Origin of the sequence: Cylindrospermum sp. FACHB-282 (assembly GCF_014697195.1) — a bacterium.
In the GTDB taxonomy this organism is placed as follows: domain Bacteria; phylum Cyanobacteriota; class Cyanobacteriia; order Cyanobacteriales; family Nostocaceae; genus Cylindrospermum.
Genome location: NZ_JACJRJ010000027.1, coordinates 1 through 57,671, shown reverse-complemented (window position 1 = coordinate 57,671; position 57,671 = coordinate 1). Strand labels below are relative to the sequence as shown.

The window sequence follows — 57,671 nt, the reverse complement described above, 5'->3', positions numbered from 1 at the left end:
GGTGGCGGTTCGCCAATACAAATATGTGCAGCTTGGGGATGCCAGCAAATATCTAGCCAAACCCTTGTTTGTAGGGTACGTAATGCCACTGCAATAGTATAGCGATCGCGCTGGTAAACCTGCTCTGTTCGCGAGGGTAGCCAGTTAGCGCGTAGTTCGCTACAAGTTGCGGTCAGAGTAGTAAAGTCAACTGGTTGCAAAACGATTCATCACAATAGTATAGTTTTTCTATCAAGGCTATCAGCCAACAACAAAACCGTTAGATGCTCCGATTTGCCTCAGAATAATTCTAACGGTTACTACTGCACTATTGATTTGACTTGTTCTCAGCTATTTTTAGCCAAGCAGATTCAAGCAACTATGAACTAGTAAGTGTAAATGCTTTCGCCTGTTCAGGAGCTATAAATAACCCCAAGGTGACCAATCCTAAAACCAAAAGTGATTTACACTGGCTTGTGTACTTCTATAAAAGCAGAGTCATAATTTATTGTTAAAAATCAATAAACTAGATGATACCAAGTTAAAGGCACTGTTTTAGGAGCTTTAAATAAACAATATGCTCTTTTTATGGCAATTTTAAAATGAGTAAATCTTTTAAATCAAACTAGTAATATTACTTAAATTAATCGTAAAAATTAGATAGTCATTGTTCAAAATTCAAAAAAATTACGCATAAATGCGTAAATAAAAACCAACATAATACTGACAGTGTAAAATCCCCCACGTTTTAGTTGGGGGGTTTCATTAAAGTTATCCTTTCATTGGCGGTTCCTTATCCAAAATCTACTCGTTAGATGGGTCAACTCGCGGCTTTTTGGCGGCATCACCCAATATCTTGGGTGAGAACGAGATTGTAAAAGCTGCCTTCCTTGCGTTGGAACCGCCAATTTTGGACAGGTTTTTCCCAAGGATGAGCTTAGGTCTGACGACTACTCAAATAGGCTCAGAGAGCTTCTATGTAGTCAGCAAAGCGGGTTCTTTAACTGGTTGCTCCAACAGTTGAGTGTATAACTCATCAAGGCGTTGTGCTACACCATCCCAACTAAACTTGTTGATGACACACTTTCTGCCAGCTTTACCCAATTCGTTAAGCCATTCTGGATTAATCAGAATTCGGTCAATGGCGGTACTAAAAGCGGCTACGTCTTGTGGTGGTACTAATAAACCAGTTTTTTCATGAACAACAGTAAACTGAAGTCCGCCGACATCACTGGCTACTACTGGTGTGCCACTTGCCATTGCTTCGATTGCCACCAGTCCAAAGGGTTCGTAGTGGCTGGGAACGACACAAACATCAGCCGCGGCGTAATAAGCTGGCAGAATTTCCTGACTAAGCTGACCGGGAAAGGTGGTAAATTCACTCATTCCCAATTCGTTGACAATTTGCTCAATGCGATCGCGTTCTCTGCCGTCGCTGTTACCTGGAGTACTACCACCACCAATAATTAGCTGCACTTTTTGCGATCCATGTAACTTAGACTCGCGCACTGCTCGTACCAAGGTTTCTATACCTTTACGTCGGTCAAAACGCCCTACGTACAACACAACTTTGGCTTCTGGGTCAATTCCTAACTGGGCCCTTGCCGCTTGTGGTTCAACTGAACCGTACCGCCGAATATCTGTACCGCAGGGAATAATGTCAACTTCACCTTTAGAAGAAACAAGCGATCGCATATGTTGCTTTTCTTGCGGACTGGTAGCAATGATTCTCTCCGCTGTTTCCAACACTTGTTTTTCCACAGCTAAACGCTGATTAGCAACTAGGGGAATATTATCTATCGTGTTATACTTGACGGCTCCTAAAGAGTGGTAAGTGTGAACCTGTTTACTACCTTGAATTGCCTTTAATTGCATCCCTACCCAGCTAGATAGCCAGTAGTTAGAGTGAACCAAGGGATATGTGATTCCGTTCACTCTTTGGAATTTGAGCAACTGCTCTACAAATTCTGGCAAATACTTAAAACCATTGTCCCGTGGTACAAACTCCACCGGGCCAGCCGTTAAACGAATTGTTCGACAATTGCGGCTATGTTGAACAATCGTTTCTTGGTCAGCACTCACTTTGCGGCTAAACATATCAACTTTCCATCCTAGCAGGGCTAGTGATTCACCCACTTGGCGGACGTAAACATTTTGTCCTCCAGCTTCTTCTTTCCCTATTTCAATCGCTGGGTCTCCGTGGACTGAAATTAAGGCGATGCGTTTTTCAGTGGTAGAGTTCATGGTTTGTGTGTTGCTGATTTTAACAAGGTAGCAGGCGGTTCCAAGTTTGCGGGTAGCACGCTTACCTGAATAATGTAGTGAACTTTGATGAATCTTTATTTTAATTTAATTATGTCAAAGAATTCTATATATTTGCTACTGAAACTAAGCTGTTTAACTATTTATTTGTATTTAATTTATTTATATATAAATCCCTATATTCATATCTAATACTTTAGATAAATATCCATCTATCTATTTGTGTTGTTTATGCCAATAAAATCTGCCACGTATATGAATTCATAACGTGATTAAATACTGCTGTATAAACACTCCAGCGTCATAGCAAATTTAAAATACTTTATTTAATTTGAGTACTTTAAATTATGCTACTGAATCAGAAATTTAACGCTAATTAAGAGTGAACTAGATAATGTAAATTATCAAAAACAATCCTGTGATCAAGAAAATTTATTTAGACAACCATCTGGTTGAGTAAAATGTATTAACTTATACTATTATTAAAAGCTGTAAGCTTTTTGTTAATTACAATACATTTTTATAAAAAATACGGAAATAACAGTATTAATAATTTATATTGCTAAATATTAAGATAATTTTCCAGGCTGCATATAAGGTTGATGATGCTGACTGCTAAGAGCAAATAGGTTTAGCCAAACCCGATTAATTTCTTAAAGCTATGGTTTACATTGGTTAACCGAGGGTTTTACTTTTGCCTATTGCCTTCTGCTATATAATCTCGTTTTCACACAAGATATTGGGTGATGCCGCGCTGCGCACCGAGTTTAGCCATTTAACGAATAGATTTCGGATAACTTTAATGAAACCGCAAGTCACCAGCAAGCAACCCGATGGATGCAGCATTCTTATCTGAGGTAGAAATGCAAAACCCCCTCAGTTGCACCCTTTTACACGGGATTTTGACTGGAGGGGCTAGGATTTTTTCCTGTTTTTGCACCTTTCTCAAGGGAAAAGTTTTCAGCACATAATTACGCCAATGTTGAGGGAGGTTATCGAGGTTTTTGACAAACTTCTTCCCACCATTAAACTAAGGAGCTAAGGAATAATTGACAATTAAAAATTAAAAATCAAAAATTATTCTGATTTTTAATTTTTAATCTTTCTCCCTTAGGGATCAATTTGTAGCTTGTGCGGCTAGCATCTGCTTTAGCTTTTCTAATTCAGAAGCCCAACGGGGATCTGGACGAATAGCATCTGAATCACCAGCAGGAGTAGTTTCACGCGCACCGCCACCACGTCGGGGCTTCTTGGAGCCTTTTTCGCGACGGCTGCTTTCTTTGTTGGTGCTAGGAGTAGGGGTAACACTGGCATGACTAGCCACTTTCGGGGCTTGCTCCTCGCCTTCCTCGCCTTTTGTACGAGGTAATGCCTTCTCTAGCTTAATCGGCGTGTCTTTGAACAATTGACCATTATACTTTTCGATAATTTGATCTGCTTGTTCGTCGTTGTTCACCGTGAGAAAACCGAAACCACGGCACTTGCCAGTTTTCCGGTCTTTAATTAGTTTAGTGGTGACAGCTTCGCCCTCTGCTGCAAAAACTGCTTGCAACTCTTGACGATCTATTTCTTCTTTTGGCAAATTGCCTATATATAGGCGAACGGACATGAACTATACCTCCAGAGTTGAAATGAACTTGTTTTGGCCTGAAAACAATAACTTGGCTTTGGCTTTTAAATAGATGCTATTGACCAACACTGCCATAAACCAATTCTTTTAATCCAAACTGTCAACCTATACAATACAGTTTTTCGTTGGGATCAAGCTTGTTTAATACAAAAGCGCACTCTACGCTCAGCCAATACCACCTTAATTCTAGGAATTGTAATTTTAGCAGCCTACTGCCCGCCACAGTAAAGGAATTCTTCTCAGCCCTTGCCCGCAGAATAGAATACCATTCCTAACATTGTCACGGTATTTTCTACATAGCTAGTTTAACGCCTAGGTTTTTGGCGTTAGTATGATCGCATCGTAGCATAAAACACATTTTTTTTAGCAAGAGCAGATAATGGAAACAAAAACCAGCCAGTGGCTGGTTGATTTGCTGCTGTGTTGGGAAGATTAAAGGGTATGGGTTAGCGCCATTAGCTAGACCAATAACCAAGTTATGACGTTGAGTTAAGTTAGCTGCTGTTGATTGTGTAAATAAATGTAACATCTTAGAAAAGAAACTGCAACTTTTGTTTACATTTGGCTTTGCCAGTTGTGATTTCTTTTCGACCGACCAGGACAAGTTTAGACTTTTCTGGTGGGGAACAAATCCAAAATCCCGGCATTGAGTGACTACTAACTAACTAACCCGTCAGGAAAATGTAAGCGCCCCAAGCCTGTGCAGCAACGGCCAAAATGGTAGACCAAATGGGATGAAGGCTATGAATAGTTTTCCCATTTTGAGTTTGTAGGGTTTGGATATCGATCCAAGGCGTTGCTCCTCGCCGAAACCAGCCTGTAACTGTAATCCGTCGCCCAATCCAGTCTTGGGGGTTGACTGACTGCCCTAGCCAAGAAATATGGTGTAATTTCACTAAACCTGTGCTTGTTTGTAGCATTAAGTCTTGTGCTAGGCAGTTGCTAATGCCACTACGACCTAATAGTTTACCGACAAGACACACGCTAATACTGTCAATCGGCAGGGCAGATGGGTTAGCTAATAGGTTGGGCAGCTGATCATCAGTTTGCACATTGGTGGATACGATATCAGGAAAAAAAGAATTAATCCGCATAACTGTGCCAATGCTAAAGCCAATCAGCAGGCATCCTGTAACGAAAGACCAATCTTGATAAATCCACTTCAAATTTAACAACTTGAGTGCGAATGCTAATTCCCAAGTCAGCCAAATCAGACCAGCAAACACAAAGCCGAGGGGAATTCCCAACCAGGGAGCAATTTGTAATAAGAAGGACTGAGGCTTAACTTTTAAGGGCTGAAGGCTTGCCAGATGCAGTTCGGTTTCTAGATGCCAGTGGCGGGCTATTTGGCAAAGACCTTGGATGCGATCGCCAATTAAGGGGTGGCTATTGTTGATCGTCAACCATCGGCGATAAGGATTGAAGCTTTCCCACATCAATAAAGATTCAAAGGAAATATCACCTGCCATACTGCCCAAAGAGAGGCTTTGTTGATAGCCTACGGGCATCAGAATATTCAAGCTTTCTAACTGCCAACTGGTGTGTTCAAGTTTGGCGATATCACCAGCAATCCCCATAGTAATTTTGAGTAAAGCGCGAATTAGCCCGTTGGGGTTCCCAGTAATTTCGGCGGCGGTGCGATCGCTATGGTAAAGCCGCAACCGGGAGTTAAGCAAAGCAGTACCAGTCAGTAAACACCAAATTCCATAGGCAAAACTAGCGAGAACTGTGAACGGCCAGCGCCAAATTCCCTGTTTGATGTTGTTTCCCCACACAGACCCTTGCCGATATAAGCTGTAAATCGGCAGTGTCACCAGTAACACCAGGGACATCACAGGCAAATCCCAGCGCCCAATCTGCCCTATTCCCAGGGCGTAGATAGTGGCGATTTCATTATCCGCCAGTTGCTCTAACAGCCCCTGACTGACGACTATTCTGGCAGTGCGAGGTAGATTGCCATAGGTGAGGATCATTGGTGCGGCTATTGGCAAAATCCGTAGTTTGGGTAATGGACAGCGTTTCTGTTGGCTAGTACGTTGTAACACCCGGACTGCTTCGCGACTGTAGGTATGCAAGACCTCTTTAGTTAACTGTCGCTGACTATAAAAGTCTGCCAGTAGCCTATCTAGCAACCAGGGAGAAACTGCAATTAGTAAGACTAATACGAGTATTAATGCCGTTGTCGGGTCATAGTATAAAAGCTGCAATGGCTCCAAGAAAGGGAGTTGGACTAAAATCTGATTGATTATGCCCATTGCTAACTTGACTATTTCTCGCAACATCCAGAACAAGGCCATGAATGTACCTACTGCCAGCAGCCGCGAGGGGATTAAGTTCGGCTTACCCAGGGGTTGCCATACTTTGGCGCGTTTTGCTTGTCGCCAATAACGGCTGAATCGTTCGCTTTGTGTGTTGTTTACAGAGCCAATCAAACCACTTAAAGGCGCAGCAGGTGCTTCTAATGTGCCTGGGAAGTGACTAGCTGGTAGAGGCGGGGAATTAGCCGTATTAGTTTCTAATGCTGTTTGTTTTAGCTGCTGTTGTGGTGCAGCAGCGACTGGGGGAGAATCTAAGCTGGAATTATCAAAGGCAACAAATCCAGTTGCATTTTTTGAGGTTAGTAATATATCACGTTTTTTTTGTTTCGTCAAATGTTCAAGAGCGCGTGTTGCCCACTCTTGAACTTGCGGATTATTACTCTCAATTAGATGCTCACACAGGGCGATCGCCTTGGGAACTCCGCCACTGCGGGCATAAGCCATCACTAAACCAACCTGGGCTTGTAAGCTAGCATTACCATTGCCTGGGCTGCTGGCAAGAGGTTCTAGGTGTTTAATTGCTGTGTGGTAATTTCCCTGCTTGAGGGCAACTAATCCAGCCTCCAAAGATGGTTCGGTATATGAAGGCATACAAATTCTGGCACTCCAATTTCTTCTAACTGATTCACGTTTGTCCAAAAGTGCGTTCTTCAGCTACCCTGATAATCAAAGTGCATCCCCATGGGGTTTCTAACGAGTGAATTATCCCTCCACAGGTTGTTGACCGGAAAATACTGGGGCGATGGCGCTTAATTTCAACTCTGGATGATCTCCCGCTAACTGTTGGCAATTCCATTCATTCCGGAATAGCAACACCGGGCGTCCCATGTTGTCTTTGACTGTAGTGGTGTTAAATAAACGTCCCACTTTATTTAAAGCGGACCATCCGCCATCAACCCAACGGGCGACACTATAGGGCAATACTTCTAGCAAGGTTTCCACGCCGTACTCATTTTGTAAGCGAAACTGCACCACCTCGAATTGCAACTGACCCACCGCCGCCAAAATTGGATCGCGCTTGGCTTCATCAACTGAGTGCATAATTTGCACAGCACCCTCTTCTCGTAATTCAGCAATACCTTTTTGAAATTGCTTAAACTTCGAGGGGTTGGGGTTTCTCAGGGTAGCAAACAGTTCTGGCGAGAAATAAGGAATCCCCTCATATTCTAGCTTTTGTCCTGTATAAATTGTATCGCCTATCGCGAAAACGCCAGGATTGTTCAAACCGATCACATCGCCGGGATAAGCTACATCAATCGATTCCCGTTCTTGAGCAAAAAGTTTTTGCGGACGAGACAGACGGACGACTTTGCCAGTGCGGGCGTGATTCACTGTCATATCTTTTTCAAACTTTCCCGTACAGACCCGGATAAATGCGACGCGATCGCGATGCTTCGGGTCCATATTAGCTTGCAGTTTGAAAACAAACCCAGAAAAATCCGGGTAGGTAGGGGCAACTTCACCAACGCTACTATTGTGATTACCAGGTTTCAGGGCATAGTCCAAGAAGTACTTGAGGAATAACTCCACCCCAAAGTTAGTCATGGCACTACCAAAGAACACAGGCGTCATTTTTCCTTGATGCACCAATTCTAAATCTAGTTCCGACCCCGCTCCTTCCAACAGTTCTAAATCATTTTTCAGTTGGTGGTAAAGGTCTTCTTCTAGGAGTTCTTCAATTTTGGCATCACCTAAATCGATTATTGTATCCTTGGCTTCCCGGCTACCGTGGGCGCTACGTTCAAACAGGTGAATTTGTTGTTTATGACGGTCAAACACACCTTTAAAGCGATCGCCCATCCCAATCGGCCAGTTGACTGCATAGGTCTGCAAACCCAATTCTTGCTCAATCTCGTCCAAGAGATCCAGTGGTTCCCTTCCCGGACGGTCGAGTTTATTGATAAAAGTAAAGATGGGGATACCCCGCAATTTGCACACTTCAAACAGTTTGCGAGTTTGCGGTTCCAAACCTTTGGCTACATCAATCAGCATCACCGCATTATCTGCGGCGGCTAGGGTGCGATAAGTATCTTCACTGAAATCTTGGTGTCCAGGAGTATCGAGCAAATTTATCTGACAGTTCCGGTATGCAAACTGCAACACCGTAGAAGTAATGGAAATACCCCGTTGTTGTTCCATTGCCATCCAGTCAGAAGTAGCTTTGCGCTGGGCCCGTCGCGCCTTCACCGCCCCAGCTTCGTGAATTGCACCTCCGTATAACAGTAGCTTTTCAGTAAGTGTCGTTTTACCAGCATCAGGGTGAGAAATAATCGCAAAGTTGCGGCGCAGTTCAACTGCTTGCAGCAATTCAGACTCAAGTTCGGTTGTCATCAGTGTATTTGTTCGCTTGTAAATTAACTTAACGTAATTTTTTACTACTCTAGCGAGTCTTTTAATCTTAAGACAAGGAGGCTCGTGATAGGGTCGTAATATCACTAACCATTTGAAATAATAGGAGAAAAGAATGTACGACTCAGACAAGCGAAAGTTATTATCTGCTCTATGTCATGGAGCCATTTTTTTTAGTACTGCGGTTGTCTCTGTAGGTTTACCCATTGCCATACTATTCGTATCCGATGATCCTGTAGTTAAAAGCAATGCCAAAGAATCTATCAACTTCCACTTTAATGTATGGTTATATGGAGGGATTCTGGGAGCGCTGTTGTTTCTAACTGGTTGGTTACTTTTACCACTAGTAGTCTTGCTACCACTAGCAGGTTTAGGGTATCTACTGCACTGGGGACTAACTATTTGGGCACTTACCCATGTTTTTAGCAATCCAGATCAACCCTTCCGTTATCCATTTATTTTCCGTGTCTTGTAGCACAAATTATGGTAATTAGTAATTAGGCTTTTCACCAATCAGGTATGCCCTATTACTCAATTTCCCTAATTAATTGGATAGAATTTTAAGATCGTTTTTTCAACTGTCCGTTGGCGAGATGTCAACCAAGCTGTAAAATACAAAATTGCCCCACAGCTTCATCAACAGCAGGGCAAAAGACAGTTAAGCACTGTTTGTAGTGTGTCTGAAGGTCACAAGGCAAAACCTTGCTTTTGTGACGCTTTGTTTTGTGTCCATCGCGTTGTTTTTCTTGATAAAACTTTATGTTTCCAACTCATCGCCCCCGCCGTCTGCGTACCCATCCCCAATTACGTCGGATGGTTCGTGAAACTGTTTTAACAACAAGTGATTTAATTTACCCATTGTTTGCTGTACCGGGCGAGGGAATAGCCAATGAAGTCAAATCTATGCCGGGAGTTTACCAACTTTCGGTAGATAAAATTGTTGAAGAAGCCAAAGAAGTTTATGACTTAGGAATTCCCGCTATTATTCTTTTTGGAATTCCTGCGGAGAAAGATATAGATGCTACTGGTGCTTGGCATGATTGTGGTATTGTCCAAAAAGCAGCAACAGCCGTAAAAGCAGCCATTCCTGATTTAATTGTAGTTGCTGATACTTGTTTGTGTGAGTATACTAGCCACGGTCATTGTGGTTATCTACAAGTTGGTGATTTAACCGGACGGGTTTTAAATGACCCCACTTTAGAATTACTCAAGAAAACAGCAGTTTCTCAAGCACAAGCCGGTGCTGATATCATTGCACCTTCGGGAATGATGGATGGCTTTGTCCAAGCAATTCGTCAGGGTTTGGATGCGGCGGGATTTGAAGATACGCCGATTATGTCCTATGCTGCTAAATACGCTTCAGCTTATTACGGCCCATTTAGAGATGCAGCTGACTCGACACCGCAATTTGGCGACAGACGCACTTACCAAATGGACCCAGGTAACGCCCGCGAAGCTATCAAAGAAATTGAATTAGATATCGCTGAAGGCGCTGATATGCTCATGGTTAAGCCGGCTTTGGCATACATGGATATTATCTGGCGTGTGAAGGAAGCGAGTAATTTACCAGTAGCTGCTTACAATGTTTCTGGCGAGTATTCAATGGTGAAAGCCGCAGCCCTCAACGGCTGGGTTGATGAACAGCGCATAGTTTTGGAAACTTTAACTGGCTTTAAGCGTGCTGGTGCTGATTTGATTTTGACCTACCATGCAAAAGATGCTGCTAGGTGGTTGGGGTAAGTTAAAGAAATCTCACGCAAAGGCGCAAAGGCGCAAAGAGAATTTGAGTATCTTTCGCCTTTGTTATTCGTCGCAACCTGAATCTACACTCGGAAGAAGGTCATTGAGATCAGCTTCAGTAACTTTTTCGTTTTTATTATTCATAATAGCTTGACGGATATTGTCTAGTTCTTCTTTAGCAGCCCAATGACGAGTTGCAAGAACCCTATACTCATCTGTTCTACCTTCACGTTTTGTCTGCTCTAATAATTTTGCTTGTATTAAAAATTTTAATGCTTGTTGGGCTTTACGAACGCTCATTTTACAAATCTGAGCAGTTTTCTTCAGGCTAGCAAAGCATACTCCTTCTTCTTTACCACCAGTTCTACGAACCATGTGAGTATAGATACGAAATTCATACGGGTCTAACCCATATTCATCTAAGAAGTTGTGAATAAACGCAACTGAAGTGGGTAAAGAGTCAGTTTTCTCTAAGAAATTAGATTTTTCTGAAAGATTTTTTTTATCAGACATTGGAAATAATTGCGCTAGTAGTCTAGTTTTTTGTACTTGTGCATAAGCAGAATATGCACATGGCGACTTATGCACTTGCTACCTTAGTACCTATGCACTCGCTGCACTACCAACCTATGCACCTCCTGCCGTAGCTCTGTTATATATATAGTTATTTTCTTAATGGATATATTTATCTCTTTAACAGGGCTAACGCCCTACTAGTTGTGAGGTAATATTAAGTTATTGTCATGAAAATAATATCCGAAACAAGATTCAAGGAATTCTCCAGCAAATACCCTGATGCTAAAGCTAATCTCTTAACTTGGTATAAGCGAGCAAAATTAGCTAAATGGCAAAATTTTAACGAAGTCTGCCAAAATTTCAAACAAAGGAGTGTTGATAAAGTAGATAATTTTATTATTTTTGATATTTGTGGTACAGACTACCGCTTAATTACTTCAATCGATTTCATTGGCAAGAAAGTATACTTAAAATATTTCTTGACTCACACAAACTACAGTAAAGACAAATGGAAAGATGATTAACCTTTCTGCTAAAGGTATGAATTACTTAGAGTTATTACAAGCTTTTCCTCCTAGACCTATCAAATCTGATGAGGAACTGCTTGCTACTCAAAATGTAATTGATTCTCTATTAGACAATACTCCATTAACACCAGATGAGCAAGACTATCTTGATTTACTAGGTACTTTAGTTTACGAATACGAGCAAACAAAAGAGCCTGTTCCTGATATTTATGGAATAGAGTTGCTTAAAGCTCTTATGGAAGAATATGGTTTGGGTCAAAAAGATTTGATTCCTGTATTTAAGACAGAATCTATAATGTCAGATATCCTAACAGAAAAGCGTAAACTAACTATAGATCATATTCAAGAGTTAGCAGAAATTTTCCATCTTTCACCTGCTGTTTTTCTTCCGCTACCTACTCAAAATTTATAGTTTTAAATTGATTTTAAATCTATAGTCAGGATTAAATATTTCCTCCAAAAGTGTCTTGGCGACTGGAAGTCACAGCTACACAGGCAAAACCCTTGACTTTGTATTAGTCCACGGAGGTGGACTTTGCCTGTGTAGTAGCGAATTATATTCGCCCAAGACTCTCATGCCAAAATTTGGCTGTTCGTCAAATGACTGACGGAGGAAGTAAGAAGAGTCCGACAGGTGCGAAAAACATTTCGCAGGTATTCTAGGCGTTCATGAGAAAAAGCAAATTTCAGGATGTTGATGAGTCGTCCCCAAGCGTACAATTGTGCAGAGCTAGTGGCTTGGCGAAATTTTTGGCTATAAAATTCTTTCCAGAACTCTGGCGCTTTGTACGTCTTTTGCTTGCGCCAACGTTTGCGCCAAGTCAGTATATCTTGATTTGTGGGGGGTGCTGCTTCTAAAATTGGCGGTAAATCGGCGTAACTGACAAATCTGACAAGATGTTCGGCGATTACCAATATTACATTCGGCCAGCAGCGGATTTCTTTGATTTCGGTAACTGGTATATTGAGGAGGAGCGCGATCGCATCTTCGGTGACAAAGCGGACTAAAGGATTGACGTAGTTCGATTCTGCTCGTTCAATTGTTATCATGGTAGATGACCTCGATATTGATGTTGGGTAGATAGCCTCGATATTGATATTGGGTAGATAGCTTCGATATTTCTATTGGGTAGATGACCTCGATATATCTATTGGAGTGTTTCCATCTTCTGGGTCAATAACTCCCAGCTTTTGGGAATTTGTTTTAAATTGTCGGTCGCTCTTTCGTTTGCGAGACTCGGAGCGATCGCTTTTTATCTCTATGTAAATATTAAAGGATATATATATATCTGTTGTCAAGTATGGGTTTGGTAAGGTTGCGAATTCGAGAGTTCGCCGCTGAAAACGGCTGGACATTAAAAGAAGTTGCTGAACGTTCTGGAGTAGGCTACAGTGCGCTCAAAGTTTATGCGCGTTCTCCCGGTTTAGCCACTGTTGACGTCACAGCCTTGCACAAACTAGCGCGAACCTTCAACGTTCTGATAGAAGATTTGTACGAGATAGTACAGGATTGATAAAGCGAATTAGAGTATTGATATGGGTTCGCAGCAGTTGATTCCGAAACAGGTGAAAAATAATGGGTTTGGTGAGGTTGCGGATTAAAGAATTTGCGGCAGAGAAGGGCTGGACACTGAAAGAAGTTTCTGACCGTTCAGGAATTGCATATACCACGCTCAAGAATTACGCCAAGTCTCCTGGCTTGGCGACTGTGGATGTAACATCTCTTCACAAATTGGCCCGGACATTTGACGTTTTAATGGAAGACTTATACGAAATTGTGCAGGAGTAGGGGAAAAGTTGCGGCTAGTTGCACAAATCCTTTGGATATTTGACCTTTTTATCAAAAAACTGTATTGAAGACTACAGAAAAAGGTACTGTCTTGTTTGCCAGAGGTGGCAGCGATCGCTTATAAAAGAATATATGGTTAATAAATTGTCTTCAATTGGCATTTTTATGTCAATCGATTTAATAAACAGACTCTAAATTTTCACAGGGAGCGTCGCATATGGATATGCAAGTCCTGAGAGAGCATGCGGGACTTAGCCGTACAGAGGTTGCCTTCAGGCTTGCAATCAGTGAAACCAGCGTTCGCAACTGGGAAGCTGGGCGTACTGAACCCACGATGACACCAAAAAAATATTTAGATGCTTTGCGGCTATTCAAATGTACACCTGAAGAGTTAGCAGCCGCCAGTGAAAAATCTATTAATCAGCGACATAAACGTAAACCAGGGAGGCCAAAACGCTTTCCAGACAATCAGTTACATCAGGTGACTGATTCGCCAGTGTGCAGTTAAAGTTAGAAAGTTAATCAAAAGTAGAATCTTGATGATCTTGTACTGTTCTACCTTGGCTTTGGGAGCAGCATCTGGCAAAAAATCAATCTCTAACTAGTGCGATCGCTCACGGTATTGGCCACGGTAGCACGATAAGATTCTAAAACAATAATCGCAACTAAAGGTCTAAATGGCGGAAACACTATTTTTCAACGCTCTGCGGGAAGCCATTGATGAAGAAATGGCCCGTGACTCCAGCGTATTTGTTCTCGGTGAAGACGTAGGACACTATGGCGGTTCCTATAAAGTTACCAAAGACCTATGCAAAAAGTATGGTGATCTGCGAGTTCTAGACACCCCGATTGCCGAAAACAGCTTTACTGGCATGGCTGTAGGAGCAGCCATGACTGGGTTAAGACCGATCATCGAAGGCATGAACATGGGCTTTTTGCTGCTAGCTTTCAACCAAATATCCAACAATGCCGGGATGCTGCGCTATACTTCCGGCGGTAACTTTAAAATTCCAATGGTGATTCGCGGACCTGGAGGTGTGGGACGGCAATTAGGGGCTGAACATTCCCAGCGGCTTGAAGCATATTTCCAAGCCGTTCCTGGGTTAAAAATTGTCACCTGCTCCACACCTTACAACGCCAAAGGACTTTTAAAATCTGCTATCCGCGATGATAACCCAGTGCTGTTTTTTGAGCACGTGCTGCTTTACAACTTAAAAGAAGACCTACCAGAAACAGAATATTTAGTACCTCTGGATAAAGCCGAAGTGGTGCGTCGCGGCAAAGATGTGACAATTCTCACTTATTCCCGGATGCGCCATCATGTGCTGCAAGCCGTAAAAACTTTGGAAAAACAAGGTTTTGACCCAGAAGTAATTGACTTGATCTCCCTCAAGCCTCTGGATTTCGATACCATCGGTACATCGATCCGCAAAACCCATCGCGTGATTATTGTGGAAGAATGCATGAGAACCGGGGGTATTGGTGCAGAATTAACCGCCTCAATTAACGATCGCCTATTTGATGAACTGGATGCACCAGTGCTACGGCTTTCTTCCCAAGACATCCCCACACCTTACAACGGTAATCTGGAGCGACTAACCATTGTCCAACCAGAGCAAATTGTCGAAGCAGTGGAAAAAATGGTAGCTTTGCGAGTTTAGGTAATAGGTAACAGGTAATTGGGAAAAAGGGGAAGAGAAAAAACGATTACCTTTTTCCCGATTACCGATTACTGATTACTGATTACTCATAACGCTGTGAAAGAACGCTATCATAACCTTTGTCAGTTGCGAGTTATGGTATGCAGAGACAGCGATCGCTATTGGTTTTGATTTTAGTGTTGGTAATTGCCGCCATTGCGGTGATTGCCACAATTCCCATACCCCTGGGACTGGACTTGCGGGGAGGATCACAGCTTACAATTCAGGTGAAACCAACAGCGGAGATACCGCAAATCACCGAACGAGAATTGGAAGGCGTGAAAAAAGTAGTCGAAGGTCGAATTAACGGTCTCGGCGTTTCCGAACCAGTAATCCAAACTGTGGGTACAGACAAGATTCTAGTGCAGTTACCAGGGGTAAACGACCCAGAGCAAGCAGAACGGGTACTAGGGGGTACAGCGCAGTTAGAATTTCGCACCCAAAAACCTGGTACAGAAACTCAAATATTTGCTTTAAAAGTATCTCAATCAGAACTAAAAGCAAAGCAACAAGAGTTGAGAAAGAGCAAGGACAAAGAAGCAATTGCTAAAAATCAAGCTGCCTTGCAGAATAATAATCAGGCGATCGCCGACTTGTTTGAAAGCACCAACCCACCGCTAATTGGCAAATACCTTCAAGATGCCTATGGCGAACCCACTCAAGGTAACAATTGGAATGTTGCCATTCGCTTCAATCAAAAGGGTGGTGAACTGTTTGCCGAACTAACGAAAAAGCTTGCTGGTACTGGACGCAGCATCGGCATTTTTCTCGATAACGAACTAATTAGCGCTCCTGTAGTCGGACCAGAACACGCAGCCACTGGTATTACTGGCGGTTCAGCCGTGATTCAGGGTACTTTCAAAGCCCAAGAAGCCAATGACTTAGGCGTGCAGTTGCGCGGTGGTGCATTACCCGTACCCGTAGAAATTGCCGAAATCCGCACTGTTGGCGCAACCTTGGGTAAAGACAGCATCACTAGCAGTATCTATGCTGGAATCGGTGGTCTGACTTTAGTCTTAATATTTATGGTGGTGTACTATAGATTACCAGGGCTAATTGCGGATATATCACTATTAATCTATTCCCTGCTTACCTGGGCTACCTTTGCTTTGTTGGGTGTCACCCTAACATTGCCGGGAATTGCCGGTTTTATCCTCAGTATTGGCATGGCAGTTGATGCCAACGTGCTAATTTTTGAACGGACGAGGGAAGAATTGCAGGCAGGCAAAACCCTATATCGTTCTGTCGAATCTGGCTTTTACCGGGCCTTTTCCAGTATTTTAGACGGCAACGTTACCACAGTCATTGCCTGTGCTGCACTATTTTGGCTGGGGGCTGGTTTGGTAAAAGGCTTTGCCCTAACTTTGGCTTTAGGGGTAGCAGTGAGTATGTTTACTGCCATTACCTGTAGTCGCACCTTCATGTTTTTGGCAATTACAATTCCTGCATTGCGGAAACCAGAACTTTTCTGTCCGAACCTGCCAGTATCAAATAAGGCAGAGGTAGCTAGATGAAACTGAGTATTAACAAATCGCGATCGCTATGGTGGACTATTTCTTCTGCCATTATTCTTGCTGGAATCATCTCAATGGTGATTTCTTGGCAAAACCCCAACATTCGCGCCCCTCTACGTCCTAGTTTGGATTTCGTTGGTGGTACAAGATTACAGTTTGAACGGGATTGCACTAAACCGGGTAACTGCGACAAGCCAATTGATATCAATGTCGTCCGGGAAGTAGCTAAAGAACAGGGTTTGGGCGATAGCAGCATCCAAATTGTTGCTGACAAAAATACACGTGCCGAAAATGGAATATCAATTCGGACAAAAACCTTAGATCGCGAGCAACGTAGCAAGTTGCAAAATGCCTTAAGCGAAAAAATTGGCACTTTTGATCAGCAAAAAAACCAATTTGATAGCGTTGGCCCCACTCTAGGGCGAGAGTTGTTGACATCTGGGATCATCGCCCTGATTGTTTCCTTTGCCGGCATCATTATTTACTTGAGCTTCCGCTTCCAATTGGACTATGCCGTATTTGCGATCGTTGCTCTACTTCATGATGTTTTAATCACGGCAGGGATATTCTCAATTTTCGGTTTGGTACTAGGCACTGAAGTGGATAGCCTCTTCATCGTCGCCCTACTAACGATTACAGGCTTCTCGGTAAACGATACGGTGGTAATTTACGATCGCATTCGGGAAACGCTGCAAACAAATCCCCACCGCCAGATTGCTGACATTGTAGATGATGCCGTCAACCAAACCTTAGGACGGTCAATCAACACGACTTTTACCACGTTGCTGTCATTATTTGCCATCTTTTTGTTTGGAGGAGAAACACTAAAAAACTTTGCCTTAGCTTTAATTATTGGCTTTACAGTGGGAGCTTACTCCAGCATATTTGTCGCCAGTACCCTCCTAACTTGGTGGCGAGAGCGCACAGTCCAATCCCCAGCTGAGTCAATTGATACCAGTGCCAGTTCCCAGGATAGTTAACCTTGGGACTAGTTCACAATTGGGTTAAAGCATTTTAAATTTTGTTTATTCCCCTATGGCTCAATCCGACGAAGAACCACCAATTAATCAACTAGACCTTGAGAACTCTGACCAATCTTTTGCTCAACAAGTGCAAAGGCTACACCAACTGACAATCTACGGCAGGTGGTTGTTTGTTGGTTGTTTGTGGGTCACCATTGCCCCTCTTTGCCTGTGGGAGATACGTACAGAAATTGCTTTATGGCAACAATACTTTACCTGGGTAGCAGTGCGATATGGACTTGTATTCCATCCACTAGCTACCCTAGGTCTAGCCTTTTGTATCGGTATGACCTTAGCGGTGTTAATTTGGCAAAGCCGGAATATCCTTCAGGGACTACCAAAACAGGAAAAACAACGTTTAGAACAACAAGTTTATCGGATACGTCAGCAGGGGCCAAGTCATCCTCTGTGGAAATGGGTTTGTCATTAAAAGCAAGCAAATAGTTGCATATAGATATACGTTTTCAGTACTTTCTAGCAAAATATGACTAAACAATAGCCAAGATCCTGCCAAAATTGGGTGTCTACATAATGAACTTTCCTCAGATTCAATTTAGCGACCGTCATGCCGAAATTGACCTGCACCAACTCCAGGAGCTACTAAATATTTCAGCTTTTTGGGCAAAAGGGCGTAGTATTGAGGATTTGGCCATAGCCATTGCCAACAGCGATCCAGTAATTTGCATTTGGGATGGAGAAAAACTCATTGGCTTTGCTAGGGCCACTTCCGATGGCATCTATCGCGCCACAATTTGGGATGTTGTCATTCACCCAGAATATCGTGGTAATGGGCTGGGAATCAAATTAGTAGAAACTGTTCTCAGCCATCCCCGGATGCAGGTTGAGCGCGTTTACCTGATGACCACTCACCAACAGGAGTTCTACGAAAAAATTGGTTTCCAGTCCAATACCACCACCACAATGGTGCTACACAACCAAACTAACTTGGGTTCTCTGCCAACTGGGGAAATTCAGCTTCAGGAATCACTAGGGGGATAGAAACTTGTAGCCTAGTAAGCTGCTCCTTTGCTTCCTTGTCTGTGGGAGAAAGCAGGATTTCCAGTTTTCCTCCCATCACTTCCATTAAGGTTTGATTGAGTAATAGCTTCATTCCTGGAGATAAACCTACATTCTCCTCTACAGGCTTGTCTTCAGATTTGATTAAATCTATCGGCTCACTCCAGGGCACAGCATGAGTGGGCACATCCAACCAAATGTAGACAAAATTATTTGTCGGTGCAACTCTACTGGAAAGGCAGAGGCTGCCGAACTCCATCTGAGAAATAGCTGTGTCTACTAAATTTACCAATACTTGGCGTAGCCAACGAGGATCTGCCAAAACATAAGTTTCGGGAGCGGGGGGTAAAACGAGAAAGGGAAAATTGCGATTTGCTGCCAGCATATAAGTTAATTTATCAACTTCCTGTAGCACTTCAGCTAATGCTAGGGGTTGAATATCTAATTTGCTGTTCCCATGTTCTGTTCTGGCAATGCTGAGAATTTCATCAATCAGCTTCAGTAATTTCAGCGCCCGCTCATGAGCTTGAGCAATAAATTCTCGCTCTTCAGCCGGATCTTCACACAAATCCGACAAAATTAACTGGTGCAAGCCAATCAGACCATTCAGGGGCGATCGCAATTCATGGGTTGTCCTTGCCAAAAAACCCGCTTTAAACTGGCTCATTTGGGCTGCCATTTCGTATGCCAGCTGGGTTTGCTTCACCTGTTGTAAGAGTAGTGGCAGATGCTGTTGTTCTTCGAGCAATACTGAAGATGAGCCAGATGTAGCCTTTGCCGAGCGCGCAAATAACCCACAAAAACCCATCCCTAATGCTATTCCTGCTCCTAGATATACCCAGTCGCTCACATTCATAGTCTGGCAATTATTAACTTGTTAATTGACCGCAAATACGCTTTCCTGAAATTCCGGATTTTCTAGTCCATCATCCATGTAGAGACGCTGCGTAAACGTTGCTGCTACCTTGCCGAATTATCTAACTTAATGGCACCTTGCCGCAAAATTTGCCAATTCATCCCCGTCCATTTGGCAACGGTGGAAGGTAGACCCATTCCTGCTATTTCGCCCTGGTGTGCTTTTGTTTCCAGAGTCAGAACTTCCGGGAATGTAGCCTCAATTTCTGCGATTGTCTGCAAGGGTGGCTGACCTGATAAATTAGCGCTTGTGGTGGCTAGAGGCCCCGTTTGTGCCAAAATAGTTTGAGCGATCGCACAATTCGGCACTCTAATCCCAATTGTTGTCGAGTCAATCGGGTTCATCGCCTTTGGCAGGCGATGGCTTGCTGGTAAAACTAACGTCAGCGCTCCCGGCCAATATTTACTTACTAATTCTTCCCAAATCTGACGCTCCACATCACTACCTTTCACATAAGGCCACAAATCAGCAGCACTAGCAGCCATCAAAATCAAAGGTTTATCCTGAGAACGCTGTTTAGCAATAAAAATTAATTCGGCTTTTTCTGGTAAAACTGCGAGTGCGGGAACAGTATCTGTAGGAAAACTCACTAAACAGCCAGCTTTAGCCTTATTTATCAGTTCTTCTAAAGAAACATTCATAATTTAGAATTTTTAATTCGTAAAAGATAAAGATTTAGTTTTACCCTTTCTTTCTTTTCAAAGATAATTTGCGATACCTAACTTTGGGTATAGCCATCACTTACACATGATAGGCAGTTATAACCTTTTTCTTATCAGGACTGTAAATAGACTCCACTCTTGGGTATTCATCATGAACCCACCAAACCTTAATCCTGTTTCCTTGCGCCGGAGCAGTTCCCGACATAGAATAACCAGCATCATTCATTAACTTCTCAAATTGGTTTGAGTCTAAAATCGTACACTTAAACTCTGGCAGCCCCTGTATTTGATGCCTATTCAGAGTCATAACGCCTGGTAATTTGTAAGTATCTTGTACCTTACCTTACTTACAATCTCTTAAATTGCCTTTTTGGCAATAAATTCTAGTAAACTTTAAATACCTTGTGCTAGAACAGAAATTAAGGCTGGGGGTCATAAGTACCCTGGTAAGTTGTAAATATCTTATACCCTGGCAATACTAAAGCTATACCCGCCTTACTGTGTATCTGACCTGGATATCTGTAAGGTTGATCGTCAGGAACCGCACCACCAATCCGAAGATGTATCCCTAGTAGCCATAAATACAATCCAGGAATCAATAAATCCATACTATAAGCAATTTCTCTCATTGCTTCATTTTCAAAAATGGAGTTATTGCGAGTAATTCTAAAATTGGTATTTGTGATGTTCAACATGAGTTTTCAATCCCCAATAGGGATTTGGAGAGTTTCAATTCCCAATGGGGATTTTGAGAGGAGAAGGGAGTTTCAATCCCCAATTGGGATTATCTTAACAGGAGAGGCGAGTTTCAACCCCTATTAGCGGATTATCTTCATTGAAAAAACCTCTAAGATAAGTTCCCCTGTCTTTGTCTAACTTCTATACGCCAAAGCAAAACGTTCAATCCCCGCCAAATCAGCGTGAATTGAAATATTGCAATAGCTACCTTGAGCTTCTAGCAGTTCCCGTACTGCTTCTGCCTGTCCTGCCATCATCTCAATCAGCCATACCCCACCAGGGCGTAAATAATTGGGGGAGATAGCGATTAAATGGCGGATGCAATCTAAACCATCAGCCCCCCCATCTAAAGCTAAATGTGGTTCATGGTTAAAGACTTCCGGTTGTAGAGTAGGCAAAGTACTGGTGGGAATATAGGGCGGGTTCGACACCATACCGCTAAACTGACCTTTGAGGGATGATAGCGGCTCCCACCAAGAACCTTGATAAAAGCGAATGCCTTCAGCCAGACCCAAATTTTGGGCATTGGCTTGAGCGATCGCCAAGGCTTCCGGACTGTAATCGACAGCATGGATGGTTGCTTCTGGCAAAGCATCTGCCAACCCCAGAGCGATCGCGCCACTACCAGTGCCCAAATCTGCCCAATGTCCTGACCGTAAAGGCTCTTTTGCCCCATCCCTAGCAGCGACTGCCACAGCTAAATCAATCAAGTACTCTGTTTCTGGTCTGGGAATTAAAACAGCCCTCGACACGGCGATTTTAAACCATCGCCAAGGCGTAACTCCGGCAATGTACTGCACTGGCAAGCGGTCATTTAATCGCCTTTGCCACAGATGGTCTAACTCTTCTAGAGACAGATCCATCTGCATCTGAGGCCAGTCCTTGAAAGACTCCAAACGTAGCGCCAAGCGATCTAAGCCAGCTACCTCTTGCAGAAGCCAATCTACCTCCACCAGTGGCACATCAGTAGCTCCTGCCGCCAGGATAGCCCGATGACGCCATTGCCAAAGTTGTAAACCAGAAACTACCTTTGGCTGTTGATCCGTCATACCTTAACGTTGATTAGGCTTCTTAGGCTGTGAAGTAGCAGGAGTTTTGGGCGCATTATCCCTAGGCAGCGTCTTGATATATTCTCTAGACTCTGGAGATGGCACTAAGACAACTTGGTTAAGCCAGGAATCGTTTTTACCCTGTAAGGTTTTAATCACCCCATCTACGTCTATTACTTGAATATCAGCTTTAGGATACTTTGGCTTCACCTGGTTCAATAAACCTTGTGCATCTTGCTTACTGAGAAATAGCGGAATAAGTTGCTGTTTATCAGATGTCATTTGAATTGGTACATACCCCTGTTCTGGTGCAAATCTGACAGCAAAAACAGGCACACTCTTAAACTGATCTACCTTTTGACCACTTTGACGCAACAATTCCAACGCCCCCTGAATCTCTTGATCCACAGGTTTAAAGGCAAATACAAGGCGATTTGGTTGGTTTTTGGTTTCTTGCAATTGCTGATAAATTATCCCTAGAGGCACTGCTGTCACTTGTAGAGTTTTCGCCACTTCGTCCAGCTTTGGATCTTTACCTTTCACCTTCCGCAGTTCGGCGATAAAAGCTTGAGCCTCCTGCCGACTCATATAGACCCCTGTCACCGAACCACCACCTTTTTGCCCATTTTCACCCTCAGGCAGGGCGCGACTTAAGGGTAAGCCTTTGTCATTAGTAATCAAATACACAGGTACTGAGTCTAATTTATCTTTTATTTGTTGTTCTGACAATGCCAGTACTGAGAGATTTATGCCAAAAACCGTTCCCAGCAGCGTACTCCCGACTAAACCCAATGTTGCGCCCCAGCGAACCAATGATTTCATGACTGCTCCTCGCGTCAATATTTCAATTAACTCAGACAATCAGACAAATGGTAGGATTTGTACAGCACCAACTAGTTTTAGTTATATAGCAATCCATTTGAGTTGTAAAAAACCCATCACAACCATTGACTGTTAACAGTCAAGTTGTTCTAGTATCGCCTTGACTAACTGACTGTGTTAAAGCTGCTTTTTTCAGAATTTGCCTTGCTATTCACTACAAAATACTGTAGATGCTTGTTGTATGTCGTCTCAAGCGGCGAAAAATTTCCCCGACCTTTAAGCTAAAACAATGCCATTTTATTCTCTTTTCCAGTTATGGGTGACGATATTACTGAAATAATCGTTCCAAATACCATGAATTAAATATCCACTTAAGTCTATACAAAAGCCAGTTGTTGGAGTATCTGACTGCTGCCTAAGAAAACATTCGGTAATTAAGTCTGATCTTTAAAATCGGGATGACAGGATTTGAACCTGCGACATCCTGCTCCCAAAGCAGGCGCGCTACCAAGCTGCGCTACATCCCGGATAAATTAGTCTACTTTTAGTGGTCTAGCCTTGGCTATACAAAACAGCACAGAATTAATGCTTGACCGAAGTATTAATGTGATTATATCAGATAATTAGACTAATTGCAAACTCCTTTGAGAATTTGCTTTCAATGGTCGATGGGACAGCCGTCTCTGCTAAAGAAAGAAGGGAAGGTAATACTGAGGAGTAGACGCAAGTCCTTGCTTTGGCACTCCCCTGTGATTTCATCAGCCCCCACCATAACCACAAGGCTTGGTGGTGGGTAGCTCACCCATCATTGTTGATTTTCTTGTGGCAAGCAGTTTTATTTGTATTTTAGATTGGGGATTTAGTGAGGATACCAAAACATCCCTTTAATGCCTTCAGGATCGGACATGAAGCCCATAGTTCGATAGAAATCGACAACATGGGGGTCTGCGAAGAGAGTGACATTGCTAATCTCTTCACTCCTCAGTTTTTTGAGGACGTATTTCATCAAAGATTTACCCAGTCCTTGACCTTGAAAGTCTGGGTGAACTACCACATCCCAAATAGTGGCATTAAACGCATGATCTGAGGTAGCACGGGCAAAACCAATCAGCCGTTTTTGGTTTCCTCGCACTTGCCACATTGAGGCAACGAGAAAACTATGCTCAATGGCTTTTTTTACTTTTCTCAGAGGACGACGCGACCAACCGACTGCATCACAGAGTTCTTCTAGTTCATACAGATCGATATCTCGCTCCGTACTGAAAACGATACGAGCCTCCTTGCCTTCCGTACGCTGGGCGAAACTGGAAGCTTCGCCAACGCTACTAGGGCTAGAGTTGCCCGCAGATTCTGCTGTATGCTCTTCAAAGGGAGTTGTTTTAGTTGTCGCTACAGCTTCAGGGGTACTAAACCAAGTTTTCCAAAAACCCATGCCAACGTGGTTCGGGTAATATAACTGAAATGTTTTCCACTCTTTTTGAGTGTTGATTCACGTTTGACACTACCCTGATGAGAAATCAGGGAATTCTTGGTTCTACGAAGTTGCTTGCTCTGACAGGACTTATCCAACCAATGTAGAGGCATCTTCTCCCCAAGCGTAAATTCCGACGTGCCCCGTCGTACTGGTACCAATTAGTTTTTTGGCGCTTGTTAAGTTTAATAGGTTACTCAATCGTTAGATTGGTTTACGCAGTATTTTCACGGTTGAAATACTTTTGGCGTTACCTACTTATCCTTCATCAAACCATGCTAACACAAAACTTGGCAGGATTTATCCTGCCGATGCTTTTTACACTCCCACTCCTGAGGAACAACTGTTAGTCGTCTGTGGGCTGACAGGGGCTTTCCGCTCCTTAACCTTAAATTTGGGTGCGCCCCACCTTAATGTCTTTCACGAAGAAGCTTTCTTGTCAAGGTACGTTATCTGTGGAAATATTGGGTTTTTCAAGTGGTTGATTTCTCTATCCACTACAATACAAGATACTACATTACGAGGTATTCTGCTGTGGCAAAGTCTCAAAAGGATATCACTTGGACGATAACAGAAGCAGAAAAAGAATTGTTATAGCCATATTGTGAGTAAGATAGCAGAACTCGAACTGATATTTTGCGGGAGTTGATTGGAGAATGGTAGCCGATGTACCTTCTTTCATCGCACCCCTAGAAAATACTACAACCAGAAATAGTTTTAAATTTCTGGTTGCTGTTGATGAGCTTCTCAAAATTCCCACACTATTTTGTCAAGGCTAGGGTAAATTTCCCAAAATATTAGGCTATGAAAGTGAAATAGTATTGCCAAACGTCGTTAATTTTACGTTCAAGCATATTCAGGTATATTCTTTTATAGAAACTAAAATATCTGACTATCCTAATTTTCAAATCAGGAAACTTCAACGACTGTATACCAGACGCAAACCTAAAGTTAATGATTATCTACACAAAACCAGCCGATTTGTTATTGACTACCTCATTAAAAAAGTGATCCCTAATGCTTTTGTAAAGGGGAAAGAGGCTGTTGTAGTGCCTCTTTCAGAGGAGCAACGCTTACAGCCAATCCGAATCACTCCGGATCAACTCATAGCATGACTATTTGGAACTACATAACACCGTTTTTAGCTTTAGTTTTAACAAAGCAAGGGAGTCTTACCCCCAACGATGGCTTCTGGTTTAAAATCTTCGACACTGGAACTCCTAAAGCGCTTTAACCGAGCGTTTCCGCAGTTTTACGAGCAATTTGTTAGCAGTGAGATTCAACTGCAAAATTTACGATTAGCCTACCGTCTCTATAAAACTAGACGTGCTGTGATCGAGTTAAAACCCGAAGGTAGCAAAAGTGCCCTGCATTTTGCCTACCGTAACCAGTCTTTTCTCCTCAGCGATATTTTTGGTGTGCTGGCAGCTTACGGGTTGACTATCCACGGTCTAAGTCTATACGGTCAGATTCGACCGCCGATGTTAGTTTTTATCAAACTCCTGGTGTCTCGTGGCAGCAAAGCCTTGACTGACAAAACCGCAGAAAACGTCTGCCGCGCTATTCGTGAGGCTTTAGGAGGGCGGTTTGAGGTGGAGGAGATGCTGGCGGTAGAATTCAACCTTGACGCTGGCTTAGAGCAGGTACAAACTGAGTTCTATGTTGATCCGGTTTTTCATCTCCCTGCCTTAGTGATTGAAGCCGATAATCAACCGGGATTATTTTACAAAGTGATGTATGCCATCTGGCAGGAAGATTTGCTGGTAGTCAATGCCAATTTACTGGTTTGGCGCGGACGCACAAGGCTGATTCTCTACTTGTTAGGACCGAATGAAAGCCTCATTCCTGAATATCTGGGTCATAAAATTGCTGAAGGGGTGCGACAGCGGTTGCTTGATCGATGAGTGTAGCGTCAAAATTTTGAACCGTCTTCGCTATCCTTCCCCATCCTACGAATAGTTGAGGGTGGAGAAGTATAGCGGGTACGATATAAGTATGGCAACCATAGAAATCTTGGGCGTTCCTCACGCATACGAGCTCACAGCTCCCACGTCCTTTCCCCATGCTTTAGTGTTTATCCACGGTTGGCTCAATAGCCGTGGATACTGGCAACCTGTGATTTCCCGCCTATCAGTTGATTTGCAGTGTCTGTCTTATGATTTGCGGGGTTTTGGTGAATCCCAGTCCGAGGCAAAAACTGATTTTAATTGGGCACAAAATTCTTTGAGCCTGATTTCTACTAACTGTGACTCGGTTGACTATGCTTTGAATTCTCTTTATACTCCCTCTGCCTATGCTCAGGATTTAGCAGCCCTCCTGGAACAGATGAATATTACCAGTGCTTGGCTAATTGGTCACTCCTTGGGAGGTACTATTGCCCTGTGGGGAGCTGCTCAACTACCTGAATGTGTTAAGGGAGTAATTTGTATTAATGCAGGTGGTGGTATTTATCTCAAAGAAGCTTTTGAGCAATTTCGCTCTGCGGGGCAGAAATTTTTACAAATCCGCCCGCGTTGGCTATCTCAAGTACCTTTGATTGATTTACTGTTTACTAGAGCGAGTGTGGCACGTCCGCTGGATCGCTATTGGGCGCGTCAGAGGGTAATTGATTTCGTTGTTGCTGACCCAGAAGCTGCTCTCTTAACGCTGTTAGATTCGACGACGGAGGAAGAAATCAACCGCTTACCCCAGTTGGTATCCCAACTTCAGCAGCCAGTTTATTTCTTGACTGGTACTGACGATAAGGTTATGGAACCCAAGTATGTTCGGCATTTAGCTAGTTTTCATTCGCTTTTCCACTACATTGGAGACAATGTAATTGAAATCCCTAATTGTGGGCACTTGGCAATGTTAGAGCAGCCAGATGCGGTGGCTAATCACATCCGGTCAATAGTGGGTCGCTAGGCTCCAATTAAAATTTCAATGTTGATATAACTTCATCACTTGGGTCAGCGCTAGTCTGGATTCAACGCCTAGGGTGAGGGGGGATGTATGACCACGGGATAGGTGGTCAGTGGCGGTACAGCCTATCATGGCGGCGTTATCGGTGCAGAATTTAAGGGGGGGAAAGAGAACCCGTAGGTTGTGTTCGGTTGCTGCTGCTTGTAAGTGTTTTCTTAGCCCACTATTAGCTGCTACGCCTCCACCCACAGCGATTGTGTCTAGACCATAGTCACGGGCACAGGCGATCGCTCTTTTAGTGAGCGATCGCGCTACGGTTTCTTGAAAACTAGCCGCCACATCTGCCACTGGTATTTGAGAGCCATCTTTCTCTAGCTGCTGCACTAAACGCAGTACTGCTGTCTTTAACCCGCTAAAACTCCCATCGTAGGGATGAATACCCCCACCTGGTAGGGAAATTTTCCCTTCTGGCAGAGCAAAGGCTTGGGGGTTACCTGTTTGTGCCAGCTTGTCAATTATCGGCCCACCGGGATAACCCAGCTTTAATAACCGCGCCACTTTATCAAAAGCTTCACCTGCGGCATCATCACGAGTTTCGCCTAAAGTTTCGTAAATACCACAATCTTTGACGTAAATCAAGCTTGTATGTCCGCCGGAAACTAGTAAGCTAAGGAAAGGGGGATCTAAAGTTGGCTCACTCAAGTAAGTCGCATAGATATGACCTTCGAGGTGATGAACTCCCAAAAATGCTTTATTGTGTACCATTGCCAAGGTTTTGGCAGCAGTTAACCCCACTAAAAGCGCCCCTACGAGTCCCGGCGCACAAGTGGCGGCGATCCCATCAATTTGATCCCAGTCTATATGGCTCTGCTCCAAAGATGCGGCGATCGCTTGGTTGATCGTTTCTAAGTGCTGGCGAGAAGCTACCTCTGGCACTACCCCACCATATTGCTGATGGACTGAAATTTGTGAAGCTACGATACTGCTGCAAACTTGACGATTCTTAACAATTGCGACGGCAGTTTCATCACAGCTGGTTTCGATTGCTAAAACGGTTGCCATAAAGAATACTGAGTTCTGAGTGCTGGATAGGGGACTTGTTTGAGAAGCTTTAACTTTTATTTACTTAAACTTTACTCGGTTCCCGCCCAAGAGTATGATTACTGGCTAGTTATGCAAATAAACCCTGTACAAGCCGCTTCGTTTTGTACATAAAACTTTCTGTTTTGTAATAAAAGGAAACAACTCCATGCGACGATTGTTTGCTTTGATTTTAGCGATTTGTCTTTGGTTCAATTTTGCTCCACCAGCAAAAGCTTTAGGGGCTAACCTTGTACCCTGCAAAGACTCTCCCGCATTTCAAGAGCTAGCCAAAAATGCCCGTAACACCACCGCCGACCCCGAATCAGGGAAAAAGCGGTTTGAGCGCTATTCTCAGGCCCTGTGCGGCCCTGAAGGTTACCCCCACTTGATTGTGGATGGACGCCTTGATCGTGCTGGCGACTTCCTGATCCCCAGTATCCTGTTCCTCTATATTGCTGGTTGGATTGGTTGGGTAGGTCGTGCCTACCTGCAAGCAATTAAAAAGGGGCCAGATGTCGAACAAAAAGAAATCCAAATCGATCTTGGGTTGGCACTACCTATCATCGCCACAGGCTTTGCTTGGCCAGCGGCAGCAATTAAGGAGTTGCTCTCTGGGGAATTAACTGCCAAGGATTCAGAAATCACTGTTTCCCCACGCTAATGCCGATTCACTCATTCACTTGCTTAGGAGACTCAATTCATGGCAGACAAAAGCGACCAATCATCCTATTTGATTAAATTTATCTCCACAGCACCAGTGGCAGCTACCATCTGGCTGACAATCACAGCTGGGATTTTGATTGAATTTAACCGCTTTTTCCCGGACTTACTTTTCCACCCACTACCTTAAATTTAAGGCGGGATTGACAAAATTTGAATGTCTTGGCTTTTGCCTAAGAACGTGCAGTTCGGTTGCTCGACCTAGTTAGGTAAAACTATCACTCAAATGGTTTTGGAAACTCGTGATGCTGGAAACAGCTTACGAGTTTCCAACTTTTAAAAGCAGCTAAATTAATTTTTCTAAACTTCCCAGCTAAAAATCTGCTTTACCTACAATGATTATAAGAAAGTAGCTTTTCACCCGTTCTAAATTTAGAGGCGAAGATCAATTATGGCCCAATCAGTAAATGCATCCAAGAATCTCCCTAGTGACCCCAGAAATAGAGAGGCTGCTTTTCCACCAGGACGGGATCCCCAGAAAGGTGACCTGGAAACCGCAATTAATTCTTCTCCCTTAATTAAGTGGTTCATTAATAACTTACCAGCCTATCGCCCTGGTCTTAATCCTGGTAGACGTGGGCTAGAAGTTGGCATGGCTCATGGTTACTTGCTATTTGGGCCCTTCTCTAAATTGGGGCCCTTACGAGATGCAGCTAATGCTAACTTAGCTGGGTTATTGGCAAGCATAGGCTTGGTTGTGATTCTCACCGCCTGTCTGTCCCTATATGCCAATAGCAATCCTCCCAAAGCACTTCCCAGTGTTGCTGTGCCTAACCCCCCAACAGATGCTTTTAACTCCAAAGAAAGCTGGAATAACTTTGCCAGTGCTTTCTTGATTGGTGGTATTGGTGGTGCAGTAGTAGCTTACTTTTTGACTAGTAATTTGGGACTAATTCAAGGTCTGTTGGGTTAATTTAATTTTTGGTAATTGGCACTTTGTCAGTTGTGACTTGTCAGTGGTAATCATAAAAATAACTGGCAAATAATAACTAACGACTGACAGTGGTGATTACCAAAAAGTAATTCTTAGCTCAAACAGCATTCGCCTCACATCTGTCCCTTCTCTGAGTGTGAGATGAATGCGCGGTAAAACTTGTAGGGTACAAGGTAAGAAATTCATAGTCTGCGGTCGGGCATTCCGTGGGCTTAAAACAAAGGTCAACGCCTCCCACAGCAATAGCTGGATTGGTTGAGAAGCCTACAGTGTATGCTTGCATCAGTGTAGGAGTATGTCAGGTAATCAAATAATAATTAATGGGTTTTAGTAACCAAAAATACACAAAGAACATACAGAAAGAGCTATGGTTTCCCTGGATGTACTTTGTGATTTTCTCCATGGGGCTAAATTATCCAAACAAAGCCGCTTCGATGTCATTAAGAGCGGTTTCAAAATCGTCATTCACGATTTGAATATCAAATTCATCTGCGGCTTTAATTTCTTCTTGGGCGCGACGCAGACGACGAGCGATCGCATCTTCAGGGTCTTGGCCGCGACCGCGTATCCGTTTCTCCAATTCGGGAAATGAAGGTGGCAAAATAAATATACTGAGGGCGCTGGGAAAGGAAGCGCGAATTTGTCTTGCTCCTTCTAGCTCAATTTCCAGCATTACCAACTTACCACAGCGAATGTGGTTCAGTACTGCTTCACGGGGAGTGCCGTAATAGTTACCAGCAAATTCTGCCCATTCCAAAAATTCACCTTGACTGACCAGTTCTTCAAACTTATCGCGGCTGATAAAGTAATAGTTTTTGCCGTTGATTTCCCCTGAACGAGGAGAACGAGTCGTCACAGATACCGAATAATACAGTTCCGGATGACGCTGTAGGAGCGATCGCATTAAAGTACCTTTGCCAACTCCACTAGGGCCGGTTAAAAGGATTAGTCTGCCATGAGGCGGGCATTCTTCGGTAGTAGCACCACTCTGGAGGGGTAAAACTTGCATCATCCGTTAAACTTGTGAATTAATCAATAGACATTATTCATTTAGTCTGGAGTTCTTTGCTAGAGCTACCTTGGACTAAGGAATTTGTAGCACGAGTGACAGAAAACTTGTCTAATTCATATCCTACGGCCGATATGGTGCAAATAGGGTAAGGCTATTAACTCTCTTCTTAGGATAGGTTATATTGTCTCAAATTGATGAAACAGTCTAACCGCGAATGTTCCCAATCTAAAATTGGTATAACCCACTCCTAGTCAATTATCTACAACCTGATGTTCGCGGGAAATCACGAAGCGATTGGCTACCGTTTCCGGCTGAATCGCTGAGAGAATTACGTGGCTGGAATCGGTGATAATTACAGCCCTAGTTCGACGACCATAAGTTGCATCAATCAGTTGACCTCTGTCCCGTGCATCGGTAATGATCCGCTTAATCGGAGCGGACTCTGGACTGACAATGGCAACTACTCGGTTAGCAGACACGATGTTGCCAAAACCGATGTTGATTAACTGAATGTCCATAAATAAACTGACGCCAAATGCGGTATGAGAAGCTGATCACAAACTTATTCCCATGTTATCTTCAAAAAATGGGAGTTACAACGCTTCTGGTCTCGCCAGCTGATGTTTTTTCCTAACAACTGCTTTTTTTAGCTATTTATCAGCCAAATTTGTGAAAAATCTGCCCAAAGATATAGGCGAAATCATATCTATAGGGGCTATTACCCCAGGGCGGAATTAAAAATTAACAATTAACAATCGCTCTTTCTCTGCTTCAATTCTTGCCATTTTTGCCGCAACTGCTTCCAGTTAGGAGTATCACCACCATAACGCCAGCTAACATAAGCTTGGCAAATTTCATCAATTACTTGAGCGGTGGCTGGGGAATGGTGCTGGTATGATACTCTGCCGTACTCTAAGGGTGTCTGGGCGGGATGTTTACCCAAACCCTTTTGAGCCGTCCATTGGAGCATTTGTTGATAAAGCTTTTCCATTGGTGGTAATTTATGCAACCAACGGCGATTGAGCCACTGTTGCCACTGTACCCAAAAGAGCCAACCGAAGAAAGACGCTGTAGTTGCGAAGATTAAGCCAGTCAATATCCCTAGCCAACCTTGAGAGAATAAAGCTAAAAACCAAGCGATCGCTCTGATGAGTAAGCTAAATATTGTCCCAAACACATTGTTTAGCAAACCAGTCACAGGAGAGGGTAACCACCCAGCTACCCATTGCCAAAACTGGCGCAGAACGCTAAAAGTCTGAGTTTCCTCAATTGAGGGGGGAATTAGGGGATGATTGGGAATTGGGTCAAAGGTAAACCAGCCATATTTAGGGAAATATACTTCCGTCATGGAGTATGCATCAGTGTTACGGACGATATACATCCCTGTGAAGGGATTAAACGTCCCCGGAGCAAAGCCTGCTACTAACCGTGCGGGGATGCCAATGGAACGTAGCATCACCGTAAGTACTGTAGAGAAGTGGTCTGGATAGCCGCCTTTGTTTTTGAACAAAAAAGCTTCTACCAAGTCTTCTTTTTCATCCAAATAAGGCAGTCCTAAGGGATCTGTGGGGATAGAGTAGTTTTGCTTCAGGTACTGAGCCAGGTAGAGAGCCTTTTCGTAGGGCGAATCTAGGTTTTTATTGTCTAAAGACCTGGAAACTCGTTCTCGATTGTAATCGGCGAGGATTTCTTCAGTGCGTTGCTGTACTTTTTCAGCAATTTTTGGTGGGATGTTTAGGTAATACTTTTGAATATATGGTGGATATTTAGTAGTCGCTTTTCCTAACAAAGAGCGATCGCGGTATGGTACTGCGGAAATTACTGTGTATGTCAGGTTTTCTGATAACTCCACAGGCGATCGCAAACCGTTTTCTTGATCCACAGCGATCACTGGTGTGGGGAAATAAATTTCCTTAGGATCAGCCATAGCGGGAATCAAGTTAGGTAAATCCGCCACTACTGTGTAAGTTTGGATTACCTCCTTAGTTTTACCAGTCATCACTGGTGGGGAGAGAAAAATTTGGTAAGACCAAGGCGATCGCTTGAGGGTAGTAACCTCTTCATTGCGAGAAATCTCCCAACCCTTACCTGTATATTTATCAAAGGCCAGCACTCGCCAAAAACCCTCAGCCTGCGATCGCACCCGCATCACCACCTTGGGTTTCATCTCCCCCCGCAGGTTTTGGTTCATCTGGCTATTAAAACCGTAATAAAAGCTATCATCAACCTTCCCTGGTTGACCATTTCGGCCTTTTCCCTGATCACTGCCTTGATTATTTCCATTACCTTGGCGGACATAACCAGGATTAGTAATGCTACGCCCTGTAAAGTCACCTTTAACGTTAATTGGGGAACTTACAGGAAAAGTCCGTAGCTGATAGCCAGGGAACCGGGGCAGAACAGCAAAAATTAAGAGACCCAGCCCCACAATCAGCAAAAAATTCAGAATTAAAAATTTAAAATTAAGATTTGAGGAATTCTGCTTGTTGAATTTTTCCTTTTTAAAGCTTAATTGTTTTAAGCCCAAGCGTGAGCGGTAGTCTAAAACTAAAGTTGGTAGGGCGATCGCTAAAAATAACAGCAACACAAGTGCAAAAGCGGAAGTTTGACTCAAAGTTCCAGCCACACCTATTAATATCAACCCAATAACAATTGAATAACCCAAGTCTTTGCGGCGGGGCGTATCAAAGCTGTGGAGTACCTGGAGTTGAATTAATAATTCTGCCAAACCCAGCCGGGTATCATTCAACTCCCCCAGCAGCCGTCCAAACAAAGCACCCAGCGCTACTAACATTCCAATAGCGATGCAGAACTTGACTGGAATATTAGCATTGCGGCGACCGTAATAAGCCCAAATTGCACCCACCATACTCGACGGCACCGCCCAAAGACTAAATCTAGTCTCGGCTGCAATATCCGTCGCCACAATTCCCAAAATTACCAACGCTAGCACCAGCACCCGTAAGGGAATAGAATCTTCCACTTCTATTAAAGGCGAACCCTGGATATTTTGCCGCCAGTAAATACCTACAGGCAGACGCCAAAACCGATTTATCCTGGATAAGTTAAACATCTTGAAGTAAGCAAAGCGATGATGTAGACGCCACGGACACAATGCTGGGGATAGAAAAAGATCACCCTGTCTTCCTGTCTTCAGCAGTAGCCCTCCCTATCCTAGCTTTAGACACCCTTGAGGAATCTAAGGGAATCTACCCATCTTGTGCAAGTGTCCTCATCATAGACGCCCTAATGATCGCTTGTTGAACATAGGATAAGCTTCAAAGCCAGGAAAATCATCTTCATAGCATTGGCGTTGATCAACTTAGAGTGCTAGCGGTGGTAATTTTCTCTAAATCGTGGGACTAATCACAAACAACAATGGCTGTTGGCCTAGGTCGGGAAATTCAACTTCCAGAGTGTAAGTCTGGTTAAGTTGCCCGCAGCATAATTCTACACTCAGGTTTCCTGGACTCGAAGATTGTGCCATTGCTTGGGAGCCATTTCCCCCAAGTCGCAAAATCCCTTTAGTGGGTAACTCACCCTGAACAATTAACTTCGTCAATTTACCCAGACATTGGAGTTCTACTCTAATGCTAAGAGTACCCGCACTCGTTAGCCATTGTCTTGCTACCACTGGATGGGTGAGTGAAATTGGCAGAGTCAGATTATCCAGCAGTTGTTTAGCCGCCAGTAAAGACAACGCCATTTGTTGACGTGGCCCCAAATCTGAGTAATCACTCTGAATATTCGGCATTTTTTCCAGGGTATCCACAGACCGATAGGTGCTTCTGAGCACCAATCCAGCTAGGTCATTTATTGTCTGGGAATCATTAGGGAAAAAGCTCTCCACCACTTGAACTAGTTTTGCCCCTAGGGGTAGTGAAGATGTGAGTAACACCTGACACTTTTCTAGCAATTGGCAGAAAATTTTCTCCGGTAAATGAACTGGCAGATTGAGCTTCGCTTGCTGTGCCATCAACCCCCAGGCAGGAACTAAGGCAATCGATGGCTCATTAACAAACTCAGGATAGTCTATTAATTCTGATTCCCAAGGGAATAAAGGTGGATGATTTTGGCTTTGGATTTGTAACCGACGCTTAAGGACGGCTTGGAAACGTTCTTGCACAGTAGGAATTTCTCCTAGTTGAAAGGTTTGGGGTTTCCCTCCCAACTCTTGCTCACCACTTTTTGACGCAGCGGCTTCCTTGAGAGGGTTTTCTACCCCGTCAATCTCCTCACACTCCACCGAGGAATGCTCGCCGGTTCTGACATGATCTGCCAACAACCAATCGAGTAACTGGTGTTGTAAGGATTCTGAGTCACTATTCATGAGTAGATGCACCTGATCCGGATACTAACGAGTTACGAATTTCCCAAGCTTGCTCAAGAATTTTAAACCACCGTTTTTGAAGTTGTGACATGGACAACCCTAAAGTTTTGGCAATTTTTTCGTCCACTTGTCCTTGTTGCTTTAACTCCAGTAAAGACCGCTGTTTATCGTCCAACTGGGCTGTGTATGCAAGCCATTGTTGGGGAGTCAAGCCCAAATTTGTGGGCAAAGAAGCTTCCAACCACTCATGAACCAATTCCCAGCGATGCAACAAGGCAAAACGAATTAAATGATACTTAAAGCGCTGCTGCAAGTAATCCCTCTGACGGGGTGTTAAACCCAAAATCTGCTCAATTTCCTGCGCTGAGAGATCCTGAAGGCGGAGAGAAAAGTAATCAGCGCAGTCCGATTGTTGGCGTTGTTCTAAATAATTCATTAATTCCGTAATCACAACCGAGCGCAGGGTGTCTTCTTCTGGTTCTGGTTCTGGCTGCATCGCCATCGCCGAGCGCAATTGTTGCACAGCAGGCTCTTCCCAAGACCCGTCAGCTTCGTTGCTGCTACCTTCTGCTGCTTGTTCTATGTCTACGCTAGTTTCTGGGGGTTGCTGTTGGGAAAAGGTTTGCGCTCGCAGAATAATTAGCTGCTGCTGGCGTCCGGGTAAAGGAATCCGTCGCTTACCATAGCGCTCGGTAAAGGCCATGTACTCAGCTAATTCTAGAAGGGTTTGGGGGCGATAGGTGGCATCTAATTGGTTTTCCCGCCGGAAAGCATTCAATGCCTCCAGATAAAAACTCTGGAGAAAATCTTCGATGATAGTCAGCCGCCCTTGATAACTCAATTGCTTCTGAGGAGGATTAATGTAACGATAAATGATTGCACTCAGAGTACTGTGTAATTCTACCCTGCCCCGATTTGAACCCAACTGATAGTATCTGAGACATTGTTGCAGCCGATGTCTGGCTAGGGTAATTGCCGAGCTTTCTATAGCACCGGAAGCCTGGATACGTTTACTCTCACTGCAAATCCGGTGGACTTCGGCAGCAATTCTTGTTGCCACATCGTGACAATTCTGTTCCGAAGCTTTGGTTGATTGCTGAAGCTCCTTAAATAGAAGCTGAAATATCACCTCCACGCCAATAGAATTTTCTCCCTCAATAGTTGCGGTTGCGGCTGAATTCATAGTCTCAGTTTTAAAAAGACCCTAACATAAACATACTTAAACACAACCTGTAGTACCGTGGGTGTTGGATTGATGGGTTTTGCATATAAGCTAAACCCATGCCAATCCTGCCAGGAGAGGATGTGGCTCAAGAAAGTTATTCCCCGCTAGGCGTGGGATTGTTCGTACTTATGTTATGTCCATTGCCCAGAAACACTCTTACAAGTCATGATGGATTTAGAAGCACAAATTCAATTGCTGATTGACAATGCACCCCATGATGGTATAACACCACAACTTATCGCAGCAATCGCACCGACTCTGGGCGCGATCGCCCAAAAGTTACGCTACCCCCAATACTATATTCTCCAAAACTCGAAACAAGGCTGGATTTTAACTACATTGAGTAACCGTGAAAATCCAACTTTAGAAAAGTGCGTAATTTATGCCTTCCCTACTTTACAGGATGTCTCACTCTCCTCCAATGCTGGGCTTGACCCTCAAGTAGTAGCTACAGCCATTCCTGTCACTCACATTTTGTTTCAACTGGTGGCATTAGAACCAGTGGATAGTATAGTTTTTTTTGAAACTCCAGGTACGACTACCAACGCCGTCGAAGTGCGGCGATCTGACCTACAAAACCTGATACAACAAACGTTGCAAAAACACCGCCCCGGTAAACAAGTACCTCCTGATATCGCTTGAGGAGATTAGGGATTAGGGATTAGGGATTGATGATTGGTGATTTAAAAGATTTCCCAGTCCCCAGCCTCCAATACCTAGTCCCCAGTCCCTAATAGAGCCGACTCAGTACATAGTCAGCGATGTTAATCAATGCTTGCTGAGAGTCTGAGGGTGGCAAAGTCGCAATATGTTCAGCCGCTAACTTAGCATGGTGAGCAGCTAATTCTCTAGCCCGCTGTATACCTTGACTGTCTTGAATCAGTACTAGGGCCTGCTCTAAATCTCCTTCTTGGGCAAACTCTCGTTCAATCAACACTTCTAGGTATGGTTTTTCTTTCAAAGCAAATAACACTGGTGCAGTAAGATTACCGCTTTTGAGATCTGATCCTGCTGGTTTACCCAAGGTATCTGTGGAACTGGTGAAATCTAAAATGTCATCCACAATCTGGAACGCTAGACCAAGATGCCTACCGTAGTTATACAAATGTTCAGCTGTTTCTGGGGAAACTTCACTGAGTAATCCAGCTGCTTTAGAACTGTTAGCCATTAATGAGGCTGTTTTGTAATAGCTCTTTTTGAGGTAACTCTCAGTTGAGAGACTGCTATCAAAGCGATTCAGTCCTTGCTGGATCTCCCCAGCGGCCAGATCCATAATCACTTCCGAAAGCAGTTTTACCACCTCCAAATTATCCAGATTTGCCAAATACCAAGACGATTGGGCAAAGAGAAAATCTCCTGCGAGTACGGCAATGCGGTTCCCAAACAAACTATGAACTGTAGGAACACCACGTCGCACATTTGACTCGTCTACCACATCGTCATGTACCAAGCTAGCTGTGTGGATCATTTCCGTAATTTCTGCTAATCGTCGGTGACGGAGAGTAATGTCTTGGTCTAGGATGCTTGCTCGCGATATTAGCAGGACAATTGCCGGTCTAATGCGCTTCCCCCCAGCTCCGAATAAATGTTCGGCTGCTGCATAGAGGATGGGGTGGCGATTTCCAACTAGCTGTTTCAGGTTTTCTGCTAGTATTCGCAGGTCTGCTTCCACAGGGGTAAACAGGGAGGTGGCTGGGGTCATGGATGGGCGGACTCTGGCTTAGGTTACGAAAGTTTACATATCCTATACCCATTTTAAGATAAGCCAGTGCCAGCGGAAAGTTTTCCTGAGGAAATCCCATCCTTCCCATCCATATTGCCTGTAAAAACTCTAGAAAATGGCTTCTGATTGATATCCCCTAGGACATATCATCTGTCTTTCAAAAAAAAGCAATAAAAGACACAGGTACTTTTTAAGTATTAATACAGCGGTCTAGTCATTAGGGATACTTATCTATTTTCTGAACAATCTTCTATCATAGAGATATTTATTGTTTGACTAAGAATTTTCTTGATGGCAATAAGCTTGATGGGTGACCTTGAACACAACAGATGAAAATGCATCTTGTTCCTTACCCAGTAACTATTACATACAAGATATTTTCAGGTAGGACTAATTGATCCCAGCCTTGTGCAAAGCCAGCTAGAAAATTTTAAATTTAGTCGAGAAGTTAGCTAAAAAGTCAGGGTCGTTGTGTTACGCTAAAATGTAGGGATTTTAAATTTTTCAGATATTCGCCCTTCAAAGGTTAATCATCGGTAGGTGATTTTACTCAATGGAGTTGTGAGTCTAAAATAACAAGTCGCTGATGGGATCAAGGGAACTATCTCTTGGGTTGGTTTTACAACATACATCTATGTTGGAGCTATGTGCTACCCTTACGGGAAGCTGCTATACGTCTCAGCGCACGTAGAGTGCCAGCGTAGCTTCTATTGTAGTAGTGTGAGTGTAAGTAACGCAGACTAGGTAGACTGCTGAGGAGCGCAGTTATAATTTGCTATTTGGCAATTTAACTGCTGTCGGATGTATGGTCTGCGAAAAATTAAGTTAAATAATAAATTCGTTGACCGGAGAGAATTAAGACTCTACGGTTAGAACGAAAACGGATAACTACAGCCATTAAGAATGCACTTGATCGGCTGAAGTTCTACTTATTTATATTCCTTTGAAAGAAGAGCTGGTAGAACAATGATTTACGAAAATATGCCTATGATGATATTTATTTTAGCGGCTGGATATTTATTCGCAGTTTATTTATTACTAGCACTAGCAAAGCGAACAGGTAAAAAAACTGCCTCTGCTAAAAGTGTGCCTTTGGCTACCAAAGGCACACATAAGCCAGAGATATCAGTCAGGCCAAAGGTGACTGGAATAGTTAATAGCCAGTAGTCAATAGTCAAAATATTGACCAATAACTATTAACCAACATAGTCTTGTTGAAGTTGGGAAATAGTGGCATTAGTAAAGCATACCTGTTCCACTAGTGGAGTATAGCCCAACCACTGCATTCCAGACTGTGCAAACTGTTGCGGACAACCGCTAACAGCGAAGCGAGTTGGCAGTGGTGGGTGAGTATTCCTTAACCCTAGTAGGTCTAAGTCTTGGGCACAAGCTGCTACGACATGAACTGCTGGGTCAACCAGCTTGACTTGAGGGGGGAGGAGCGATCGCAGTATTGGTGCAAGATGGGGATAATGGGTACAGCCGTAGACTAAAGTGTCAATTTCCTGCTTGATCAGGGTTGCTAGATAAGATCGTGCTACTTCAGTGGTGTAGGGGTCGTGAATGCGATTCTGCTCAATTAGTGGCACAAACTCTGGACAACTAACTTGCCAGACTTGGGCATCGGGTTGTATTTCGAGAATAGCATGACGATAGGCATTGCTCTTAGCAGTGGCCGGGGTAGCAATTACACCAATACGCTTTCCTTGCTGCACTGCTGCCTTTGCTCCTGGTAGGATCACTCCTAGAATCGGGATACTAAATTCCTGACGCACTACTTCTAGCGCTAGGGCAGAACTGGTATTGCAAGCCATAATCACCATTTTTACCTGCTGCTGTTGCATCCAGGTAATAATTTCGCGCACAAACTGTAAAATTTCTGCTTGTGAACGAATGCCATAAGGAAGTCGAGCTGTATCCCCAAAGTAAATTACTAATTCATTGGGGAGTTGTCGATAGAGTTGTCGCAGTACCGTTAGACCACCCACACCACTATCGAAGATGCCAATTGGGGCACGTTGGGGTTCTTGGTCAGAAAAATGGTCAAGATTTCCTTCAAAGATGGAAGATGAATACACAAGCGGATATTGATTTAGGTTTTTGGATTTAAGATACAGGATTTAGCAGACAATCGGCTAAATGACTATTAAATCCTGCACGCAAAAGAAGTCTACATACCACCTCTTTAAATAAGAATTTGTACTACATTTTTACCTTGGTTGCATTTTTATCTTTGTTGTAAATACCTGAGAATACCACGAGCGATCGCATCTGCCATGCGATTTTGGTATTCTGGTGTTCCCAATCGCGGATTGTCCTCCCGACCACTCATATAGCCAGTTTCCACTAAAATCGAGGGCATGGAACTTTTTCTGAGGACGTAAAATCGGGCTTTGCGGGTTCCCCGGTCTTTAATGGTACCGATATTCTGAAGAATGGACTTGCGAACAGCTTCCGCCAGACCATAACCACTGTCGTAATAATATACTTCTAACCCATTCACATCAGGGCGACGGTCAACGGAATTAGCGTGAATACTGACAAACAAAGTTGCATTCACACGCTCCGCTATATCTACCCGTCCCTGAAGTTCTACAAAAAAGTCAGCATCCCGCGTTAGCACGGCTTGTACGCCATTTTGCTCCAAAATCGTAGCAACCCTTTTACTAATCGGCAGGACAACATCTTTTTCTAACAAACCACCTAAACCAGGCGCACCGGAGTCTTTACCACCATGTCCGGGGTCAATAACTACTCGCAATTTCCCCCTGGGAACCGAGAGACGTGGCTGTGGCTGAACTTGATTATTATTCGTACTGGTGTCTGGTAGTTGTCCGCTGTTTGGTAATGGTAAGGGAGGTAAACCAATCGGGGGTATTGCTCGGCCAGAACGTTGTAATTGGAGCGCCAAAAGCTTGTTGCTGAACTGGTTGAGTTCGCCAATTTGCACTCCCGACGCAGGTTGGATCAAAACGACTACAGTATTAGGTGCTTGGGTTTGTAGCCGTACTCGGAGGACAGGGCTATTGGCATCAAAAGCAGGGCCTGTAACCTTAGAAGCTAACTTAGCGTTGGGAATGGTGATGCGGAACAAGCCAGAGGTTCTATCCCAACCACCGGTGGCAGATACAGTTTGGTCAGACCGAATCAGAAGTTGCGTGCCATTACCAGCCAGTTCCACAGCCTGAATAGTTGCTGGCGAGTTGGTAGCAGGTGTTGTGGGACTTTGAATATTATCTCCACCAGGTAATCTAACAACACGACTGGGTAAGACGACAAAACCACCAATACTGCTGGCACTAGCCCGCCAATCGGGGCTATTTTTGTCCACCTGCAAAGTCATCCGCACCCCAGGTGGTCTGGTTTGGAGTTGGGAGAATTGAATGCGGCTGACACCATAACGATTAATTGACAGATCCCGCTGGGCCAAACTTGATGATAACGCTGCGCCAGCAATGTCAATGTTGATTGTCCGATTATCGTCGCTGCGATTGACTTGAACCTGAGGATTAGCACCACTAGTACGAATGAAAAATCCATCACCTGTGACTCGGAAGTTCTCAATTTGAGTTATCCCTGCTGTGGTGTTGACCACCGTTTCCTCGGTAGACGGGGCAGCACCTGTTGTCACCACATTGTAAATATTTCTAGGAGGTAGCACTGGTGCTGATGTTTTTGCGGGTGCTGTGGTAGAAGGCACTTCTGGTTGCTGTTCTCTACTTTCTTTGGCAGAAACTATCGCCTCAACATTTGGCTTTGGTAATTGGACTGTCCAGCGGCTGCCAGTAGTGCCAACAAATTTTACTAACTTCGGGTCTAGTGTATAACCAGGAGTAAGTTCGATGACTATGCGGGTTGTTTGATTGTCAAACTGTCCGATACGGATAGCGCGAATTGCACCGCCTACTTGTTGCGTTAATTGCGGACGTTCAAATTTGGTGTCTGGCAAATCAATTACCAGACGAGTGGGGTTGAAAATTAGTTGTGCTTGGGGTTGGACAGTGCCTGAAGTGTTAATTTCCAGTCGGTTTTGATTAGTATCAAACCGCCAAGACTCCAGTTTTGCAGCCATTGCTGGCGATGATAGCAAGAAAATAGTGCCAATAGTGCTGGGTAGTAACCAGTGTAGTTTCAAAGTCTTTTCTCCTGATTCGCATTCTCTTATGAGCTGTCAATATCTCAACATATTGGTAAATCCTCACACCGTCACCGCCCAAACTTTAGCTTTGAAGCAGCAAAAGAGTTTTGCGCTGGTATTGTTACACAGCTAATGGCGTAAAATCTTAGCATATCCATCTGCTTTTGCCATGCTGTGAGCGCAGAAATATTTGAAGAGCAAAGCATCAGATTACACCAAAGAAGCGCTATCAGAATTAATCGTACTCAGTAAAATCCATCAATGAAACTTAAATCAGCCAAGAGTTGGTATTAAGTTGTTCGATTACTGGTCATCGATGCAGCGATTAAAAACTTCCAACTGCTGTCAACTGGTGCAGTAACGCTTGGTGACAGCTACTCTTTAATTAGAAAAATTCTTATGGTTGGGTGTGGCTAGTGGTAAAGATGAGATTAATCACGGCTTTCCACAAGTGGATTTTCTGATGACAGCAGCAACACTCCTGTCATCGGGACGACCAAGCTGTATAAAAAGAGGAATCTTTAAATGTATTTGCTGAAGCATTGAAACCAAATTAATTATCTTTGCTTTAAGTATTGGAGAATACCGCGAGCGATCGCTTCCGCCATTTGATTTTGGTAAGCTGGGTTTTTTAACTTAGCAATATCCTCCCGCCCAGTCAAATAACCAGTTTCCACTAAAATTGAAGGCATTGAACTTTTTCTGAGCACAAAAAATCTGGCTCGCCGCACCCGTCGATCTTTCACATCTACGCTTTGGAGAATGCTGTTATGAACCAAGCGAGCTAGACTCAGACCGCTGTCGTAATAGTAGGTTTCCAAACCACTCACATCCGGACGGCTCAGACCGACTGAATTAGCATGGATGCTGACAAATACATCAGCTTTAGCTCTTTGTGCCATATTTACTCTTCCCGGAAGGCTAACGAAATAGTCAGAATTCCGTGCCATCATCACGGAAACGCCATTTTGCTGCAAAACCTCCGCTATCCTTTTGCTAATGGGCAGGATGATATCCTTCTCCCGTACTCCTCCAATACCAATAGCACCTGGATCTTGGCCGCCGTGTCCGGGGTCAATGAATACTAGTACCTTTCCTTTAGGAACTGGGCGGGACTGCGGTGGCGATATATCTGTTGGGTTTGGTAATTGCCCTTGAAGCGGAGGTAAAGGGGGCGTTATGGGGGGTATGGTGACTCGACGAGAGCCTTGTAATTGTAGAGCCAAAAGCTGGCTGCTTAACTGGTTGATTTCCCCAATTTGTATTCCCGACGCTGGTTGGACAAAAATCACTACAGTGTTAGGAGCTTGGGGTTGCAGACGTACCCGGAGAATGGGGCTATTGGCATCAAAAGCAGGGCCTGTCACCGAGCGAGCTAACTTAGCATTGGAAATAGTGATCCGGAATAGACCAGTAGTCCTGTCCCAGCCACTTGTAGCCGATAGAGTTTGGTCGCCTCTAATCAGCAGTTGGGTGCCGTTCCCAGCTAATTCTACAGACTGAATAGTGGCTGGATAGTTAGTTGCAGGTGGGTTGCTGGAAGATGGAGGGGGTGTAGGTTGGGTACTGCTTTGAGGTAAGCGAACAACAGAACTGGTAGGTAGAAGTACCAAATCACCGGAACTGCTAAGGCTTGCTCGCCAGTCGGGGCTATTTTTATTTACCCGCAACGTCATGCGAACAGATGTTGGTGTTGTTTGCAGTTGGGTGAAATCAATCCGGCTTACACCATGCTGATTGATTGGCAAATTTCCCTGGGCTAAACGTGGTGATAAAGTTGCACCAGAGATATCCATGAATATGGTAGTGCGATCGCGGCTACGATTTACCTTAAAGACAGGATTATCGCCACTAGTGCGGATAAAAAATCCATCCCCTGTCGCTTGTAAGCTCTCAATTTGAGTCTTTCCTACTGTAGGAGGAGCGATCGCTGATATCTCAGGTTTCGTCTGAGGATCTATTGTCACTAAACTGTAAATGTTGTTGCTGGCACTTGATGGTGCTTTCTCGATTTCCGGCTTTGGTAATTGCACTGTCCAGCGACTGCCAGTAGTGCCGACAAATTGCACCAGCTTAGGGTCTAGAATATAACCAGGAGAAAGTTCCACAACTATACGCGTTGTTTGTTTGTCAAACTGCCCGACACGGATAGCGCGAATCGTACCGTTTAAAAGTTGCGTTGACTGTGGACGCCCAAAACTGGTATTTGGTAAATCAATTACCAGACGAGTAGGGTTGAAAACTAGTTGCGCCTGGGGTTGAACAGCGCCCGAAGTGTTAATTTCCAGTCGGTTTTGATTGGCATCAAACCGCCAAGATTCCAGTTTTGCAGCCAAAGCCGGCGACGATAGCAAAACAATAGTTCCACAAGTGCTAGGTAGTAACCAGTGTAATTTCACAGTCATTTCTCCTGATTTGCATTCATGAGAGCCATCAAGGTTTCAAAATATTGGTAAATCCTCACACCGTCACCACCTAAACTTTTACTTTATATGCCTGTTTGAAGTTTGGCACTGATATAAGCAGAATTAGCTATACATAGTCAATCCTAGTCAGTCCCACTTGACTTAGTCAGGGATTAATGCTGAGTTGTTTGATTGGATGCTGAAAAGATTTCCACCAATGTCAACTTATGAAGCAAGATTTACAAGTGTCAATTCCTAATTACTGGGCAAATATTCAGAGTATGACAGGGGCCCTGGAAAAGACTAAAAATCAATAACATTCCAAATACTAGTAGGAATTAGAAACAAACAAAAATTTACTATGCACAGGAGACGGCGATTAGGAAAGAGAAGTTTCCGTTGAGTAGGAAGTGCTAAGTCCTGAGTGGGAATTACTCAGGACTGATTTATGTTCTACCTCAGACTTTAATTAACTTTCCTGAGAATCTTGTGATGTCGGTATGACAAACTGAGGCGGTTCTATTACCAATGGCGTCCCAGAGGAGGCGTCTAAAATTAATTTCTCTGAGTCTGTCGCTACGGTTTTTGGTTCGGGAAATACGAATCGTAGTAAGGGAGGGGCTAAAAATGTTGTCAGGATTACCATCATGATAATGGCTGCCCCCAGTGATTTTGAGAGAACACCACTCGCTGCGCCAACGCCAGCAAATACCAACCCTACTTCTCCTCTAGGAATCATCCCCACACCAATTGCTAAACGGTTGATTCCGGGTTGACCAAACACCGTTAAACCTGTGATCACTTTACCAATAATGGCTACTGTAATCAGGAAAGTTGCCATAATTAGACCTTCCCGATTACTGGGAATCCCTGGATTCAAAACTCCCAAATCGGTTTTTGCCCCAACAGCGACAAAGAAAATCGGCACCAGCATATCAGCAATGGGGATAACTTGCTTTTGCAGTTCTTTCCGCTTATCAGTTTCTTCTAGGACTAAGCCTGCGGCAAAAGCGCCCAGAATTGCTTCTAAGTGGATGGCGGCGGCAAAGTATGCCATGACAAAGGCGAAGATGAATGCTGGTATTACCAACTCGCCCCGTGTTTTGAGTTGATCGGCGATCGCCACAAAAGACTTATTGAAAACATTGCCCAGCAAGATCGCACCCAGAAGAAAACCAGTGGCGCTGATAATCAGATAAATCACTTTAGTCACATCTACCGCGCCATCTTTAGCCAGACTGGCAACTACCGCAAGCACGATAATTCCTAGTACGTCATCAATTACCGCAGCACCGATAATAATCTGCCCTTCTTTAGAATTGAGACGCCCCAATTCTGATAGCACCTTGGAAGTAATACCAATACTAGTAGCCGTCAAAGCCGCCCCAGCAAAAATTGCTGGTACAGCACTGATACCAAATAAAGTCATTAACCCGACAGTACCAGCAGCGAAAGGTGCTACCACCCCCACCACTGCGACAACGAAGGCTTGAGTACCAACCGCCATCAAGTCTTTTAAGTTTGACTCCAAACCAATTTCAAATAGCAGGATGATCACACCCAGTTCTGCCAAAACAGAAACCACCTCAGACTGTGCTGCAAACACCTCTGGAGTGGCTTCAGGACTTAACCCAGCAGTGGTTTGGAGGAAGGTCATAATCAGAGAACTCGAACTGTCTGCGCCACCTTCGGGAAACACCAACAGATGTAGTACAGAAACGCCTACCACTACACCACCGAGGAGTTCGCCTAAGACAGGCGGTAAACCCACTCGGTTCGATAATTCCCCACCAACTTTGCTGGCGAGGTAAATTATCACTAAACTCAGCAGCACTGCCGCTACTACCATTGAACTGTCTGCGGCTTTTGTTGCGCTTGCCAGCAGAGGGAAAGAAAAGTTGACTGCATCTAAAAACTGCATTTGTTCTGTGAAAATCCTTCTCTTTATTTTTACCGCTTTCGTTCAAGCAACTATTTGGAGATTTTTGGTAGATTTATTGCTGCCAACTCAATTAATCTTTGCCAGTAGAACTCAGAAACTGGGACTACAGACAGTCTAGGGAGTCGCAGCAACTCAAAGTTTGTAAACTTACCATCCTGCTTGATTTGGACTAGGGTAACGGGCTGGGTAACTCTTTGCACTGCCCGCAGATCCACAACTACCCGTTTGCTATCATTCAATGCTGGATCGGCATAAGGTTGACTGATGATTTCTGCCACACCCATAACTTGCCGTTCTTTACCTGTGTGATAAATCAACGCCAAGTCGTGCAGGAGCATTGTACGTAGATATTTTAACGCTAAGGGATTGTTCACTCCATCCCAAACTGTACTACCTTCTCTTTCTAGATCAAAGTAGGAATAATCTGCCGGTTCTGTTTTCAGTAGCCAATAGGCCATAACAAAATCTCCACAAGTTTTGATGTAATTTTTTCAGTTTCTAAAAATGTAACCACTTCAGCTTTTGATTGTGGCAGTGTCAAAGTAGAAACATACATTTCCGAGCTATCAATCCCATTAGAGTTCTGAAAAACTCTGACTGGCTGTTGACTATTAATAGTTGACAGACAATTAATGATTGTTAGATACGTTTAATTAAAAGCATCTGGATAATTTTTGTGAGGAGTGCAAATCTGATGTCTAGAACCACTGTGTCCGGTTCTCAGTTTCCCTCTAGGAACTTGTGGAAAATATTACCTTTGCTGTTGCTGGTATGTGTGACTTTTATCCTGCCTGCTTCCGCCCAAGAAAAAGAGAAATTGTGGCGTACTCTCACTGTTAGTGGCCGTGGCATGGAAACAATTCCCACAACCCTTTCGCAAGTAAGTTTGGGGGTGGAGATTCAGGGAAAAACCGCCGAGGAGGTACAGCTTGAGGCTGCCCGCAGGTCTTCGGCTGTGGTGACTTTGCTGAAAAACCGGAATGTGGAAAAATTGCAAACTACTGGTATTCGCCTCAATCCAGTTTATAGCTATAACAATAATGTGCAGCGGATTACTGGCTATAGTGCTAACAACACTGTGAGTTTTCGCTTGGCTACCGAGAAAGCGGGTACATTATTAGATGAAGCAGTGAAAGCTGGGGCGACGCAAATTAATGGCATTAGCTTTGTAGCCAGTGACGAGGCGATCGCATCTGCTCAAAAACAAGCACTTAAAGAAGCTACTCAAGAAGCCCAAAAACAAGCTGATGCCGTTTTCAACACACTAGGATTAAAGCCGAAAGAAATAGTCAGCATTCAAATTAATGGTGCAAGTCCGCCACCACCACCGATGCTGTATCGTGCTGAAGCTGCTAAATTAGCTAACGCTGATGCTTCTACTCCTGTAATTGGTGGTGAACAGCAGGTTGAAGCATCGGTGACGTTGCAAATTAGTTATTAGTTATTAGTCATTAGTCATTAGTCAGCGGTCAGTGGTAAATAAACAACTGACAACTGACCGCTGATGAATTAGAAATTTTCTGGAGACATATCGCCCATACCGCCGTCTCCGTCACGCTTAGAACCTAATAAATCCAGTTGGTCTACTTGGATAACTGGTGTGGAACGGTTTGCTCCGGTTTGGCGATCGCTCCATGTGTCAAACTTCAAGGAGCCTTTGATGCCAATTAGGCTGCCCTTACGCACATAATTACCCGCCACCTCCGCCGTTTTTCCCCATAATTCCAAATTAAACCAGTCAGGTTTATCATTATTGCGCGATCGCCGATTGACCGCAAGTGTTAATTTACACTTAACACTACCAGACTCAAAATACTTCATATCAGGGTCAGTGCCTACACGACCAACAAGAGTGACAATATTGATGCTCATGAACCTTACCTTTTAGTACAGGTGTACTTTTTGATTTCGACTTTCATCATAGCGAATTGTGAAACTGGTTAAAATATGTTAAATAATTTACAATATAATTAATTTAAAAGTAGGAAAACCCTTGGGAACACAAAGAAAACTACACAGTTATACTGATGTTACCTGAGATTCTTAACAATTAAAATGCTTGAAACATAGCCAAAGAATACCAAAAACTATAGAAAAATAGTTTGGGTTACTGGACTCAGACTAAAAAACGTAATAAAATCCAGCACGATTAACTCTTACCGTTATAGTCAAATTTATCGCTAATAGGGAGCGTAGAGACGAGTGGGTTTTTTCAGGAACTTTCGCTCATCATGGGACATGGGTATCGACCTCGGTACAGCCAACACCCTTGTTTACGTATCTGGTAAAGGTATTGTACTCCAAGAGCCTTCTGTAGTTGCTATCGATGTAAACGAAAAAGTAGCACTGGCAGTAGGAGAAGAAGCAAAAAAAATGCTCGGTCGCACACCGGGAAATGTGATTGCCCTCCGCCCCCTGCGTGATGGGGTAATTGCTGACTTTGATACAGCCGAGTTGATGCTAAAAAGCTTTATCCAGCGGGTAAATGAGGGTAGGTCTCTGATTTTACCCCGAATTGTCATCGGCATTCCCAGTGGTGTGACAGGGGTAGAAAGACGAGCCGTGATGGATGCAGCTACTCAAGCTGGTGCCAGAGAAGTGTATTTAATTGATGAGCCAGTAGCAGCAGCAATTGGCGCGGGGTTACCAGTTGCCGAACCGACTGGCAACATGATCATTGATATCGGTGGCGGCACAACAGAAGTAGCAGTACTGAGTCTACAAGGTACAGTAATCAGTGAATCAGTACGCATTGCCGGCGATGAACTGACAGAAGCAATCATCATTTACATGAAGAAAGTTCATAACTTAGTGATTGGGGAACGGACTGCCGAAGACATCAAAATTCGGATTGGTTCTGCCTATCCCACTAATGATGATGGTGATGCCATGATGGAAGTCCGAGGCTTACACCTGCTTTCTGGGTTACCGCGAACTGTGACGATCAAAGGCCCAGAAATTCGTGAAAGTATGTTGGAACCGTTATCAGTAATTATCGAAGCAGTGAAAAGGACACTGGAACGCACACCTCCGGAACTGGCAGCAGATATCATTGACCGGGGTATTATGCTAGCTGGTGGTGGCGCCTTACTCAAAGGGATAGATACGCTGATTAGCCATGAAACGGGCATTGTGACACACATTGCTGCCGATCCTTTAAGTTGTGTTGTCCTGGGAACAGGTCGTGTGTTAGAAAATTTCAAGCAGTTAGAACGGGTGTTCAGCGGACGTTCTCGAAATATGTAGCAAAAAGCACTCTCAGTAGATATTGGGTTCTGTATTTATGAATAATTATGGAATCCAGTATCTTCAGTAACTATAAAATATAAAAAAGGCATACATAAATGTTTAGTGTACGTCGTTGGTGGGATCGCAAAGGCTTACAAATTGGCATATTAGCTCTAGTAGTTGGTAGTGCCTGGACACTGCGACAGACTCAAGGCGCGCTGCTGCTGGAGGTGTACCAGGGACTTTCCCGTCCCTTGCAAATGTTGCAATCAGGGCCAACTCCCGAAGAACGTCTTAGGGATGCTCGGTTATTGGAGTTACAAACCCGCATAGTAGATTTGGAAACTCAAAATCAAAAGTTACAGGATTTATTGGGTTATGTAGAAAAAGAATCCCTTTCATCACGCCCAATTCCGGCGCGGGTGGTAGGACGCGGTGCTGATAATTGGTGGCAACAAGTAACCCTGAATCGTGGCAGAAGTGCGGGTATTCAGGAAGGCTCTATCGTCAAGGCAGATGGGGGACTGGTGGGTTTGGTAGAAAGTGTCACACCTAATACTAGCCGTGTGTTATTAGTCAGCGACCTCAAGAGTCAAGTAGGTGTAACCATCAGCCGTACAGCAGCGAAGGGCGTTTTGCGGGGTGATTCTTCAGATGAAGCGGTGTTGGAGTTTTATGAAAAAGTCCCAAATGTGAAGGTAGGAGATTTAGTTTCCACATCTACTTATAGTCAGAAGTTTCCCTCTGGCTTGGCGGTAGGACGAGTTAAGTCACTGGATTTAAAGAAACTCCCCACATCAGTAGCCAAAATTGAGCTATTCCCGCCGATTCGGTCTTTGGATTGGGTAAGTATCTACCCTAAGCCAGAAACGCCAGAGGCAGAAAATCCTAACTTGGCAAATGAGCAACCGCAAAAGTCTCGTTAGATTCTATCGGTACTTTTTGCTGGGGACTCTTTACTGAGGACTGGGGAATTATTGAATTCCTCTCTCCCTGGTATCCTCCCAATCCCTTGGGAAAAGCCTGGACAAAATTGGCGGTTCCAATGCAAGGAAGGCGGCTTCGAGAATTTCGTTTTCACCCAAAATATTGGGTGATGCCGCCAAAAAGCACCGAGTTTACCCATCTAACGAGTAGATTTTGGCTCAGGAACCGCCAATGAAAGGATAACTTTAATGAAACCCTAATACCCTTGAAGAAAATTTCAGAAAACAATGAAGATTCCTGGATTTGGTGATGACAGGCTCCGAAAGCCAAAATCGCCGGAACGAAAATCCAAAATCCTAATCCAGCCCCTAGGGCGTTGGCATCCTCGTATGCGTCAACTGATGGATTGGACAGTAACAGTTGGCTCTGTGCTGTTATGTTTATGGTTGGCACGAAACCGGATCTCAGGTATGGAATTATTGGGCATTGGTCCCAATTGGCTGTTAATTTGGGTGGTAGCTTGGAGTGTCAAGCGCCCAGTTTTTGTTGGAGCATTGGCAGGTATAGTTTTGGGAATGGTGCAAGATAGCTTTACATCACCTGACCCTACTCATGCATTAAGTCTAGGGATAGTGGGGATGCTGACTAGTCTGATTCAGAAGCAGCGATTTATCCAAGAAGACTTTATTTCGATAGCTTTAATCGTCTTTGCGATGGCGGTTTTGTCAGAGTCTATCTTTGGTTTACAACTGACTTTGATGCGCGATGCAGGTGGGCAAAGCCTACGCCAAGTTGAATCGATTTGGAAATACTACCAGCTTGTCGCCCTTGCTTCTTCCATTCTCAGTAGCCTGTGGGCGCCTGTGGTTTACTATCCCTTAAATAGTTGGTGGCAGAAGATGAAATTGTTAGAGCAGTCTTAGACAATTCAATCAAAGGTTAACTAGGTTTGTTGTCTATCCCCACAGAGTAAACAGTTAAATTGGTCTGTACAGAAGTCAGGGTTAAAAGCAGATGCCTTTAGCCCTCACTGGCAAATATTTAGAGAATTTAGGCAACTTCTGGCAATATAGACTCAAGCTAGCGAGAAGTTTAATTTAAATCGAGACAGCCAATATAGGGACTGGATATTAATGTTTAATGTTGACGATCAAAGTCGCTAGCGTGCCCAATATTTACGATATTATTGCCTAAAATTATGGATAATTCCCCAGTGGTCGCTCAAGCAGATCCATCCTTACCCAGTGACACCCAGGAAAATGCACTGCTAGTCGGGACTGCGGTTAGCTCAGATTCCCCAGGGAAGGAAAGGGTAGGCAGTGACTTTGACCGACAGATGATGCAGCGGTGTTTGGAACTTGCCCGCCGCGCTTTAGGACGTACTTCGCCAAATCCCCTAGTGGGGGCGGTAGTTGTCAAAGATGGGGAAATTGTCGGGGAAGGCTTTCATCCCCGTGCAGGTGAACCCCATGCAGAAGTTTTTGCTTTGAGGGCAGCAGGCGTTGGCGCTCGTGGAGCTACAATCTATGTCAGCCTCGAACCTTGCAATCACTATGGACGCACTCCTCCTTGTTCTGAAGGGTTAATAGCAGCTGGGGTGGCAAAGGTGGTGGTGGGCATGGTTGACCCTAACCCACTGGTCGCTGGCGCTGGTATTGCCCGTTTACGTGGGGCGGGAATTGAAGTTTTGGTAGGTGTGGAAGAAGCAGCCTGCCGGCAGCTAAATGAAGGTTTTGTCCATCGTATTCTTCACAAGCGACCTATGGGCATTTTGAAATATGCCATGACTTTAGATGGCAAAATTGCTACTAGTTCTGGTCATAGTGCCTGGGTGACAAGCCAAGATTCCCGCAGTGAAGTACATCAACTGCGGTCAAGTTGCGATGCAGTAATTGTCGGCGGTAATACAGTGCGACAGGACAATCCTTACTTAACCAGTCACCAGGTGGGGGGCCATAATCCCCTGCGGGTGGTGATGAGTCGCCATCTTAACTTGCCAGAAAATGCTCACCTGTGGGAAACAGCCTCGGTTGGGACTTTGGTGTTGACGGAGGTAGGTGCTAACCCTAATTTTCAAGAGATGTTGCTCAAACATGGGGTGGAAGTGGTGGAATTGGCATCACTGACACCAGATCAGGCAATGGATTATTTATATAAGCGGGGTTTTTGTAGCGTCTTGTGGGAGTGTGGTGGTACCTTAGCTGCGAGTGCGATCGCTCAAGGTGCAGTGCAAAAAGTGCTGGCTTTTATTGCCCCAAAAATCATTGGTGGTAGTAATGCTCCTACACCTGTGGGCGACTTAGGTTTTACTACCATGACTCAGGCCCTATCCCTAGAACGTGTCCGTTGGCGCGTGATCGGTGTCGATTGCTTAGTGGAAGGTTATTTGCGCCAAAAAAGTGAATAGTCAACAGTCGATATGCCATGATCATAACTATTGATTTTTGCTATTTTTAGTAACTAGAGTTACTAAAACTGCTGACGTTCATAAGCAATATCACGTATGAGACTTAGTCTAGCCCGAATGTAGTCACTGAGGAAGTCGGTGTCTTTAGGATCTAACAACGCTTGCGTTGTAGTTTGTTTCACCAACCACTGCACCAAGCTAGCATCGTCAAGCTGCAATAGGGTCATCGCTTGGGCAGCTTCAACCACAGACCAAAGCTGACGCATAATCGTAGGAGTCATCAGACCTCAATTTAATCATTAGCTTAGTTCTTTTCAGATTACACAATTCCGGTAGTACCTGACGAGATAAATGTACAAGATGAGATAACTATTATCAAAAACTTAATAAACAGATTTATAACTTGATGAAGATTAAGAATCAGCAACTTTCAGCCATAATTTAACAAAAGTTAACTGTATTTAGAGAATGCTTATAGGTATTTGTCGTTGAACAGTGCGCTGTCTTCAATAATAACAATTTGCAGCAGCTAATCGGGTTAGTGGTAGTCTAAACCATCTAGTCCGCCAACATAGATTAAATGCAGCTTTGAAGGATACTAAATTATTGTATCTACTTATACTTAATCTAACCAAAGCCACTTTTAAGAAAACTTAATCACAGATAAAACACCAAGCAATTACAGTTAAATTTTCTTTTTGACGACAAAAATTGTCAAATCCTGATTATGATTGGAGCATTGAGCTTGAAACAGTCCGTCTAGCATAATTGCTAGCAGCAGTTCTCTATTAATTCAGTGAGATGGTTAAACCTGACAACAGCTTTAACACACTTGAGGAAACCTGCTTCACTCCAGAGCCTACTGAACTGAGTGCAATCGCCTCTCGTTGCCACAGCAGCAGTATTGGCAAGCTGCTGCCTGATGCTTTCTACATTCATATTTTGTCAGTACACGCCCTTGACCCCTTGCTCCAGGAATATGAAAGCCGCGCCCGGAGTGCCGCGCCCCAAGTACAAGAAGCAACCCTCGTCAAATTTAGTACAAACAAACCCAAAATTTCCTATTTGTTTTATCCCGATTTTGATACTGACCCTCATCCAGCTTTACAAGCCAGTATTCAAGTTGACCTAGAAACCCTCCAAGTCAATTACCGGGACTATAGGACCTCTGAAAATCCTCCCGTCCTGCACCGCAAAGAAACCTTTGTTACCTCTGACTATCACCTTTACGAGCAGTTTGCCGCCCTGACTCGTGCTCAAGAAGCTTTAGGTCTACTGAATAATTCTAAAGGTATCGGTACACGAGTGGGATGGCAAAAGCGGCTGCAAGCTTATGGTGTGGAAATACAGGGATATACCATCATCCAACGGCAAAAAACCATCCCCAGGGTAACGGTAGCACCCCAAATAGACCGTCATAAAGCGGCGATTGTGCGTAATGATTTCTCCCGCCCTGTACGTTTAGCCCTAGAAACTAATTTATTTACCCCAGATACCACCTTTTTTGACTATGGTTGCGGACATGGGGGGGACGTTATCCGCCTAGGACAACAAGGTTATCACAGTTGCGGATGGGATCCTTATTACTCACCCGATACCAACCAAGGGCCGGCGGATATTGTCAACATTGGCTTTGTGATTAATGTCATCGAAGACCAAAGCGAACGCCGGGAAGCCTTAGTTAAAGCCTGGGAATTGACTCAGAAAGTTTTGCTAGTCGCCGCCCAAGTTTTGATAGCTGACACTAACAGAGGTGTAGTAGCTTATGGCGATGGAATCATTACTAACCGCAACACTTTTCAGAAATATTACGACCAAGAAGAACTAAAAATTTACATCGACCAAGTGCTTGGAGTTGATGCTATTCCCGTAGCCTTGGGTGTGTACTTTGTGTTCAAAGATGAAGCTCAAGCACAATTATTCCGGGCTTCTCGCTACCGTTCTCGCGCTACTACCCCCAGAGTTCGGGCCTGCATTAAGCGGTTTGAGGACTATCAGGAACTGTTAACTCCGTTGATGGCTTTTGTGACTGAACGCGGTCGCCTCCCCAGTAAAGACGAACTACCCCAAGAGGCTGATATCAGTGGGGAATTTGGCAGCTTACGGCGTGCTTTCCAGGTGATTTTGCAGGCGACTGACCCGCAAGAATGGGAGGGAATTTCAGAAAAACGCCGCCAAGATTTGATGGTTTATTTGGCTCTTTGTCAATTCAGCCAACGTCCAAAATTATCAAATTTAGTTCGGGAAGCCCAAGAGGATATTCTCGGCTTATTTGGTAGTTATAAACAAGCTTGGCTAAATGCTGACCAGATGTTACACAGTTTGGGAGATAGGTCAAATATTATTGAACGTTGTCAAAATAGTCCAGTGGGGAAAAAATTACCAAATTCTCTCTGGGTTCATATTTCCGCTTTACAATCCCTAGACCCTCTATTGCGCCTTTATGAAGGTTGTGCTAGTCGTACCATAGGACGCTTAGAGGAAGCCAATGTAATTAAATTTCATGCTAAAACACCCAAAATTTCCTATCTTTTTTACCCAGATTTTGATGTTGACCCCCATCCAGGGTTACATACTGGGATGGAAATTGATTTGCGTGATTTACACGTTACTTATCGGGATTACGATATTGATGATGACCCACCAGTGTTACACCAAAAAGATGCTTTAGTTACTCCTGACTATCCACAGTATGAGAAGTTTGCTAAGTTAACTCGTCAAGAAGAAGATTGGGGATTATTAAATAACTGGCGGAGTATTAGCCATCTTTCTGGCTGGCGTAAATGCTTGGCAGATAACTGTGCAATTCTGAAAAACTATCATTTATATTGGTGCAAGGATGCTGACCCTTATAAGCTTAAGGTGCTGCGTTCTGCTGTGGAAAGTCGTCAACAGAAAAGGCGTAAAGCTACTAAAAAGCAGAAATCAGAACTAGATACTTCTACTAATATTGAGTCAGAAGAATCTTAATCTCTTGCAGATGAATTTTGATTTCCCGTAACCCCTCTTTTTAAGGGGTAACTTATAACTGAGTTAAAAATATAGTATTCATATTTAAATTGTGAAAATCGCTAGCCTCAGATACCCGACTTCTCAAAGAAGTCGGGTATCTTTTTGTTCCAAAATCTGCTTGGATAATTTTAGCCATTGTTCAATTCCCTTTTTAGTGGGTTGTCCAAGGTTGGTGAATGTCCAAATATCTCGTTTATGCTGGGGGCCATAGCTGATGTGAATTGGTCTTTGGGTTCCGTAAAAGTAGAGGGAATCAAAGGGGAGTTGTGTTTGCAAAATCCACTCTACAAGCTGGTCGCTGGGTAAATCTGTAATCAGAAAATCACAAGCTGCACCTAATCTTTCGCAGTAATATTTACCGTTATTTTTGACTTCATGAGCCATGTGTTGGTCTAATTCAGGAGCTACACGGCCATTTTTTTTACCTGTGGCTGGGTCAGTTTTTTCGAGAAATTTCTTTAAATCCTGGGAACAAAAACCATAGGTGAGGTGAAACCTATCAATTCCAAAAAAGTCGATAGTTGGGTCGAGGATAAACTGATTTAAGTCTTGAAGTGCGGGAATTACTTCTTGGATATTTTTGGGAAATGGGTTGACTTGATTGGCATATTGATGATAAGTCTGGGTGCAGGTGCAAAATTCATCTAGTGTGAGATATTTGCCGAGTTTTAGATTTTTAATATTCATGACAATAGGAATCAAATAGGACTTAACGGACAGAATTTACGCAAATATGGGGTATTGGTTTGTGTCGTTAGAAATCATGATTGGTGCGTTAGGGAACGCACCCTACAGGTAGGATGGGTAAAGAGACCTATCAAAAAAACTGAAAAGACGGTAAATTTGTAAAGGAAAGTAAGTCCTATCAAATACAGAATTGGTATCAGATGTTGTAGATATATCAAGTCCGAATGAACACTCGCAATTGACAAGTGTTCATTTGGAATAAATTTCAGCAACTGGAACTTAGTGCAGATTTTCGTAAACTTGTAGCGTTGATGTTCTTAAATCATGCTTGGGTGAAGACAGCGCGGCTACAGGCTATTTTTTAATGAGACAAACTTACTCAATCTGGGACTTAGTTCTAGTCAGTTCAATGCTAATTTTGCCGCCAAAGTCGGGAATGGGTGCGGCGGGTTTACTCAAAATGACTTGAACTTGGGTTAGGCGATCGCTTTTTTGCAGGATAGAATCGGCGATAGTGGCGGCTAAACGTTCCACCAGAGAGAATTTGCAGGTTTTGATCAGATGCTGAACCATGGTGATGATGCTGCGATAATCGAGAGTATCTGCGATCGCATCTGAGTTACCAGCGACGGAGAGATCCAGCCATAACTTTACATCTACCTCAAACCATTGCCCTAGCACCTGTTCCTCTGGTAGAAACCCAGTGTAGCCATAGGCGCGAATTCCCGTTACATGAATGCAGTCCATAAAATTTTGAGCACGAATTTTACATTTTGGGTTTTACAACAATTTTCAGGTAAATGAACCACATTTTTTATCTCACGCAAAGGCGCAAAGGCGCAAAAAGAACGCAAGAGTGTAGTGTGACATACTCCACACACTCCCCTTCGGGTGAGTGTGGGCTTCTCAACGACTCCTCTATGAGGACATTGATTGAGCTTTGAGGGCGTGTGTCCCACGCGCCTTTATGTTAATA

General features: G+C 43.8%; 54 protein-coding genes and 1 tRNA gene (1 of these 55 running past the window's edge). 25 read left to right on the top strand and 30 right to left on the bottom strand.

Features of this window, described 5'->3' with window-relative positions:
* The 5 genes from H6G32_RS15205 to prfC form a co-directional block, all read right to left on the bottom strand.
* Window positions 1-200: the start of an Rqc2 family fibronectin-binding protein gene (locus H6G32_RS15205; protein WP_190459685.1), read on the bottom strand. The gene continues 1,528 nt to the left of window position 1, outside the view; the window shows 200 of its 1,728 coding nt (coding positions 1-200); the start codon lies at window positions 198-200; the stop codon falls past the left edge of the window.
* 754 nt (window positions 201-954) lie between these two features.
* A complete protein-coding gene (locus H6G32_RS15200; RefSeq protein WP_190459683.1) occupies window positions 955-2,223 on the bottom strand; it encodes a glycosyltransferase family 4 protein in 1,269 nt (422 codons plus the stop codon).
* A gap of 1,135 nt (window positions 2,224-3,358) precedes the next feature.
* Window positions 3,359-3,850, bottom strand: coding sequence for an RNA recognition motif domain-containing protein (locus H6G32_RS15195; RefSeq protein ID WP_190459681.1), 492 nt, complete (start codon window positions 3,848-3,850; stop codon window positions 3,359-3,361).
* 686 nt (window positions 3,851-4,536) lie between these two features.
* Window positions 4,537-6,780, bottom strand: a complete 2,244-nt coding sequence (locus tag H6G32_RS15190; RefSeq protein WP_190459678.1) for a M48 family metalloprotease — start codon at window positions 6,778-6,780, stop codon at window positions 4,537-4,539.
* Window positions 6,781-6,891: 111 nt separating this feature from the next.
* Window positions 6,892-8,520 (bottom strand): peptide chain release factor 3, encoded by a 1,629-nt coding sequence (gene prfC / locus H6G32_RS15185; protein ID WP_190459677.1) that lies wholly within the window; start codon window positions 8,518-8,520, stop codon window positions 6,892-6,894.
* Between the two features lie 133 nt (window positions 8,521-8,653).
* Here prfC and H6G32_RS15180 point away from each other — a divergent pair, with 133 nt between their 5' ends.
* Together H6G32_RS15180 and hemB are read left to right on the top strand one after the other, a co-directional pair.
* Window positions 8,654-9,013 (top strand): DUF4870 domain-containing protein, encoded by a 360-nt coding sequence (locus H6G32_RS15180; RefSeq protein WP_190459674.1) that lies wholly within the window; start codon window positions 8,654-8,656, stop codon window positions 9,011-9,013.
* A gap of 284 nt (window positions 9,014-9,297) precedes the next feature.
* A complete protein-coding gene (hemB, locus tag H6G32_RS15175) occupies window positions 9,298-10,278 on the top strand; it encodes a porphobilinogen synthase (protein WP_190459673.1) in 981 nt (326 codons plus the stop codon).
* A 63-nt stretch (window positions 10,279-10,341) separates the two neighbouring features.
* On the opposite strand, the gene H6G32_RS15170 is transcribed toward hemB, so the two are convergent.
* Entirely contained in the window at window positions 10,342-10,791 is a 450-nt protein-coding gene (locus H6G32_RS15170) for a helix-turn-helix domain-containing protein (RefSeq protein ID WP_190459671.1), read from the bottom strand.
* A gap of 230 nt (window positions 10,792-11,021) precedes the next feature.
* Here H6G32_RS15170 and H6G32_RS15165 point away from each other — a divergent pair, with 230 nt between their 5' ends.
* A complete protein-coding gene (locus tag H6G32_RS15165; RefSeq protein ID WP_190459668.1) occupies window positions 11,022-11,318 on the top strand; it encodes a type II toxin-antitoxin system HigB family toxin in 297 nt (98 codons plus the stop codon).
* Window positions 11,311-11,733 carry a helix-turn-helix domain-containing protein gene (locus H6G32_RS15160; protein WP_190459666.1) on the top strand — a complete coding sequence of 141 codons (423 nt, stop codon included), beginning with the start codon at window positions 11,311-11,313 and terminating at the stop codon, window positions 11,731-11,733. The genes H6G32_RS15165 and H6G32_RS15160 overlap by 8 nt, the downstream gene beginning before the upstream one ends.
* Window positions 11,734-11,894: 161 nt before the next feature.
* On the opposite strand, the gene H6G32_RS15155 is transcribed toward H6G32_RS15160, so the two are convergent.
* Window positions 11,895-12,371, bottom strand: a complete 477-nt coding sequence (locus tag H6G32_RS15155) for a hypothetical protein (protein ID WP_190459664.1) — start codon at window positions 12,369-12,371, stop codon at window positions 11,895-11,897.
* A gap of 251 nt (window positions 12,372-12,622) precedes the next feature.
* Here H6G32_RS15155 and H6G32_RS15150 point away from each other — a divergent pair, with 251 nt between their 5' ends.
* From H6G32_RS15150 to H6G32_RS15115, 8 genes are all read left to right on the top strand, one after another.
* Complete coding sequence (locus H6G32_RS15150) at window positions 12,623-12,835, top strand: helix-turn-helix domain-containing protein (protein ID WP_015210146.1); 213 nt, start codon at window positions 12,623-12,625, stop codon at window positions 12,833-12,835.
* Between the two features lie 62 nt (window positions 12,836-12,897).
* Window positions 12,898-13,110 carry a helix-turn-helix domain-containing protein gene (locus tag H6G32_RS15145; RefSeq protein WP_190459662.1) on the top strand — a complete coding sequence of 71 codons (213 nt, stop codon included), beginning with the start codon at window positions 12,898-12,900 and terminating at the stop codon, window positions 13,108-13,110.
* Window positions 13,111-13,327: 217 nt separating this feature from the next.
* Window positions 13,328-13,618 (top strand): helix-turn-helix domain-containing protein, encoded by a 291-nt coding sequence (locus tag H6G32_RS15140; RefSeq protein ID WP_190459660.1) that lies wholly within the window; start codon window positions 13,328-13,330, stop codon window positions 13,616-13,618.
* A 169-nt stretch (window positions 13,619-13,787) separates the two neighbouring features.
* Window positions 13,788-14,771, top strand: a complete 984-nt coding sequence (locus tag H6G32_RS15135; RefSeq protein ID WP_015210149.1) for an alpha-ketoacid dehydrogenase subunit beta — start codon at window positions 13,788-13,790, stop codon at window positions 14,769-14,771.
* Window positions 14,772-14,911: 140 nt separating this feature from the next.
* Entirely contained in the window at window positions 14,912-16,324 is a 1,413-nt protein-coding gene (gene secD / locus H6G32_RS15130; RefSeq protein ID WP_190459749.1) for a protein translocase subunit SecD, read from the top strand.
* Window positions 16,321-17,304 carry a protein translocase subunit SecF gene (gene secF, locus H6G32_RS15125; protein WP_190459658.1) on the top strand — a complete coding sequence of 328 codons (984 nt, stop codon included), beginning with the start codon at window positions 16,321-16,323 and terminating at the stop codon, window positions 17,302-17,304. Before secD ends, secF begins: the two co-directional genes overlap by 4 nt.
* Window positions 17,305-17,359: 55 nt before the next feature.
* Window positions 17,360-17,776 (top strand): hypothetical protein, encoded by a 417-nt coding sequence (locus H6G32_RS15120; RefSeq protein WP_190459655.1) that lies wholly within the window; start codon window positions 17,360-17,362, stop codon window positions 17,774-17,776.
* A gap of 101 nt (window positions 17,777-17,877) precedes the next feature.
* Window positions 17,878-18,345 carry a GNAT family N-acetyltransferase gene (locus tag H6G32_RS15115; protein WP_190459653.1) on the top strand — a complete coding sequence of 156 codons (468 nt, stop codon included), beginning with the start codon at window positions 17,878-17,880 and terminating at the stop codon, window positions 18,343-18,345.
* Here the strand turns inward: H6G32_RS15115 and H6G32_RS15110 are convergent.
* The 7 genes from H6G32_RS15110 to H6G32_RS15080 form a co-directional block, all read right to left on the bottom strand.
* Window positions 18,287-19,219 carry a sensor histidine kinase gene (locus H6G32_RS15110; protein WP_190459651.1) on the bottom strand — a complete coding sequence of 311 codons (933 nt, stop codon included), beginning with the start codon at window positions 19,217-19,219 and terminating at the stop codon, window positions 18,287-18,289. The two genes, H6G32_RS15115 and H6G32_RS15110, sit on opposite strands and share 59 nt — an antisense overlap.
* A 104-nt stretch (window positions 19,220-19,323) precedes the next feature.
* A complete protein-coding gene (locus tag H6G32_RS15105; RefSeq protein ID WP_199328120.1) occupies window positions 19,324-19,920 on the bottom strand; it encodes an L-threonylcarbamoyladenylate synthase in 597 nt (198 codons plus the stop codon).
* A gap of 440 nt (window positions 19,921-20,360) precedes the next feature.
* Window positions 20,361-20,636: a hypothetical protein gene (locus H6G32_RS15100; RefSeq protein ID WP_190459649.1), complete on the bottom strand. Its 276-nt coding sequence runs from the start codon at window positions 20,634-20,636 to the stop codon at window positions 20,361-20,363.
* A 177-nt stretch (window positions 20,637-20,813) separates the two neighbouring features.
* Entirely contained in the window at window positions 20,814-21,728 is a 915-nt protein-coding gene (gene prmC / locus H6G32_RS15095; protein ID WP_190459647.1) for a peptide chain release factor N(5)-glutamine methyltransferase, read from the bottom strand.
* 3 nt (window positions 21,729-21,731) lie between these two features.
* Window positions 21,732-22,550 (bottom strand): Tic22 family protein, encoded by an 819-nt coding sequence (locus H6G32_RS15090; protein WP_190459645.1) that lies wholly within the window; start codon window positions 22,548-22,550, stop codon window positions 21,732-21,734.
* Between the two features lie 453 nt (window positions 22,551-23,003).
* Window positions 23,004-23,077, bottom strand: a tRNA-Pro gene (locus tag H6G32_RS15085).
* Window positions 23,078-23,409: 332 nt separating this feature from the next.
* Window positions 23,410-23,982 (bottom strand): GNAT family N-acetyltransferase, encoded by a 573-nt coding sequence (locus H6G32_RS15080; RefSeq protein WP_190459643.1) that lies wholly within the window; start codon window positions 23,980-23,982, stop codon window positions 23,410-23,412.
* 1,223 nt (window positions 23,983-25,205) lie between these two features.
* On the opposite strand from H6G32_RS15080, the gene H6G32_RS15075 reads away from it, so the two are divergent.
* Both H6G32_RS15075 and H6G32_RS15070 read left to right on the top strand, forming a co-directional pair.
* Complete coding sequence (locus tag H6G32_RS15075) at window positions 25,206-25,925, top strand: hypothetical protein (protein WP_190459641.1); 720 nt, start codon at window positions 25,206-25,208, stop codon at window positions 25,923-25,925.
* 91 nt (window positions 25,926-26,016) lie between these two features.
* Window positions 26,017-26,925, top strand: coding sequence for an alpha/beta fold hydrolase (locus H6G32_RS15070; RefSeq protein ID WP_190459639.1), 909 nt, complete (start codon window positions 26,017-26,019; stop codon window positions 26,923-26,925).
* A gap of 15 nt (window positions 26,926-26,940) precedes the next feature.
* Here H6G32_RS15070 and tsaD read toward each other — a convergent pair whose 3' ends face one another.
* Window positions 26,941-27,984 carry a tRNA (adenosine(37)-N6)-threonylcarbamoyltransferase complex transferase subunit TsaD gene (tsaD, locus tag H6G32_RS15065; protein WP_190459638.1) on the bottom strand — a complete coding sequence of 348 codons (1,044 nt, stop codon included), beginning with the start codon at window positions 27,982-27,984 and terminating at the stop codon, window positions 26,941-26,943.
* 187 nt (window positions 27,985-28,171) lie between these two features.
* On the opposite strand from tsaD, the gene H6G32_RS15060 reads away from it, so the two are divergent.
* The 3 genes from H6G32_RS15060 (at window position 28,172) to H6G32_RS15050 (ending at window position 29,638) form a co-directional block, all read left to right on the top strand.
* Window positions 28,172-28,666 (top strand): Photosystem I reaction center subunit III, encoded by a 495-nt coding sequence (locus H6G32_RS15060; protein ID WP_190459636.1) that lies wholly within the window; start codon window positions 28,172-28,174, stop codon window positions 28,664-28,666.
* A 39-nt stretch (window positions 28,667-28,705) separates the two neighbouring features.
* Window positions 28,706-28,855: a photosystem I reaction center subunit IX gene (gene psaJ / locus H6G32_RS15055; protein ID WP_006276004.1), complete on the top strand. Its 150-nt coding sequence runs from the start codon at window positions 28,706-28,708 to the stop codon at window positions 28,853-28,855.
* A 261-nt stretch (window positions 28,856-29,116) separates the two neighbouring features.
* A complete protein-coding gene (locus H6G32_RS15050; RefSeq protein WP_190459634.1) occupies window positions 29,117-29,638 on the top strand; it encodes a photosystem I reaction center protein subunit XI in 522 nt (173 codons plus the stop codon).
* A 433-nt stretch (window positions 29,639-30,071) separates the two neighbouring features.
* On the opposite strand, the gene gmk is transcribed toward H6G32_RS15050, so the two are convergent.
* From gmk to hetZ, 5 genes are all read right to left on the bottom strand, one after another.
* On the bottom strand, window positions 30,072-30,671 hold the full coding sequence (gene gmk, locus H6G32_RS15045) for a guanylate kinase (protein ID WP_190459631.1): 600 nt from the start codon (window positions 30,669-30,671) through the stop codon (window positions 30,072-30,074).
* A 251-nt stretch (window positions 30,672-30,922) separates the two neighbouring features.
* Window positions 30,923-31,189 carry an extracellular matrix/biofilm regulator RemA gene (gene remA, locus H6G32_RS15040; RefSeq protein WP_190459629.1) on the bottom strand — a complete coding sequence of 89 codons (267 nt, stop codon included), beginning with the start codon at window positions 31,187-31,189 and terminating at the stop codon, window positions 30,923-30,925.
* Window positions 31,190-31,419: 230 nt separating this feature from the next.
* Window positions 31,420-33,744 carry a transglutaminase TgpA family protein gene (locus H6G32_RS15035; protein ID WP_190459627.1) on the bottom strand — a complete coding sequence of 775 codons (2,325 nt, stop codon included), beginning with the start codon at window positions 33,742-33,744 and terminating at the stop codon, window positions 31,420-31,422.
* 276 nt (window positions 33,745-34,020) lie between these two features.
* Window positions 34,021-35,001: a PatU gene (locus H6G32_RS15030; RefSeq protein ID WP_190459624.1), complete on the bottom strand. Its 981-nt coding sequence runs from the start codon at window positions 34,999-35,001 to the stop codon at window positions 34,021-34,023.
* Window positions 34,994-36,184, bottom strand: a complete 1,191-nt coding sequence (gene hetZ, locus H6G32_RS15025; protein WP_190459623.1) for a heterocyst differentiation protein HetZ — start codon at window positions 36,182-36,184, stop codon at window positions 34,994-34,996. The genes H6G32_RS15030 and hetZ overlap by 8 nt, the downstream gene beginning before the upstream one ends.
* Window positions 36,185-36,394: 210 nt before the next feature.
* Between hetZ and H6G32_RS15020 the strand changes: the two genes are divergently transcribed.
* Entirely contained in the window at window positions 36,395-36,868 is a 474-nt protein-coding gene (locus H6G32_RS15020) for a hypothetical protein (RefSeq protein WP_190459746.1), read from the top strand.
* 88 nt (window positions 36,869-36,956) lie between these two features.
* Here H6G32_RS15020 and sds read toward each other — a convergent pair whose 3' ends face one another.
* Window positions 36,957-37,928: a solanesyl diphosphate synthase gene (gene sds / locus H6G32_RS15015; RefSeq protein ID WP_190459621.1), complete on the bottom strand. Its 972-nt coding sequence runs from the start codon at window positions 37,926-37,928 to the stop codon at window positions 36,957-36,959.
* A gap of 987 nt (window positions 37,929-38,915) precedes the next feature.
* On the opposite strand from sds, the gene H6G32_RS15010 reads away from it, so the two are divergent.
* The gene (locus H6G32_RS15010) at window positions 38,916-39,116 is read left to right on the top strand and encodes a hypothetical protein (protein ID WP_190459619.1); all 201 of its coding nucleotides are present in this window, start codon (window positions 38,916-38,918) and stop codon (window positions 39,114-39,116) included.
* A 29-nt stretch (window positions 39,117-39,145) separates the two neighbouring features.
* On the opposite strand, the gene murI is transcribed toward H6G32_RS15010, so the two are convergent.
* The 5 genes from murI to H6G32_RS14985 form a co-directional block, all read right to left on the bottom strand.
* A complete protein-coding gene (gene murI, locus H6G32_RS15005) occupies window positions 39,146-40,027 on the bottom strand; it encodes a glutamate racemase (protein WP_190459617.1) in 882 nt (293 codons plus the stop codon).
* Window positions 40,028-40,176: 149 nt separating this feature from the next.
* Window positions 40,177-42,084, bottom strand: coding sequence for an N-acetylmuramoyl-L-alanine amidase (locus H6G32_RS15000; protein WP_190459614.1), 1,908 nt, complete (start codon window positions 42,082-42,084; stop codon window positions 40,177-40,179).
* Between the two features lie 560 nt (window positions 42,085-42,644).
* Complete coding sequence (locus tag H6G32_RS14995) at window positions 42,645-44,486, bottom strand: N-acetylmuramoyl-L-alanine amidase (protein ID WP_190459742.1); 1,842 nt, start codon at window positions 44,484-44,486, stop codon at window positions 42,645-42,647.
* A gap of 475 nt (window positions 44,487-44,961) precedes the next feature.
* Window positions 44,962-46,413 (bottom strand): cation:proton antiporter, encoded by a 1,452-nt coding sequence (locus H6G32_RS14990; RefSeq protein ID WP_190459612.1) that lies wholly within the window; start codon window positions 46,411-46,413, stop codon window positions 44,962-44,964.
* Between the two features lie 50 nt (window positions 46,414-46,463).
* On the bottom strand, window positions 46,464-46,892 hold the full coding sequence (locus H6G32_RS14985) for an EVE domain-containing protein (RefSeq protein WP_190459610.1): 429 nt from the start codon (window positions 46,890-46,892) through the stop codon (window positions 46,464-46,466).
* Window positions 46,893-47,128: 236 nt separating this feature from the next.
* On the opposite strand from H6G32_RS14985, the gene H6G32_RS14980 reads away from it, so the two are divergent.
* Complete coding sequence (locus tag H6G32_RS14980) at window positions 47,129-47,875, top strand: SIMPL domain-containing protein (RefSeq protein WP_190459608.1); 747 nt, start codon at window positions 47,129-47,131, stop codon at window positions 47,873-47,875.
* A 68-nt stretch (window positions 47,876-47,943) separates the two neighbouring features.
* Here the strand turns inward: H6G32_RS14980 and H6G32_RS14975 are convergent, their stop codons facing one another.
* Window positions 47,944-48,306 carry a single-stranded DNA-binding protein gene (locus H6G32_RS14975; RefSeq protein WP_190459606.1) on the bottom strand — a complete coding sequence of 121 codons (363 nt, stop codon included), beginning with the start codon at window positions 48,304-48,306 and terminating at the stop codon, window positions 47,944-47,946.
* Window positions 48,307-48,672: 366 nt separating this feature from the next.
* Here H6G32_RS14975 and H6G32_RS14970 point away from each other — a divergent pair, with 366 nt between their 5' ends.
* From H6G32_RS14970 to ribD, 4 genes are all read left to right on the top strand, one after another.
* Complete coding sequence (locus H6G32_RS14970) at window positions 48,673-49,680, top strand: rod shape-determining protein (protein ID WP_015210182.1); 1,008 nt, start codon at window positions 48,673-48,675, stop codon at window positions 49,678-49,680.
* Window positions 49,681-49,778: 98 nt separating this feature from the next.
* On the top strand, window positions 49,779-50,588 hold the full coding sequence (mreC, locus tag H6G32_RS14965) for a rod shape-determining protein MreC (RefSeq protein WP_190459604.1): 810 nt from the start codon (window positions 49,779-49,781) through the stop codon (window positions 50,586-50,588).
* Window positions 50,589-50,876: 288 nt separating this feature from the next.
* Window positions 50,877-51,512, top strand: coding sequence for a rod shape-determining protein MreD (gene mreD / locus H6G32_RS14960; protein ID WP_190459603.1), 636 nt, complete (start codon window positions 50,877-50,879; stop codon window positions 51,510-51,512).
* A gap of 275 nt (window positions 51,513-51,787) precedes the next feature.
* Window positions 51,788-52,996 carry a bifunctional diaminohydroxyphosphoribosylaminopyrimidine deaminase/5-amino-6-(5-phosphoribosylamino)uracil reductase RibD gene (gene ribD / locus H6G32_RS14955; protein ID WP_190459601.1) on the top strand — a complete coding sequence of 403 codons (1,209 nt, stop codon included), beginning with the start codon at window positions 51,788-51,790 and terminating at the stop codon, window positions 52,994-52,996.
* Window positions 52,997-53,058: 62 nt separating this feature from the next.
* On the opposite strand, the gene H6G32_RS14950 is transcribed toward ribD, so the two are convergent.
* Window positions 53,059-53,277: a hypothetical protein gene (locus H6G32_RS14950; protein ID WP_190459599.1), complete on the bottom strand. Its 219-nt coding sequence runs from the start codon at window positions 53,275-53,277 to the stop codon at window positions 53,059-53,061.
* 520 nt (window positions 53,278-53,797) lie between these two features.
* Between H6G32_RS14950 and H6G32_RS14945 the strand changes: the two genes are divergently transcribed.
* The gene (locus H6G32_RS14945; protein WP_190459596.1) at window positions 53,798-55,966 is read left to right on the top strand and encodes a DNA phosphorothioation-associated putative methyltransferase; all 2,169 of its coding nucleotides are present in this window, start codon (window positions 53,798-53,800) and stop codon (window positions 55,964-55,966) included.
* A gap of 123 nt (window positions 55,967-56,089) precedes the next feature.
* On the opposite strand, the gene H6G32_RS14940 is transcribed toward H6G32_RS14945, so the two are convergent.
* Complete coding sequence (locus tag H6G32_RS14940) at window positions 56,090-56,695, bottom strand: hypothetical protein (protein ID WP_190459595.1); 606 nt, start codon at window positions 56,693-56,695, stop codon at window positions 56,090-56,092.
* 375 nt (window positions 56,696-57,070) lie between these two features.
* Window positions 57,071-57,442 (bottom strand): dihydroneopterin aldolase, encoded by a 372-nt coding sequence (gene folB, locus H6G32_RS14935; protein WP_190459593.1) that lies wholly within the window; start codon window positions 57,440-57,442, stop codon window positions 57,071-57,073.
* Window positions 57,443-57,671 lie beyond the last annotated feature (229 nt).

Coding starts and splice junctions, on each gene's coding strand:
- hetZ (WP_190459623.1), bottom strand. CDS start 36,184: ATGAATTCAGCCGCAACCGCAACTATTGAGGGAGAAAATTCTATTGGC.
- H6G32_RS15105 (WP_199328120.1), bottom strand. CDS start 19,920: ATGAATGTTTCTTTAGAAGAACTGATAAATAAGGCTAAAGCTGGCTGT.
- tsaD (WP_190459638.1), bottom strand. CDS start 27,984: ATGGCAACCGTTTTAGCAATCGAAACCAGCTGTGATGAAACTGCCGTC.
- H6G32_RS15145 (WP_190459662.1), top strand. CDS start 12,898: ATGGGTTTGGTGAGGTTGCGGATTAAAGAATTTGCGGCAGAGAAGGGC.
- H6G32_RS15075 (WP_190459641.1), top strand. CDS start 25,206: ATGGCTTCTGGTTTAAAATCTTCGACACTGGAACTCCTAAAGCGCTTT.
- H6G32_RS15195 (WP_190459681.1), bottom strand. CDS start 3,850: ATGTCCGTTCGCCTATATATAGGCAATTTGCCAAAAGAAGAAATAGAT.
- prfC (WP_190459677.1), bottom strand. CDS start 8,520: ATGACAACCGAACTTGAGTCTGAATTGCTGCAAGCAGTTGAACTGCGC.
- H6G32_RS15110 (WP_190459651.1), bottom strand. CDS start 19,219: ATGAATGTGAGCGACTGGGTATATCTAGGAGCAGGAATAGCATTAGGG.
- H6G32_RS15115 (WP_190459653.1), top strand. CDS start 17,878: ATGAACTTTCCTCAGATTCAATTTAGCGACCGTCATGCCGAAATTGAC.
- secD (WP_190459749.1), top strand. CDS start 14,912: ATGCAGAGACAGCGATCGCTATTGGTTTTGATTTTAGTGTTGGTAATT.
- H6G32_RS14940 (WP_190459595.1), bottom strand. CDS start 56,695: ATGAATATTAAAAATCTAAAACTCGGCAAATATCTCACACTAGATGAA.
- H6G32_RS15200 (WP_190459683.1), bottom strand. CDS start 2,223: ATGAACTCTACCACTGAAAAACGCATCGCCTTAATTTCAGTCCACGGA.
- folB (WP_190459593.1), bottom strand. CDS start 57,442: ATGGACTGCATTCATGTAACGGGAATTCGCGCCTATGGCTACACTGGG.
- H6G32_RS15010 (WP_190459619.1), top strand. CDS start 38,916: ATGATTTACGAAAATATGCCTATGATGATATTTATTTTAGCGGCTGGA.
- ribD (WP_190459601.1), top strand. CDS start 51,788: ATGGATAATTCCCCAGTGGTCGCTCAAGCAGATCCATCCTTACCCAGT.
- mreC (WP_190459604.1), top strand. CDS start 49,779: ATGTTTAGTGTACGTCGTTGGTGGGATCGCAAAGGCTTACAAATTGGC.
- H6G32_RS15180 (WP_190459674.1), top strand. CDS start 8,654: ATGTACGACTCAGACAAGCGAAAGTTATTATCTGCTCTATGTCATGGA.
- H6G32_RS14945 (WP_190459596.1), top strand. CDS start 53,798: ATGGTTAAACCTGACAACAGCTTTAACACACTTGAGGAAACCTGCTTC.
- remA (WP_190459629.1), bottom strand. CDS start 31,189: ATGGACATTCAGTTAATCAACATCGGTTTTGGCAACATCGTGTCTGCT.
- hemB (WP_190459673.1), top strand. CDS start 9,298: ATGTTTCCAACTCATCGCCCCCGCCGTCTGCGTACCCATCCCCAATTA.
- H6G32_RS15090 (WP_190459645.1), bottom strand. CDS start 22,550: ATGAAATCATTGGTTCGCTGGGGCGCAACATTGGGTTTAGTCGGGAGT.
- prmC (WP_190459647.1), bottom strand. CDS start 21,728: ATGACGGATCAACAGCCAAAGGTAGTTTCTGGTTTACAACTTTGGCAA.
- H6G32_RS15140 (WP_190459660.1), top strand. CDS start 13,328: ATGGATATGCAAGTCCTGAGAGAGCATGCGGGACTTAGCCGTACAGAG.
- H6G32_RS15170 (WP_190459671.1), bottom strand. CDS start 10,791: ATGTCTGATAAAAAAAATCTTTCAGAAAAATCTAATTTCTTAGAGAAA.
- H6G32_RS15030 (WP_190459624.1), bottom strand. CDS start 35,001: ATGAATAGTGACTCAGAATCCTTACAACACCAGTTACTCGATTGGTTG.
- sds (WP_190459621.1), bottom strand. CDS start 37,928: ATGACCCCAGCCACCTCCCTGTTTACCCCTGTGGAAGCAGACCTGCGA.
- H6G32_RS15080 (WP_190459643.1), bottom strand. CDS start 23,982: ATGGGTTTTTGGAAAACTTGGTTTAGTACCCCTGAAGCTGTAGCGACA.
- H6G32_RS14985 (WP_190459610.1), bottom strand. CDS start 46,892: ATGGCCTATTGGCTACTGAAAACAGAACCGGCAGATTATTCCTACTTT.
- H6G32_RS15150 (WP_015210146.1), top strand. CDS start 12,623: ATGGGTTTGGTAAGGTTGCGAATTCGAGAGTTCGCCGCTGAAAACGGC.
- H6G32_RS15070 (WP_190459639.1), top strand. CDS start 26,017: ATGGCAACCATAGAAATCTTGGGCGTTCCTCACGCATACGAGCTCACA.
- H6G32_RS15050 (WP_190459634.1), top strand. CDS start 29,117: ATGGCCCAATCAGTAAATGCATCCAAGAATCTCCCTAGTGACCCCAGA.
- H6G32_RS15165 (WP_190459668.1), top strand. CDS start 11,022: ATGAAAATAATATCCGAAACAAGATTCAAGGAATTCTCCAGCAAATAC.
- H6G32_RS15135 (WP_015210149.1), top strand. CDS start 13,788: ATGGCGGAAACACTATTTTTCAACGCTCTGCGGGAAGCCATTGATGAA.
- H6G32_RS15020 (WP_190459746.1), top strand. CDS start 36,395: ATGGATTTAGAAGCACAAATTCAATTGCTGATTGACAATGCACCCCAT.
- H6G32_RS15100 (WP_190459649.1), bottom strand. CDS start 20,636: ATGTTGAACATCACAAATACCAATTTTAGAATTACTCGCAATAACTCC.
- H6G32_RS14975 (WP_190459606.1), bottom strand. CDS start 48,306: ATGAGCATCAATATTGTCACTCTTGTTGGTCGTGTAGGCACTGACCCT.
- H6G32_RS15155 (WP_190459664.1), bottom strand. CDS start 12,371: ATGATAACAATTGAACGAGCAGAATCGAACTACGTCAATCCTTTAGTC.
- H6G32_RS15035 (WP_190459627.1), bottom strand. CDS start 33,744: ATGTTTAACTTATCCAGGATAAATCGGTTTTGGCGTCTGCCTGTAGGT.
- gmk (WP_190459631.1), bottom strand. CDS start 30,671: ATGATGCAAGTTTTACCCCTCCAGAGTGGTGCTACTACCGAAGAATGC.
- H6G32_RS15160 (WP_190459666.1), top strand. CDS start 11,311: ATGATTAACCTTTCTGCTAAAGGTATGAATTACTTAGAGTTATTACAA.
- H6G32_RS14950 (WP_190459599.1), bottom strand. CDS start 53,277: ATGACTCCTACGATTATGCGTCAGCTTTGGTCTGTGGTTGAAGCTGCC.
- H6G32_RS14990 (WP_190459612.1), bottom strand. CDS start 46,413: ATGCAGTTTTTAGATGCAGTCAACTTTTCTTTCCCTCTGCTGGCAAGC.
- H6G32_RS15190 (WP_190459678.1), bottom strand. CDS start 6,780: ATGCCTTCATATACCGAACCATCTTTGGAGGCTGGATTAGTTGCCCTC.
- mreD (WP_190459603.1), top strand. CDS start 50,877: ATGAAGATTCCTGGATTTGGTGATGACAGGCTCCGAAAGCCAAAATCG.
- H6G32_RS14970 (WP_015210182.1), top strand. CDS start 48,673: ATGGGTATCGACCTCGGTACAGCCAACACCCTTGTTTACGTATCTGGT.
- H6G32_RS14980 (WP_190459608.1), top strand. CDS start 47,129: ATGTCTAGAACCACTGTGTCCGGTTCTCAGTTTCCCTCTAGGAACTTG.
- secF (WP_190459658.1), top strand. CDS start 16,321: ATGAAACTGAGTATTAACAAATCGCGATCGCTATGGTGGACTATTTCT.
- psaJ (WP_006276004.1), top strand. CDS start 28,706: ATGGCAGACAAAAGCGACCAATCATCCTATTTGATTAAATTTATCTCC.
- H6G32_RS15060 (WP_190459636.1), top strand. CDS start 28,172: ATGCGACGATTGTTTGCTTTGATTTTAGCGATTTGTCTTTGGTTCAAT.
- H6G32_RS15120 (WP_190459655.1), top strand. CDS start 17,360: ATGGCTCAATCCGACGAAGAACCACCAATTAATCAACTAGACCTTGAG.